This is a genomic window from Coprobacter tertius (assembly GCF_024330105.1).
GTDB lineage: Bacteria > Bacteroidota > Bacteroidia > Bacteroidales > Coprobacteraceae > Coprobacter > Coprobacter tertius.
The window spans coordinates 1-57,436 of the sequence record NZ_JANDHW010000009.1; the positions used below are offsets into that span (position 1 = coordinate 1).

Consider the following 57,436-nt stretch of genomic DNA (forward strand, 5'->3'; position numbering starts at 1 on the left):
CGATAATCAGGTTTCTGCGTTTTTCCTCTATCTATTGACGTGAACTTGTTTTTTTACCTGATCTCTTCTATTTTAGAGTTTCAGGCATCCGTCTCGTACTACTTCTTTTGTCTATTGTAATGTTGTCAATGATCGATACATCGCTTTGCGACCCATACGGGATTTTTAAAAGCGAAAGTGGTGCAAAGATAATACTTTTTTAATTCCACCTCCAAATTTTTTCAGACTTTTTTTCAAACTTTTTTCAATCTGTACCTGTTCTCAATTATTGAGCCTGATATCGCTTTGGGTGTGCAAAAATATAACTTTGGAAGATAACTCGAGCTTATTCAGGACGATTAATACTCCTTTTCTTTTCAACAACACCTGTTCATATCTTGTTAATTAGCTGGTATTCTATATATAAACAAATGAATATGGATTAGTTATTATAAATTTTAACCTCGATACTTCGAAAGACAAAAACGAAAAATGTATCTTTGTTTCATTCCAACAAAAAGCCCTATGCAATTTAAATCATTTCTGATATCACTATTCCTTTTTTACGCATATTGCATTCAAAATACGATCGCACAAGAATATACAAATGCTGATAAAGAGAAAATAGTTTCGATTCTAAAAAAATATTCAGATAAAAATGAAACACCCTCGATGCTTTCTTTAGGGAAAGAATTTATAGGTACCCATTATGCCGGAGGTACTCTCGATCATAACAATATAGAGAAGTTAACAATTAATGTTCGAGACCTCGATTGCACGACATTCGTAGAAACTGTTGCCGCATTATACCTCACCACACTGGAGAAAAGCGCATCATTTAGAGATTTCTCACAAAATCTACAAACTTTACGTTACCGGAACGGTGAAATAAATGAATATCCATCGAGATTACATTATTTCAGCGATTGGATTGCGGACAATGAAAAAAAGAACCTGCTGAAAGAAATTACCCCCGAACACAGTTCGGATACATTACTCCTAAATTTGTATTTTATGAGTAAAAATGCCGATAAATACCCTCAATTAGCTCAAAATAATCGATTTATCAATCAAATAAAGAATCAAGAAAAAGCGCTGAGAGGAAAACGGGTTTATTACCTTCCGAAAACTAAAATGAAACCTGAAAATTTATCTTGGATAAAAAACGGCGATATTATCGCTATTACTACTTCAAAACCCGGACTTGACATCACACACGTAGGTATTGCCTGTTATGTAAAAGGAGAATTACATTTATTACACGCTTCATGGGGACAGAAAAAAGTTATCATAGAACCGGTCTCTCTAAAAAATCAATTAAAAAGAAATACGACACAAACAGGAATAAGAGTTATTAGGGTAGCTAAGAAAAAACTACAAAATTAAATACAAACTATGTCCAATTACAATCTTAAAAAATAAGAGGCCATCTAATTCTGCAAAATTTTAGATGGCCCCTATTCATTAAAAGAATTACACCTCCACGATCATCAAACATTCACAACAAAAAAAATTCACACATATTCAATAACCATCTCATTTATATCTTCTTAACATCAATTTTCAAGTATAAACTTTGATTATCGAACTTACCGGAGAACTTTATTTTTGTTGATCATAATCTTAGAATTTTTTATACCTTAGTATCGCAAAATATTTTTACAATATATAAAACCTTATTTTACTGGATTTTGTTCGGAAAGCCACATAAATTTATGTTCAATATCGCACATAAATGTTCATTTACGCACACTACAAAAATAAAAATCCGGCAGTATTATCCTTATTATTAGAAGCTTAAAAAGCTGGCATATAAATTGAGATTTTATCACTAAAATGCATAAATATTTTTTATCATGATAAAAACGATCGACCTGCAAAAAACTTTTCGAACAGAAGAAATAGAGACCTTGGCATTACATAATGTAAATATAGAAGTGAATGACGGGGAATTTATTGCAGTGATGGGACCTTCGGGATGCGGAAAATCTACCTTACTTAATATCCTCGGTCTGCTCGACAACCCGACCAGAGGCAGTTATTATCTCAACGGCATCGACGTGTCAAAATTTTCAGAAGTTCAAAGAACAAAACTACGAAAAGGCATGATAGGCTTCGTATTCCAAAACTTCAACCTTATCGAAGAACTCAATGTCTACGAAAATATAGAACTACCGCTGCTATATATGGGAATATCTGCTATCGAACGAAAACAAAAAATCGAGCAAGCGATGGACAGAATGGCAATCTCTCACAGAAAAAAACATTTTCCTCAACAATTATCAGGAGGTCAACAGCAACGGGTAGCCATTGCCCGAGCCGTAGTTACACGTCCAAAACTTATACTCGCCGATGAGCCCACAGGAAATCTCGATTCAAAAAATGGGACAGAAGTAATGGCGTTACTCAGCGAACTCAATAAAGAAGGAACCACAATTATTATGGTTACTCACTCTCAGCATGACGCAGAATACGCATCCCGCATCGTCAATTTGTTCGATGGAGAAATCGTCACTGAAATCGAGATGTAATCATAACTCTACAACATCAAAAGCCCCTTTTTATATCTTTAAACTCAACGCATGAAATTACTACCTCATTATATTAAAACAGGAATACGAAGCCTGCTCAGATACAAACAACAAACGATCATAAGTATGATTTGTTTGGCAATCGGATTCGCATGTTTTACACTCTCATATCTTTGGATCCGATATGAATCTTCATTTGATAACTTCCATACAGATGCTGATCGTATATTTATGGTGACAATAACAGCCGAAAATGAAAACGGATTTAACGAATCTACCCCTTTCCCGCTTGCTCACTATTTATCATCGTCTTACCCCGAAATAAAAGCGGCATGCAATCTCAGATTATCCCCTATGAACCGGTTAAAAAATAATGAAAAGGAAAACATACGAGTCCTTTTTACAGACCACAATTTTTTCGATGTGTTTGGGGTAGAATTCTACCAAAATGAAACAACTCATTTGCTTGTCGACGGTAATAAGGCCATCGTATCTAAAAGTATATTAAAAAAAATTATACCAGAAACAGATTCTGCCTTAGGAAAGGCATTTGAATATACAGGATATTACGGAGAAAAAATAGATCTTATTATTGAAGCAATTGTACAAGAATGGCCATCTAACTCTAATCTGCAATTCGATATTATACGTCCCATCGCAAGCAATAACAATTGGAATGGAAATTATGTAACTACCTATATACGATTAAAAGAAGATGTCGATGTCGACGCATTTATTCATAAATTAGAAAATACGACCATTTATCACTCGGCTTTTAATTCGAAACTACATCTCATCCCTTTAAAAGAACAATATTACACATTACATTATACCCAGAATAATGTTAAATACGAACACCTTAAAATATTCCTTATCGCCGGGCTACTGGTGATTTGCAGCGCTTTGTTTAATTTTATTACTTTATTCATCATCCGACAAAAACTTAAAAGAGAAGAAATTATCATACGAAAAATAAACGGCGCTTCCAATAAAAATATATTTTTACAACTCATTACCGAGATTCTCATCATCACGATTATATCATTAATTCTCGGACTAATGATAATAGAATGGATATTTCCTTGGTTCGTTAAATTAACGGTTATGCCCGAGACTCGAATCAGTATACTGCCTTCGTTGCTTTCGGTCTCCACTATGATATTCCTTTCCATTACATTTTTTTCTTGTATTTTTGTTTGGATACTTAACAATACTCTGCTTAAAAATACGACTCAAAGACTAAAAAAATCAAAAAACAATTTTTTCAGATTTTGCATCGGCCTTCAACTCTGCCTAAGTATTTTATTTCTATTTTGTACGTCTGTCATTTCATTACAAATATATCATCTTACCCATATTGACATCGGCTTCGATAGACAAAACATCGCATCGTGTAGTATTTCAACGAAGAATATAGATTCGTATATAAACGAAATAAACAAGATTCCATCAATCAAAAACGCAACAGCTGCTAATCTCTTGTTTCTTCCCTCATTCGCTAGTAAATCCTATTCTTTAACCACAGAAAACGGAAACCAAATTGACATTATGTTATTCGATATAACTCCTGAACTGGTAAATATGCTTAACTTCCGCTTTATCAACGGAACCTCGTTCAGCAATACTCAAGATATAATATTAAACGAAACCGCCTATAACCTTCTAGGAGAAACATATGAACTCGGAAATCAGACAGCATACGGTAAAGTCACCGGCATTGTCAAAGACTTTTTATATGAATCTCCTTTAGTCAAATCAAAACCGGCGATGTTACGCATGTCAGACGATAAATTTATAATTTACTACAAATATGAAGAAGGGACACGCTTTGAGACCGAAAAGGCTGTAAAAAATCTGGCTAAAAATAAATTCAATACTAACGAACTTAAAATATACGATATGAATGAGGAATATGATAAATACTTATCCTCAGAAAAAGCGCTAATGAAAATTCTTGGTTTTCTTTCGGTTACATGCTCAATCATCGCCATTTTCGGCATCTATTCAATGGTTTCTCTATCAGCAGAACAAAGAAGAAAAGAAATCGCTATACGAAAAGTAAACGGAGCCAGCGCCTTTTCTCTCCTGGCTCTTTTTGCCAAAGAATATTTATACATATTACTATTCGCCACATTCATCGCATTTTCCATAGGATTTATCATTTTGCAAAATTGGCTCGAACGTTATGTTAACCGCATCGAAATAAATGCGTTATTTTTCATCTCAATATTTGTGCTCGTTTCAACATTTACCATTTTAACCATTATCATAAGAGTTTGGAATACGATAAAATCCAATCCTGCTGACGAACTGAAACGTGAATAAAAAATTTCGTTATTAAAATCACAGATAATAAAAATGGCAACTAAAAGACAAATTAAGAATGATAAAGCAAAGTTTTAATCAAAAGTGAGGTTTTTTAGTCGTAAATCCGGCTCGAAAATAAATATTGGTTATCTTTGAAGAATAAGCAAATCATCAGCTAACGATCCAGTAGTTAAATATTTAATAAAACAACAAATAGATAAAGTTGGTTTATTGGAATTATTAGAATAATTAATAGATTTTAAAAGAGAAAAAATGAATATCGACTATAACGTTGGAGATTTAATTTATGACGCGGATATTTATGATGGAATGAATACCCAAACAGATGATTTGCAATTTTACAAACAATGGTTACCTCGAAATAAAGATGCCCGCATACTTGAACTCTGTTGTGGCACAGGCCGACTTACTATCCCAATAGCAGAGGAAGGTTATAATATTAGTGGAGTAGACTACACCCCTTCTATGCTTGAACGAGCAAAAGCAAAAGCTCAGGAAGCAGCATTAGAAATTGAGTTTACTGAAGCTGATATAAGAAATATGAATTTACAGAAGAAATATGATCTCGTCTTTATTCCATTTAATTCGATACATCATTTATATCAAAATGAAGATTTATTTAAAACATTTAGTGTTGTTAAAAATCATCTCAAAACAGGAGGTTTATTTCTATTAGATTGTTTTAATCCAAATATCAGATATATTGTAGATCATGAAAAGAAACAAACAGAAATTGCCAGATATACGACACAAAATGGAAGAAAAATACAGATAAAACAAAAAATGAGATATGAAAGAAAAACTCAGATTAATCGCATCGAATGGCACTATTATATTAACGGAGAATTTGATTCGGTTCAAAATTTAGATATGAGATTATTTTTTCCTCAAGAATTAAATTCATATCTGGAGTGGAATGGATTTAAGATTATTCATAAATTCGGAAGCTTTAAAGGAGATTTATTTTATGATAATTCGGAAAAACAGATTTTTGTTTGCCAACATGTTACTAAAAAATGACATGGAATAATTACCCTTAACAAAACATATACCAAGGAAAATAGTTATTGCTTTTATTCATTTATAATTTTATAATCCAGAAATATTCAATTAAAAATACATATTATTTTTTCAAAATCAGTTCTTCGACATCTCCAAAATTTTCATAACCTGATATAACTACCTTATCACCAGCCTTAAGCCCATCGATTATTTCATATTGCTGAGGATTCTGGCGACCGATAATAAGAGGAACACGTACTGCTTTTTCTCCGGTTTCATTTAATTTAAATATCCATCTCCCTTTGGTCTCCTGATAAAAATTACCTCGTGGAATAACCAAGCCCTTTTCCGGCAAACCCAACTCTATTTTTACCCGGTAACTTTTCCCTATTCGAACATTTTCGGGCATATCACCGGTAAAAACCAATGAAACAGAAAAGGCACGGTCTCTAATTTCAGGTACTACTTTCGATACTTTAAGAGAATAACTCCTATTCTGATATTCTATCGTTGCCGATAATCCGGATACAATGCGGTCGATATAATATTCTCCTATAGACGTTTCTATTCTAAATTGGTCAAGGACTTTTATCTGTCCAATACTATTCCCAGCTGTCACCTGCTGCCCGGGAGTAACGCTTACAAAACTTAGCTGCCCTCCTATGGGTGCACATACTATTAATCGATCGAGTCTACTATACATACGTTCATATTTCCGGTATTCTCTTTTCAAATCATTTATCAGTAACTCTTTACGAAGAATATTTACTGTCGAATCATGTTTTAAATTCTCTTTCTGCAAACGAGCCTTTTTAATATTAAATTCATATTCGTCGCGGGCAATCTCGAGCTGTGCTTTACTTTTTATCCCCATGTCGAAATCTTCACAATCTACTTCAAATTTTTTTATCATTTTCTTTAACTCATAATCATTCTGAAGCATTTGCTGTTTCAATAACAAACTTTTTTGTTCCATTTCTATCTCTTTTTCCCGATAAGCAACCACCTGTTTCTCATAATCGTCCCGCTGATCTTCGATCAATTGTTTTAATTCGGGATTACTGAGTAGAAGTATTGTATCACCCTTCTCAAGCATACTTCCCTCTTCTCTCATTATACGCTCAATACTCCCTCCCTCCTGAGTATTTACCTCGATAGTCAAAATTGGTTTTACCACCCCTTCCACATCGATATATTCCAAAAAAGGAGCCTCTTCTACAACACCTGTTATTAGCATCTGGTCCGATATTTTCAGTTTTTTCGATCCCAAAGCATATACAATCGAATAAATGAAAAAAAACAGCATCAGCAAAATTCCGGCTATAGGATATTTATACCTGATAAGCGGATGTTTTTTCTTCAATGGCCTATCCATCATAGATGTTCTTATTTTATTAGTAACTCATATTCACGGGTAATTTCCCGATCATAATAAAAATCATACAAAGTGAGCTTTCGTATCGTAAAATAATAATTCCAAAAATCGGCTAAAGCAGTAATATAACCTCTTTGAGCAGAATCTTTTTCAGACAAAGCGTTATTAAGTTCGAGCATAGAAATTTTTTCTCCCCAATAAAGATACATCGCTACATCATATCTGCGCCGTGAAGTCTCTGCCATTTTCCGGGCAATAGAAACCCGGGTAGCTTGCAAGTTAAACTGTTTTATAATCTGCTTTACTGTTTGTTCAAAATCCATCAGTTCTTGTTTTATCCTTACCTGTTCTAATTCTCGATTATTTTCAGCGACTTTTATATTTCCTCGCCCCCGCCCCCAATCGAGGATCGGGAGAGAAATATTTATACTTATATATTGCTGATCCATCGGGTTTCGATACGTGTTCTTTATTTTATCTGCAGTTTGGGTAAGCCCCAGTTGTACATACAAATCAGCCTTAAAACCCGCATTACTTTTTGCAACCGCAACCTGACGGTCGCTTTCGATACGTCTCAACTGCATATTATCGATATTCGGATTATTTTCGTAGGCATATCGAAGTGCCTTATCCACATCTACTTTGAAACTCGGTATATCGTCATCGGTTTTTACAATTATCGGTTTGGGTTCCGGAATGCCCAAATACGATCTGAAATTCTGCATACAATTATCCAATTCAATCTCGGCATTCATTACATTCGCTTCCTCAGTTAGTTTATTTATTTCGTGTTGCAGCATATCATTTTCGGTAATAGAACCTATTTTATAACGCCTTTGCGCAAAACGGTACAAAGTATCTGCACAAGCATAATTATAACGTGCGATACGGAGATTATTCTGCGCTTGAGCCAAATCGAAAAAATACCTGACGACCGCCGAGGATACCAACTCGAGAGATGCAGCATATTCTTTCTTCGCTTTGGCATAATATAAAGGTTCGGTTTTACGGTTCCATTTCATTGAATTATATCCAAACAGTGACTGCCGATACCCGATTGTTACCAAATTAGCTCGGTACGACGCCGTATTGTTACTCAAAAGATCGAGTCTCTCTAAATTACTGGTAAGCGAAAGTATCCCTCCTGTAAAAGTTACATTCTGATTTATCGATAAAGAGAGTCCCGATGTCAGCAAATTTTGTTCGACAAATTTATCGGCTCCGTCAGAAAGCGTAACTTTATTTATTGACCGGTTAAGCGTGGGATCTGACGTAAGGATAAGAGACGGACGAAGATCGGCACGAAAAGAACGATAACGCCAATAAGCCGATATAAAACTATTACGCGCCGTCATCACCTCTGGAGACTTTTGCTGTGCCAGTACGATTGCTTCATTCAAAGTAAATTCCATATTTCTTTGTGCGCACTTAACGCCCGAGCTCATCATCAATACAACAATTATAAACCTTAACCGTAACATCACTTTTATTTATCCTATTACACTCCAAAATTTACGCCAAAAACCCAATACGCTAATTGTCATAATTTTACAAGATCTACATATGAAAATATATGTTCGTTTTCGCACTTTTTTTGTTCATTCCCGCACATACAACTTGTTATATTAATATGTATCTTTGACATATAAGCATTATTAAATAACCAATGGATAAATTAGGAAAGATCTTAATAATAGACGATAACGAGGATGTATTATTTGCCTTGAATCTGCTACTCGAACCTTATGCCGAAAAAATAAAAGTTACGACTCAACCCGAACGTATCGAACATTTTATCAATACCTTCAATCCGGATATACTCTTGCTGGACATGAATTTCAGCAAAGATGCCAGCAGTGGACAAGAAGGTTTTTACTGGCTTGAGAAAATATTAAAGATAGATCCCGAAGCCATAGTTATTTTTATGACGGCTTATTCCGACACTGTAAATGCCGTAAAAGCTATTAAATGCGGTGCAACCGATTATGTTTCGAAACCATGGCAAAAAGAAAGATTACTCGGGACATTATCTTCTGCAATGAAATTGAAAAAATCACGTACCGAAATAACTGTACTGAAACAACAGGTAGCATCACTGACCGACTCTGACAGAAAAAGTACGACTGAAATAATCGGAAGTTCTGATGCTATGCAGGATATATTCGAAACGATACAAAAATTATCTGAAACGGATACCAATATTCTTATATTAGGAGAAAACGGTACCGGTAAAGATCTTATTGCAAAAGCTATTTATCGTAATTCACTCAGAAAAAATGCAGTATTCATTGAAATCGATATGGGTAGTATTCCCGAGAATTTATTCGAAAGCGAGTTATTCGGATATGAAAAAGGCGCCTTTACAGATGCTCGGAAAGAAAAATCGGGCCGTATGGAAATTGCCACGGGAGGTACTCTTTTTCTCGACGAAATCGGGAATCTGTCCCTAGCAATGCAAGCCAAGCTACTCACCGCAATCGAAAAAAAGAAAATATCGAAATTAGGCAGTACTCGAGATATCGATATAGATGTACGACTGATTTGTGCCACGAATACCGACCTTTATGCAATGGTGGAAGAAGGTCACTTCAGACAAGATCTTCTATACCGTCTTAACACGATTGAGATTCATCTTCCACCTTTACGCGACCGGGGAAACGATATTATTTTATTGGCAAAACATTTTCTCGAAAAATATTCGAGAAAATATAAAAAACAAATCTCGGGACTCGGCCGGGATGCTCAAAAAAAATTAATGCAATACGCTTGGCCCGGTAATGTCAGGGAATTGCAACATGCGATAGAGCGAGCTGTAATTCTTTCCGACAATCGACAAATACTTCATGCCGAAAACTTTATGCTAAAGCCCCCTCATACAGAGAGAAAAATAGAAAATGACAATCTCAATCTCGGACAAATAGAGAAAAATACCATTGAGAAAGCTTTAAAAAGAAGTAATGGAAACATCAGTCGGGCAGCGCAATTATTAGGAATAACCCGCTATTCTCTCTACCGTAAATTAGAAAAAGACAATGATACTACACAGCTATAAATCTAAAATAACAGGATATACATTAACAATTGTTTTTTTCTCGATAATTTCCGTATTATCCTATATACACCAATTATATTTTACCACAACATTTGCAATAGCCGCTTTATTTATTACGGCTTATTTACTTTACCGGCAATTGATAAAATGTATTTCGATGACTGAAAGGCTTGTTTCGGCTTTCGAATACTCCGATTTCGACCTCTCCTTTCACCATTCGGCAAACGAAAAAGAATTACGGCAATTATCGGGAATAATATCAAATGTAATATATACACATCGCTCAAAACTAAAAGAACTCGAAACTAAACTACAATATTTCAACACCCTCTTAGGACGTATTGATTTTGGATTAATGGTGATTAACAAAAATGGAGAAATAGAATGGATGAACTCAGCCGCCCGCACTGAATTAAGGATGAATAATCCGGTTAAAGTGTCGGATTTAGCCTTTTTTCATCCAGATCTTCCCCCAATATTATCAAACTTGAAAGCCGGAGAAATAAAAATTATAACTATAAACCGAAGTGGTTTTTCTTATGAAATTATTATCTCTGCCATCACGCTTACAATCCAGGGGAAAAAACTGCTGCTCGTCAGTCTTAAAAATATACAATCTCTTGTTGAGGAAACCGAAATAGAAGCCTGGAAAAAATTAATCAGAGTTCTCACACACGAAATAATGAATACTCTCGCACCCATTATTTCTCTATCTGAAACAGCCGTCGAAAGATTAAAAGGAAATTCAGAAAAAGACTTCTCTGTACTTGGCCAAATCATGCAAACTATACATCGCAGAAGTACCGGATTACTCAATTTTGTGGAGAATTATCGAAAACTGACCCGGATTCCAGCACCCGAGTTTTCTTGTATTCCCGTAAACGAATTATTCGATGATGTTGAAAAACTGACCACTAATCTTAGGGCCGATATCATTTTTTCTTTAAAATCAAAAGACATATCGGTAATAGGCGACAGAGCTATGATTGAGCAGGTTCTTCTGAACCTCATAAAAAATGCAGCCGAATCAGGAAATAAAACACAACAGGTATCTATCATTGTTGAAGCTATAAATTCCATCGGATTTACAATTATTGCCGTGTCTGACAACGGCAAGGGAATAGTTCCTGAAGCTCTTGATAAAATATTTATCCCATTTTATACTACCAAAACAGGAGGATCAGGTATAGGGTTAAACTTATGTAAACAAATCATGAGATTACATGGCGGCTCCATAAGGGTAACTTCTAAAGAAGGAAAAGGCAGTCGTTTTACACTAATTTTCAGCAAATTTTCCCATAAAGCCAATTGATCGAAATCGAAAAATAACTTTTCATCAGTAATATGCTATTTCTTAATTAAGGTAAAAGTCGTTATCCGATATCATTTATTCATCATATTTTAAGCCAATATACAATGCTATTATAAGTAAAACCGATTATACAAAAACAAAAAGGATCGCGATATATGCGATCCTTTTTGTTTTTATAGAACAAATATTCTCTTATTCAGCAGCGGGAGCAGCAGCTTCGGCAGCAGGAGCCTCCGGAGTTGCGGGAGTCTCAGTTGCAGGAGCGGAAGCAGCCTCAGTAGCAGCAGGAGTAGCCGCCTTTTTAGAACGACGAGTACGAGTCGTTTTCTTGGTTGCTTTTTCCTTCAGCATATTCTCATTATAGTCAACGAGTTCGATAAAGCACATTTTAGCATTATCACCAATACGGTTACCAGTTTTCAAAATACGGGTATAACCGCCCGGACGATCAGCTATTTTTGTAGCTACCTCTTTGAAAAGTTCCGTCACGGCATACTTATTCTGCAGGTAACTAAATACCACCCTTCGTGAAGCAGTAGTATCTTCTTTTGCTCTGTTGATGAGAGGTTCGGCGTACATTCTCAAAGCTTTAGCCTTAGCCAAGGTCGTAAAAATTCTCTTGTGAAGAATTAAAGAACTGGTCATATTCGACAATAAAGCGTCTCTGTGAGATTTCGTACGACTTAAATGATTGAATTTTTTATTATGTCTCATTGTGTCTTACTCTTTATCTAATTTATACTTCGAGATGTCCATACCGAAAGACAAGTTCAGGTTGGCCAGGAGTTCATCCAACTCGGTAAGAGACTTCTTACCGAAGTTACGGAATTTAAGCAAGTCGGTTTTATTAAATACAACCAATTCGCCCAAAGTCTCAACATCTGCCGATTTAAGACAGTTGAGGGCACGTACCGACAAATCCATATCGACGAGTTTCGTTTTCAGCAGCTGACGCATATGCAACACTTCTTCATCGAACTCTTCGTTACCATCGATATCGGTTGTCTCAAGCGTGATTTTCTCATCAGAGAACAACATAAAGTGGTAAATCAGGATTTTAGCAGCCTCTTTTAAAGCCTCTTTCGGATGGATAGATCCATCAGTCGTAATTTCTAATACCAGTTTTTCGTAGTCGGTTTTTTGTTCTACGCGGAAGTTTTCCACTGCATATTTCACGTTCCGGATAGGAGTGAAAATAGAATCGATGGGAATAACATTCACTTCGTCGTTTTCATTTCGGTTTTCCTCTGCCGGAACATAACCACGACCTTTATTTATCGTTATATCGATTTGGAAACTTGCGCTTGAATCCATGTGGCAGATCACCTGATCGGGATTCAACACCTCGAAACCGGTGAGATATTTACCAATGTCTCCTGCCTTGAACACTTCCGTACCCGAAACAGCAATGGTAACTTTCTCATTCTCGATTTCTTCGACAATCTGTTTGAAACGAACCTTTTTCAGATTCAGAATCATATTTGTTACGTCCTCGATAACGCCGGGAACGGTTGCGAACTCATGCTCAACCCCATCGATACGTATCGAGGTGATAGCAAAACCTTCGAGTGAAGAAAGGAGTATACGGCGTAAAGCATTACCTACGGTAACGCCATAACCGGGCTCCAACGGACGAAATTCGAATTTACCGAAAAATGCGTCCGCCTCCAACATTAAAACTTTATCGGGTTTTTGAAATGCTAATATAGCCATGGAATCATTTATTATTTAGAATACAATTCTACGATCAACTGTTCTTTAATGTTTTCGGGAATGTCTGCTCTTTCGGGCAAATGTAAAAATTTACCGCTGACCGAATTCTGGTCCCACTCAATCCAAGGATATTTGCTGTGATTAAAACCAGAAAGAGCATCGGCAATCACTTCAAGCGATTTTGCCTTTTCGCGAACACCGATTATCTGCCCCGGTTTTACCGAGTAAGAAGGAATGTTCACCACTTTGCCGTCAACAACGATATGTCTGTGCGAAACCAACTGACGGGCCGCAGCTCTGGTAGGAGCGATACCCATGCGGAATACGACATTGTCTAAGCGAGCTTCGAGAAGTTGTAACAACACCTCGCCTTTAATACCTTTGGTACGAGATGCTTTTTCAAACAAATTACGGAATTGTTTCTCCAATACGCCGTAAGTATATTTTGCTTTTTGCTTCTCGCGAAGCTGGATACCATATTCAGAAGTTTTTCTTCTTTTATTTGCACCGTGCTGTCCGGGAGGATAGTTTTTCTTCGACAATACTTTGTCGGGGCCGAAAATAGCCTCCCCAAATTTACGGGCGATTTTTGTCTTAGGTCCGGTATATCTTGCCATTTCTAAATCTTTTTATAATTTATAATTACGGAATCCCGGAATAGTGCAGCCGCGATTGCAGAGAGGAGAAAAATGCAATCTATTCACAATCCTTGATTCACTCTTTATCAAAAGAAAAATTATACTCTTCTTCTTTTAGGAGGACGACATCCGTTATGTGGAAGGGGAGTAACGTCGATAATCTCAGTTACTTCGATACCTGCACCGTGAACCGTTCTGATTGCTGATTCACGACCGTTACCGGGACCTTTCACATACGCTTTCACTTTTCTCAATCCCAGATCAAAGGCTACTTTTGCACAATCCTGAGCGGCCATCTGAGCAGCATAAGGAGTGTTTTTCTTCGACCCTCTGAATCCCATCTTACCGGCCGATGACCAAGAGATCACCTGACCTTCACTATTGGCAAGTGATACGATAATGTTATTGAAAGAAGAATGTACATGTAACTGACCGACTGCATCGACCTTCACATTTCTCTTCTTTGTTGCGACTGTCTTTTTTGCCATACTTACTTATTATTTAGTAGCTTTTTTCTTATTAGCAACTGTTTTCTTTCTACCCTTACGTGTACGGGCATTATTTTTCGTACTCTGACCTCTCACGGGCAGACCGTTACGATGACGGATACCACGATAACAACCGATATCCATGAGACGTTTGATATTGAGCTGTACTTCAGAGCGAAGATCTCCTTCTACTTTATACTCGTTACCGATGATCTCACGTACTTTCGCCGACTGCTCGTCGGTCCAGTCTTTCACCTTGATATTTTTATCAATACCGGCCTTTTCCAAAATGGTATTTGATGCGCTGCGGCCTATTCCATAGATATAGGTCAACGCGATTTCGCCTCTTTTATTTTGCGGCAAGTCTACTCCAACTATTCTTATAGCCATATAATAGAAAAATTATTTTGCAAAAATAATAAATTATCCTTGACGTTGTTTATACTTAGGATTTTTCTTGTTAATAATATACAAGCGGCCATTTCTTCTAACGATTTTGCAATCGGGCGTACGCTTTTTCAATGATGCTCTTACTTTCATATCTTTTTGTATTATTTATATCTAAAAGCAATTCTTCCTTTGGAAAGATCATAGGGTGACATTTCTACACGCACCTTGTCCCCCGGGAGTATTTTTATATAATGCATACGCATTTTCCCCGAAATATGGGCAGTAATCTCATGACCGTTTTCGAGTTCTACCCGGAACATAGCATTCGATAATGCCTCTACGATAACTCCGTCTTGTTCTATTGCTGATTGTTTTGCCATATATAAAAATTAAATTGTTTTATCTCCTAAAACTTCTTCTACAAACTGGAAAGACGACAAAATGTCGGCTTTTCCCTCACGAATGGCCACCGTATGCTCGAAATGAGCCGACGGCTTCCGGTCTCGCGTGCGGGTTGTCCAGCCATCACGTTCGATAACGATATTACGCGAACCTAAATTTATCATCGGTTCTATTGCGATACACATGCCGTTTTTCAGCAGCGGACCGCATCCCCGGCGTCCGTAATTAGGAACTTCAGGATCTTCGTGCAGGCGTTTTCCGATACCATGACCGCAAAGTTCCCTGACAACACTATAACCCTTTTGTTCGCAATATGTTTGAATTGCGTTGCTGATATCTCCGATTCGTTTTCCTTCAACAGCTTGTTCAATTCCGATATAGAGCGATTCTTTCGTGGTTTTCAGCAACTGCTTAACATCGTAAGCGACTTCCCCGACACAAAAAGTGTATGCAGAATCTCCGTTAAAACCGTTTTTTACAACTCCGCAATCTACCGATACGACGTCGCCATCTTTCAGTTCGTAATTCGAAGGTATGCCATGCACCACTTGTTCATTGACCGATATACACAAAGAGTTTGGAAAACCGCCGTATCCTAAAAATCCGGGAACGGCACCATGGTCTCTGATAAATTCTTCGGCAATCTTGTCAAGTTTCAGCGTTGTAATCCCCGGAGCTATCCATTTGGCGACTTCGCCTAATGTCATCCCCACCAGAAGATTACTCTCACGCATCAACTCTATTTCATCGTCTGTTTTAAGATAAATCATTTTTATACTCCTACTTAACTAAACTTTATAACGGTTTAATAAGCGGCAATCGAGCCCGTACGTCCCTTAATCTTTCCCGATTTCAGGAGTCCGTCATAATGACGCATCATTAAATGACTCTCAATCTGTTGCAAAGTATCAAGAACTACACCCACCAGGATGAGTAACGAGGTACCTCCAAAGAATTGTGAAAATTCCATGCTGATACCGGCGATCTGTGCAAACGCTGGCATAATAGCCACGATTGCCAAGAAAATAGATCCGGGCAATGTTATGCGCGACATGATCGAATCGAGATACGAAGCCGTTTGTTTACCCGGTTTAATACCCGGTATAAAACCATTATTACGTTTCATATCTTCTGCCATTTGAGTAGGTTGCACCGTGATTGCCGTATAAAAATACGTAAAGATAATAATCAGAAAAGCAAACACGAAATTATACCAAAAACCGGTATTGTTCATAAATGAACGTGCAAATGCGCTCGAGGCATTCTCTGGAGAGAAACCTACCAGCGTAATAGGGATAAACATAATAGCCTGTGCAAAGATAATAGGCATTACACCTGCGGTATTTACCTTCAGAGGAATGTATTGTCTTGCTCCACCATATTGCTTATTACCTACTACTCTCTTAGCATATTGTACAGGAACCTTACGGGTACCCTGTACGAGCAGTATCGATGCAGAAATTACGAATAATAAGAAAACGATCTCGGCCAGGAACATAACCAAACCTCCCGAAGTCGTAGCCGTACGCATGATAAACTCCTGTACGAGCGCTTTGGGAAGACGGGCGATGATACCTACCAGGATTATGAATGAAATACCGTTACCAATACCCTTATCGGTAATACGTTCACCCAACCACATGATAAACATACTGCCGGCGGCAAGAATGATCGTAGAAGAAACTATAAACATAAAATCGGCCGGAAACGCTCCTTGCATCTGTACCCTCAGATTGACCAAATATGACGGGCCCTGAATAAGCAGAATGGCTACAGTAAGATAACGCGTGTACTGATTGAGCTTACGGCGTCCGCTTTCACCTTCCCGTTGCAATTTCTGAAAATGTGGGAGAGCCATACCCAGCAACTGGATTACGATAGATGCCGAGATGTAAGGCATGATCCCCAATGCAAATATAGATGCGTTGGAGAATGCACCTCCCGAGAACATATCCAGTAACTGCAAAAGACCGCCACGGGTCTGGTTCTGCAAATTGGTTAAGAACTCCGGATCGATACCCGGTAATACGACATACGTACCGGCCCGGTATACCATCACGAAAAGAATGGTCGTGAGGATCCGGTTTCTCAGATCCTCGATCTTCCATATGTTTTTTATAGTTTCAATTGCTCTCATGGGTTTAGAGTTTAACTACGGTTCCACCTGCGGCTGTGATGGCAGCTTCAGCCGATTTAGAAAAGGCATGAGCCGTAACTTCTAATTTCGACGAAATGGCACCTTTGCCAAGAATTTTTACCAATTGGTTTGTAGAAACGAATCCAGCTTCGATCAAAGTATCGATACCGATTTTATCAAGTCCTTTGGCTGTTGCCAGAGCCTGTAATGTATCGATATTTATTGCTTTGTACTCAACCCGGTTAATGTTTTTAAAACCAAATTTAGGAACACGACGCTGCAATGGCATTTGTCCTCCCTCAAAACCGACTTTCTTTGAATAACCCGATCTTGATTTGGCTCCTTTATGACCTCTTGTAGAAGTTCCGCCCAAACCCGAACCGGAACCACGTCCGATTCTCTTTCTGGTTTTTGTAGAACCTACTGCAGGTTTTAAATTACTCAAGTCCATATTGCTAATTTTTTTCTTCGATGAATTTACTCTACTACTACAATTAAATGTTTCACCTTATCCACCATTCCCAATATCTGGGGAGTGGCTTTATGCTCAACGATCTGATTCAATTTTCTCAGACCCAAAGCATCCAAAGTTCTTTTCTGAACGGCGGGACATTTAATTCTGCTTTTTACTTGTTTAATCTTGATAGTTTCCATTATCTGACCCTCCAATATTAACCTTTAAATACTTTTTCCAATGCTACTCCACGGTTCTGAGCCACAGTATAAGCATCTCTTAATTCACTCAAAGCGGCCATAGTAGCTTTTACCAGGTTATGGGGGTTAGACGAACCTTTCGATTTTGCAAGCACGTCGGTTACACCAACACTTTCGAGTACGGCACGCATAGCACCACCGGCTTTTACCCCGGTACCGTGAGATGCAGGTTTCAGATAAACCAATGCACCGCCAAATTTAGCAAGCTGTTCATGAGGGATAGTGCCTTTACGCACCGGAACCTGGATCAGGTTTTTCTTAGCAGCTTCCACGCCTTTAGCTATGGCAGTCGTTACCTCACTGGCTTTACCCAGCCCCCAGCCTACGATACCGTCTTCGTTACCTACAACGACGATAGCCGAAAAGCTGAACGTACGTCCACCTTTTGTTACTTTCGTTACGCGGTTGATCGCTACCAGTCTGTCTTTTAATTCTAAATCGTTGGTCGATTTAACTCTTTTATTTATTCCTGCCATGTTCATTAAAATTTAAGTCCACCGTTACGTGCAGCATCAGCCAATTCTTTAACTCTTCCATGATACAGGTAACCGTTACGATCGAAAACAACCGTTGTAACACCTGCTTCTTGTGCTTTCTTGGCGATCAGCTGACCTACCTGAGCTGCGATCTCTTTCTTGGCTCCTCCTTCGATACCTTTCGAAGAAGCTGAAGCGATCGTTTTACCGGCTAAATCGTCGATTAACTGCACATAAATTTGTTTGTTACTTCTAAAAACAGTCATACGGGGACATTCAGCGGTACCTGACACTTTACCACGTATGCGGGTTTTAATCTTTATTCTTCTTTCTATTTTCGTTGTCATGATTATACCAATTTACGCGAATTATTTAGCACCAGCTGATTTACCCGATTTTCTGCGAATAATCTCGCCAACGAACTTGATACCTTTTCCTTTGTAAGGTTCAGGTTTACGGAACGAACGGATTTTCGAACAAACCTGTCCGAGCAATTGTTTGTCACAAGATTCGAGAATAATCAACGGGTTTTTATTTCTCTCTGATTTTGTTTCCAATTTGATTTCTTTCGGCAATTTCAGATAGATATTGTGAGAATAACCCAGTGACAGGTCGAGTACCTGACCGTTGTTTGCGGCACGATAACCTACACCCACCAATTCCATCTCTTTTTTGTATCCTTCCGATACGCCTACTACCATATTGTTGATCAAAGAACGATATAAACCATGTAATGCACGGTGTTCTTTATCTTCACTCGGTCTGCTGACAACGATGTGACCATCTGCAACTTCAGCTTTTATGCCACCGGTAAGCACCTGAGACATTTCTCCTTTCGGGCCCTTAACTTTAACTTCGTCTCCGTTAACAGTAACTGTTACACCAGAAGGTATATTTATGGGCAATTTTCCTATTCTTGACATAATTAAACCTCCTTCTTAATATACATAACAAATTACTTCGCCGCCAATCATCTGTTCACGGGCTTCTTTATTGGTCATAACGCCTTTCGAAGTCGAAAGAATAGCGATACCCAATCCGTTAAGCACACGAGGCATATCTTTATAACCGGTATACTTACGTAAACCCGGAGAAGATACGCGGATGAGTTTTTTAATTGCGTTTACTTTATTTACAGGGTCATACTTCAGGGCAATCTTTATCGTTCCCCGAGGACCATCTTCTACAAACTTATAATTAAGAATGTAACCTTTGTCAAAAAGGATTTTCGTGATTTCTTTTTTCAAGTTCGAGGCAGGCACTTCAACAACTCTATGTTGAGCTTTAATGGCATTTCTCAATCTTGTAAGATAATCTGCTATTGGATCTGTCATAATAAATTGTTTAAATTGATCCGGCATTCCGGACAATATTTAACACTAAAAATAATTTACCAGCTTGCTTTTTTAACACCCGGTATTAATCCTGCCGAAGCCATTTCGCGGAATTGTATACGCGAAATTCCGAACTGGCGTATATAGCCTTTCGGACGACCGGTAATTTTGCAACGGTTGTGCAAACGTACCGGAGAAGCATTTTTAGGCAGCGACTGAAGAGCTACATAGTTACCTTCTGCCAAGAATTTTTCTCTCTTAGCAGCATATTTAGCAACCAGTTTCGCTCTTTTCACCTCACGGGCTTTCATCGATTCTTTTGCCATATCTTAGTTCTTTTTTGCATTTTTAAAAGGTAAACCAAATTCCTTCAATAAAGCATATCCTTCTTCATCTGTCTGTGCAGAAGTTACAAAGGTAATATTCATTCCCAGAATTTTAGTAATACTATCGATATTTATTTCAGGGAAAATGATCTGTTCCTGAACACCGAGTGTATAATTACCTCTTCCGTCGAATTTTTCATCGATACCTTTGAAGTCACGAATACGGGGTAATGCAACGCGTACGAGTCTTTCTAAGAATTCATACATTTTTTCACGACGCAATGTCACCATAACGCCAATCGGCATTTTTTTACGTAACTTGAAGTTCGAAATATCTTTACGCGAAAGAGTAGCAACGGCTTTCTGTCCGGTAATTGCCGACAGTTCGTTGATAGCCGTTTCGATGATCTTCTTGTCGGCTACAGCCTGACCGAGACCCTGATTGATAACGATCTTTTTCAGTACCGGCACCTGCATTACAGAGCTATAGTTAAACTCTTTCATCAAACCGGGGACGATCCTTGTTTTATAATCGTTTTTAAGATTTGCAGTATTGCTCATTACTTAATCTCCTCTCCTGATTTTTTAGAATAACGCACTAAAACACCCGCTTCGTTTCTTTTACGACCGATACGAGTAGCTTTTTTGCTCACCGGATCAAGTAAGTTCAAATTCGAAATGTGAATCGGGGCTTCCATTTTCACTATACCTCCCTGAGGATTCTTGGCATTAGGCTTGGTGCTCTTCGACACCATATTGAGACCTTCTACGATAGCACGGTTGTCTTTCACAAGAACACGCAGCACCCGGCCGGTTTTCCCTTTATCTTCACCGGCATTCACGTATACGGTATCGCCTTTTTTAATGTGTAATTTACTCATTAACTTTCTTTTTTATACTATTAAAGTACTTCAGGTGCTAACGAAACGATTTTCATATTGGTTGCACGCAATTCTCTCGCCACCGGTCCGAAAATACGACTACCTCTGATTTCGCCAGCTCCGTTCAACAATACACACGCATTATCGTCGAAGCGAATATAAGAACCATCCTGACGACGGATCTCTTTCTTGGTACGCACGATAACGGCTTTCGAAACGGCACCTTTTTTGATGTCACTCGAGGGTATCACACTTTTGATAGCTACCACGATCACATCGCCTACCGATGCGTAACGACGGCCTGTACCACCTAAAACGCGGATACAAAGTGCTTCTTTGGCGCCGCTGTTATCAGCGACATTAAGTCTTGACTCTTGTTGTATCATATTACTTAGCTCTTTCGATTATTTCAACTAATCTCCATCTTTTCATTTTGCTCAAAGGACGAGTCTCCATCAACTTCACAGTATCACCAATGTTGCACTCATTCTTTTCATCGTGAGCATGGTATTTTTTCGTTTTATTCACGAATTTACCATATATGGGGTGTTTTTCTTTCCATTTTACAGCAACGGTAATAGTTTTATCCATTTTATTGCTTAAAACGACCCCGATTCTCTCTTTTCTTAAGTTTCTTGTTTCCATCAGGCTCAATTGGTTTATTTGTTAAGTTCTCTTTGGCGCAACTCACCTTTCATGCGCGCAATCATCCTGCGATTATGTTTGATCTGTGCAGGATTATCGAGAGGAGAGATACTATGATTGATCTCCATACGGTTCAACGCTACGGTTTCCGCCTCGATTCTTTCTACCAATTCCTTAGTAGATAACTCTTTTATTTCTGCCTTTTTCATAACTTATTACACATTTTGATTGGCATCGTAGTCACGACGAACGATAAACTTGGTAGTCACAGGAAGTTTCTGGGCGGCCAGACGCAAAGCTTCTTTAGCGATATCGAAGGGAACTCCTTCTACTTCGATCAGAATTCTACCCGGAGTTACTGGAGCCACGAAACCTTCGGGCGAACCTTTACCTTTACCCATACGTACCTCAGCCGGTTTTTTGGTAATAGGCTTATCCGGGAATATTCTTATCCAGATCTGACCCTGACGTTGCATATAACGGGTAACAGCGATACGGGCAGCTTCTATCTGGCGACCGGTTATCCATTTTGTCTGCAAACATTTTATACCAAAAGAACCGAAGGCCAACTGATTACCTCTCTGAGCGTATCCTTTCATACGCCCTTTCTGTTGTCTTCTGAATTTTGTCTTCTTCGGTTGTAACATTTTCTGTTAATTCAATTCGTTAACGATTACTTTTTTGTTTTTTGAAGCCTTTCTTGCTTCCGTTTCCGGCGTTGTTTCCGCCACGAGACTCTTTCGAGTTGGTAAACGAAGGAGCGAGGTCTTTTTTACCGTAAATTTCACCACGGCAAATCCATACCTTAACACCTATCAGTCCGACTTTTGTCAGAGCTTCAACCAAGGCATAATCGATGTCGGCACGTAATGTATGCAGAGGAGTTCTTCCTTCTTTATACATTTCCGAACGAGCCATTTCGGCTCCGTTCAGACGGCCCGAAACCTGCACCTTGATACCTTCGGCACCCATACGCATCGTAGAAGCGATAGCCATCTTTACGGCACGGCGGTATGCGATCTTGCCTTCGATTTGGCGAGCGATATTGCTGGCAACGATCACAGCGTCCAATTCGGGTCTCTTTACTTCATAAATATTGATCTGTACATCTTTATCGGTAATTTTTTTCAGCTCTTCTTTCAGTTTATCAACTTCTTGTCCGCCTTTACCGATAATGATACCCGGACGTGCTGTACACACGGTAATGGTTATCAACTTCAATGTGCGTTCTATCACGATACGTGATACGCTGGCTTTTGCAAGACGGGCATTCAGATATTTACGAATTTTGGTATCTTCTACCAAAGTATCGCCATAATTTTTGCCGCCATACCAGTTAGAATCCCATCCTCTGATGATTCCTAAACGGTTACTTATCGGATTTACTTTCTGTCCCATCCTGCTTAATTTTGGTTATCGTTTTTACTCATTGTGTCAACAAACAAAGTTACATGATTTGAACGCTTACGTATTCTGTAACCTCTTCCTTGAGGAGCCGGACGGAGTCTTTTCAACATAGCTGCCGAATCTACAAAGATTTCGGTAATATAGAGCTCTCCACTCTCGGCCTTGCGTTCGTTCTTCTGTTCCCAGTTGGCAATAGCCGAACGCAATAATTTCTCCAATCTGGCCGAAGCCTCTTTCGAAGAAAATTTAAGTGCACCCAAAGCCTTGAATACCTCCATGCCTCTCACCATATCTGCGACCAGACGCATTTTACGGGGAGAAGTAGGCACGTTGTTCAGTTTGGCGAAGTACGTGGTCTTTAGGGCTTCTTTCCTTTTATTGGCTGATATTTTTTTTCTTGCACCCATTTTTAATTCTGTTTTTTATTTGAAATTCTCAAATTCCCGGATTTCGACCCTTATTTCTTTTTGTTACCACCGTGGCCACGGAAATTACGAGTTGGCGCAAATTCACCTAACTTGTGTCCTACCATGTTTTCGGTAACATACACGGGAATAAATTTATTACCATTGTGAACGGCAAAAGTGTGTCCTACAAAATCGGGAGATATCATAGAAGCTCTCGACCATGTTTTGATTACAGACTTCTTGCCTGACTCTTCCATCGCCGAAACTTTCTTTTCCAGTTTCACACTGATATATGGGCCTTTTTTTAATGAACGACTCATAGTTGCTTAATTAATCAGATTACTTTTTCCTTCTTTCAATAATATACTTTGAAGAATGCTTCTTCGGAGCTCTGGTCTTAAGACCTTTTGCGTATAAGCCCTTACGTGATCTCGGATGTCCTCCTGAAGAACGTCCTTCACCACCACCCATGGGGTGATCGACAGGGTTCATAGATACACCGCGGTTGCGGGGACGACGACCCAGCCAACGCGAACGGCCGGCTTTACCGGAACGTTCCAGAGCGTGGTCAGAATTACCCACACTACCGATAGTAGCTTTACATGCAGCAAGGATCTTTCTTGTCTCACCTGAAGGTAATTTGATAATTGCATACTTTCCTTCTCTCGAAGTCAACTGAGCGAAAACTCCGGCTGAACGAACCAATGCGGCTCCCTGGCCCGGACGCAACTCGATGTTGTGCACCACAGTACCGATAGGTATGTTTTGCAAAGGCAATGCATTTCCCACTTCGGGAGCTGCATTTTCGCCTGATAATACCGTTGCGCCTACCTCGAGGCCGTTGGGTGCAATAATGTAGCGTTTTTCACCATCGGCATAGTAAAGTAATGCGATTCGAGACGAACGATTAGGATCGTACTCGATCGATTTTACTGTTGCCGGTACACCGTCTTTATTTCTCTTGAAATCGATAAGTCTATATCTACGTTTGTGACCGCCTCCGATATAGCGCATCGTCAGATGCCCTTCGTTATTACGGCCACCCGTTTTGATTTTACCTACTACAAGAGACTTTTCTGGCGCACTAGCAGTGATTTTATCAAATGCACCAATAATTTTGTGTCTCTGCCCCGGTGTTGTGGGCTTTAATTTACGTACTGCCATTTCTTAATTAGATATTGCTATAAAAATCAATCGTTTCACCTTCTTTCAATGTAACCAGGGCTTTCTTATACGCTGCCGTTTTTCCTACGATAAGACCGGCTTTGGTATAGCGGCTCTTTCTCTTGCCTTTGTAGTTCATCGTATTCACATCAACTACCGTTACATTATATAAATCTTCTACTGCTTTTTTAATTTGCAGCTTGTTCGCATCCGGACAAACGCGAAAGCCGTAGCGGTTATGCTTATCGGCCATTGCAGTCATCTTTTCTGTAACAATCGGTTTAATAATAATTGCCATTATTTAGCCTCCTTTACATTAAAAATTATTAATAGCGGCCACCGAACTTTCCGTTAACAAAAGACTCTTTGCATCGAGCACTTTGTAAGTATTTAGTTCAGAAACCGTTACAACTTTTGCCTTCTCCAAATTTCGAGCTGACAAATATACGTTTTTATTTTGTTCTGCTAAAACTAAAAGAGACTTTTTATCAGATACTTGCAAGTTTTTTACAAATTCGATATACTCTTTTGTCTTGGGTGCCTCGAAAGCAAAATCTTCTACAACGATGATCGCATTTTCTTTTGCTTTCAGCGCCAAAGCCGATTTACGGGCCAGACTTTTTACTTTCTTGTTCAGTTTAAAGCTGTAATCTCTCGGTTTAGGACCGAAAACGCGGGCTCCACCTACCATTACCGGAGAATTGATATCGCCGCTACGGGCACCACCGGTACCTTTTTGTTTTTTCAACTTACGGGTACTACCCGAGAGTTCGCTTCTTTCTTTCGATTTGTGAGTTCCCTGGCGTTTGTTGGCCATATACTGTTTTACATCCAGATAAATGGCATGCTCATTGGCTTCGACACCAAAAACAGCATCATTCAACGTAACCTTTTTTCCTGTATCCTCACCTTTAATGTTATATACGCTCAGTTCCATTATTTCTCAATTATTACGATTGAACCTTTACTTCCCGGCACCGAACCTTTGATCAACAAAAGATTGTGTTCCGAGATTACTTTTAACACCTGGAGGTTTTGTACAGTTACCCTCTCATTTCCTGTCTGACCGGCCATACGGGTTCCTTTAAACACACGAGCAGGGTACGAACATGCACCCACCGAACCGGGAGCGCGCAAACGGTTATGCTGACCATGAGTCGACTGACCCACACCGCCAAATCCATGACGTTTTACAACACCTTGATAACCTTTACCTTTTGAGGTACCTACTACATCGACGAAATCATTTTCGCCAAACAAATCTACAGAGAGCACGTCTCCTAATTTGTACTCTGTTTCAAAACCTTTGAACTCGGCCAAGTGTCTCTTGGGGGTTACTCCGGCTTTCTTGAAGTGTCCCGCTTCGGGTTTGTTGGTATGTTTTTCCTTTTTATCGACAAAACCTACCTGTACAGCTTCATAGCCATCTGTTTCTACAGTTTTTACCTGAGTAACTACACAAGGACCTACTTCGATAACAGTGCATGGAATATTTTTACCATCGGCACTGAAAACGGATGTCATTCCGATTTTTTTTCCTAATAATCCTGGCATTTCTCTAATTTTTTAAAATCACACTTTAATTTCTACTTCCACACCGCTCGGCAACTCCAGTTTCATCAGAGCATCTACTGTTTTGGCAGTCGAGCTGTAAATGTCGATCAATCTTTTGAATGAAGATAATTCGAACTGTTCTCTTGACTTTTTATTTACGAAAGTCGAACGGTTTACCGTGAAAATACGCTTGTGAGTAGGCAGAGGTATAGGACCGCTGACAACAGCACCACTGGCTTTTACGGTTTTTACAATCTTCTCAGCCGATTTGTCAACCAAGTTGTGATCGTAAGATTTCAGTTTAATTCTAATTTTTTGACTCATTAGTTTTTTGTATTGATTTTGATATTAAAATATATAAAGTAACAGGTTAAGAGTCATTCGCTAACCTGTTACTTATCTTTATCACAATAAATCTACTCTACCTTGTGCTTCGGCAAGTACGTTCTTAGCAATCGAAGAGCTTACCTCGGAATAATGCGAGAAAGTCATCGTCGAAGTAGCACGTCCCGAAGTAATGGTACGTAACGATGTTACATAACCGAACATTTCGGCTAACGGAGCAGTAGCTTTTACGATACGGGCACCTGAACGGCTCGACTCCATACCTTCTACCTGACCGCGACGTTTATTCAAGTCGGATATCACATCACCCATACTTTCTTCAGGGGTCACGACTTCTATCTTCATGATAGGTTCGAGCAATACGGGACCAGCCTTTTCACAAGCTTTCTTGAATGCCTGTATAGCACAGACTTCGAACGAAAGTTGGTCGGAGTCCACTGGGTGGAAAGAACCGTCGATAACGGTAACTTTCAACTGATCGACCGGGAAACCGGCCAATACGCCGTTCTTCATTGCTGTAGTAAAACCTTTTTGGATAGAAGGAATAAATTCGCGAGGAATATTACCACCTTTCACTTCGTCCACAAACTGCAAACCGCCCTCGAAGCCTTCATCAACCGGTTCTACGCGCACGATAATATCAGCAAATTTACCGCGACCACCAGTCTGTTTCTTATAAACTTCACGCAATTCTACCGGTTTGGTAATAGCCTCTTTATAAGATACCTGGGGACGACCCTGGTTACATTCTACTTTAAACTCACGTTTCAGACGGTCGATAATAATTTCAAGGTGAAGCTCACCCATACCGCTGATAACCGTTTGCCCGGTATCTTCGTTTGTTTTAACCGTAAATGTAGGATCCTCTTCAGCAAGCTTCTGCAACCCGAGACCGAGTTTATCCATATCTTTCTGTGTCTTAGGTTCTACAGCAATACCGATTACCGGATCGGGGAAATCCATAGCTTCGAGTACGATCGGAGCATCTTCTGCACAAAGAGTATCTCCGGTACGGATATCTTTAAAACCTACTCCGGCGCCAATATCGCCACAACCGATTACCTCTTTCGGGTTCTGTTTATTAGAATGCATTTGGAACAAACGAGATACACGTTCTTTTTTGCCCGAACGAGTATTCAAGACATAAGATCCGGCAACAACTTCACCCGAATATACACGGAAGAAACAAAGACGTCCCACATAAGGATCGACCGCAATCTTAAAGGCCAATGCCGACATGGGTTCATCTGATGACGGCTTTCTCTCGATTTCTTTATCGGGGAAATCGGGGTGATGACCTACCACAGCCGGAGTATCTACCGGGCTAGGAAGATAAGCACATACCGCATTCAAAAGCGTCTGTACTCCTTTATTTTTAAACGAAGAGCCACAGGTCATCGGCACGATCTGCATCGCCAACGCGCCTTTGCGAATTGCCGTTCTGATTTCATCCTCTGTAATCGTCGAAGGATCATCGAAGTATTTTTCCATCAGATCGTCATCACATTCCGCAATTTTTTCGAGCATTTTATCACGCCATTCCTGAGCCTCTTCCAGTAAACTTGCAGGTATTTCTTCTACAGAGAAATCAGCCCCCATAGTTTCATCGTGCCAGTAAATGGCTTTCATCGTAACCAGGTCGACAACTCCTTTAAATGTTTCTTCTGCACCGATGGGGATCTGAATCGGACACGGGTTAGCGCCCAAAACATCTTTTAACTGACGCACAACTTCAAAAAAATTGGCGCCAGAACGGTCCATCTTGTTTACATACCCAATACGGGGTACATTATATTTATCAGCCTGACGCCAAACCGTCTCAGACTGAGGCTCAACACCACCTACAGCACAAAAAGTAGCCACAGCACCATCAAGGACACGCAACGAACGTTCTACCTCAGCAGTAAAATCGACGTGCCCCGGAGTATCAATCAGGTTGATTTTATATTTTTTATCCGCATAATTCCACCATGTAGTCGTAGCAGCAGAGGTAATCGTGATACCACGTTCCTGCTCTTGCTCCATCCAGTCCATGGTAGCGGCACCGTCGTGCACCTCACCGATTTTGTGAGTGAGTCCGGTGTAAAAAAGGATACGCTCAGACGTTGTCGTCTTACCCGCATCAATGTGGGCCATAATACCGATATTTCTGGTATATTTCAATAAATCATCCGATTTTGCCATCGTTGTATTCCTTTGTTTTTAATTTCAATTAAAATCTGAAATGAGCGAATGCACGGTTAGCCTCAGCCATTTTGTGCATATCTTCTTTGCGTTTGAAAGCTCCGCCTTGTTCGTTAAAAGCATCGATAATCTCGGCAGCCAATTTATCGGCCATCGTTTTACCCCCTCTTTTACGAGCATAAGATATTAAATTTTTCATTGAGATCGACTCTTTTCGGTCGGGACGGATTTCGGTAGGAACCTGGAAAGTAGCGCCACCCACGCGGCGAGACTTCACCTCTACTTGAGGAGTAATATTTTCCAATGCTTTTTTCCAGATTTCGAGAGAAGATTTTTCTTCGTTCGACATCTTTGCCTTCACGGTTTCCAAAGCACTGTAGAAAATTGTATAGGCAACATTCTTTTTGCCGTCATACATTAAATGGTTAACAAACTTCGTAACCTTTACATCACTGAAGACAGGATCAGGAAGTACGATCCTTTTCTTTGGTTTTGCTTTTCTCATTTTTTTTACAAAATTGTCGTTCTTGTTTTTGGTTGCTTATCACATCTTCAACAAAACCCGCCGGTTCTGTTTACTCAACCTAATCAGCCTATCCAATAAACTCAAACTAGCGTTTTACACTAATTTTAATTTTTAAATTTCTAAAGGATGCGATTTATTTCTTTCCCTTTGCTGCGGGAGCCGCACCTGCTTTAGGTCTTTTTGCGCCGTATTTAGAGCGACGTTGCGTACGACCGTTTACACCGGCAGTATCCAATGTACCGCGTACGATGTGGTAACGCACACCGGGAAGATCTTTCACACGACCACCACGTACCAATACGATAGAGTGTTCTTGTAAGTTATGACCTTCTCCCGGAATATAAGAGTTCACCTCTTTTCCGTTTGTCAAACGCACCCTTGCTACTTTACGCATTGCAGAGTTAGGTTTTTTAGGAGTAGTAGTATATACTCTCACACATACACCCCGTCTTTGCGGACATGAATCCAGTGCAGGAGATTTACTCTTGTCTTCCAAAACAACCCGTCCTTTTCTTACTAATTGCTGAATTGTAGGCATTTCTTAGAACTTTTTTAATCTTTTAAATTATAAACTTGTCTTTTTTCTATTACTACGTAAAGACGTCAAAAATGACTATTATCCCCACATAATCAACCGATTAAGAGAAGATATCAGCCTTCTTCAGCGTCAAAAACGTTGCAAAGATAATCACTAAATCATTAGTAACCAAATGAAATACAAACATTTTACCGTATTATCACATTTATTTTTCGAGAAGTGGGTAATTTTACAATTTATCAATATTAAAGAAGTGGGAACGTAGCTCTTTTCAGATTTCACGCTCCCACATCTCCTTTAAATCAAACTAAACAACAACACAACACGTGTATCTCATAAACCAAACCTAAAAACCAAATACACGTTTTCCGGTACATATCATCACAATATCTTCCTACGGAATTTATTTTATAAACAAAAAACATGTACATTTGTTCAGACCATCCGTATTATTTATGAAAATCTCAGGAAATATACAACAGTGGACACATATCTACGCTCTGTTAAAAATACTGGGGACTGGAAATGTCGAATTCGGCGATAACCCCGATATCTGTTCCTCCCAAACAAAATTGCCTGTTTCATTTGTTACTCGGGAAGATGTGACCGGAACGGTTATTTACAGGATCACCCCCGAAAAAATTATCGTACGTTTAGGAGAAAAACAATGGGAAATATCCAGAAGCGACTGCCTGAATACAGCAAATGATATTTTCAGACAACTAAGCCGATTATCCGAAACCGAATCGACCATCGACCTCCCTGAACTTTTTTCCATTACCGACGCCGAACCGGCATCTTACGATAAAAGTGATTTCTCACTTACATTTTTCGATCCCGACAGCGGGTTTTCTCGTATCGCGGCCGTCTCATTAAAGCCTCTATTTCCGTGTTTTCCTCTGCTGAAAGCAAACCGGGCGTCAAATCTCAAATACGATATTCTGAATATAAAATTGTCTAACCCCGAAGCAAATAAAATTAACCGTATAGAGGGAAAACCGGCTATATACAGCCGCCTCGATGAAATTTCGAGATTAGGAGGTAAACTAAAATATACTTCTGCAGAAAACAAAATTTTCCTCGATAACCTATCGATGATCGATCTGCACTTTCCCCGTTTATTGGCAGGAATCGTACATACGTTCTATACTACCGGTATTTCTTCCATCGCAACACTTACCGAAGAAATGAAGAAGTCCAATCCTTATAAAATCAGAGAGGAACTGATCTTAAAAAATAATTTCTATGAATATAAAATAAAGCAATTTCTTTTTTCACTTGCTTCAGGAATGCGGCCAGCCAAAATATACCGCGGTTACAGCACAGTCCCCGCTTTTCTTTTTATTACACCTCAGGGTAACCTCTCGCTATTCAGCCCACACAACCGCAAAATTTTCGACGAAATGCTTTACCGCAACACAATCTTATCTGCTGCCGGTGAAGACGACTATAAATTCGGATATATCGAAAAAGAAAACGGCCAATGGCTAATCAAATTGAATACCGAAATATTGTTTACTTCAACACCACACTAATTATGTTACTCCCATATATCGATAAAAACCGAGTTGAAGCAGGATGTGATGAAGCAGGAAGAGGATGCTTGGCCGGAGCCGTATTTGCTGCCGCCGTCATACTTCCTATCGATTTTGTCTGCGAAGAACTCAACGATTCTAAAAAACTTACCGAAAAACAGAGATATGCCCTACGTCCTCTCATCGAAAAAGAAGCTCTCGCATGGGCCGTAGGAAGTGTTTCTCCAGCCGAAATCGATAAAATAAATATTCTCAACGCATCTTTTCTGGCGATGCATCGAGCGATCGAACAATTAAAGATATTCCCCAGCCATCTGCTTATCGACGGCAATCGGTTTAAACCCTATCCCGGAATCGACCATACCTGCGTAATAAAAGGAGACGGCAAATATCTTTCGATTGCAGCAGCGTCGGTACTGGCAAAAACGTACAGAGACGATTATATGATAAAACTCCATAACGAATACCCGGCATATAAATGGGATAAAAATAAAGGCTATCCCACCAAAGCACATAGAGCGGCAATAAACCGTTATGGAACTACCCCTTATCACCGAATGACTTTTCAGCTGTTAGAACGACAATTAGAGTTATTCTGAGCTGATAAAAAAGAAGGAATATAATCCATATACCCCCTCTTTTTTATTTTTACTTAACAACCTCAACCAGATTTTCCTGAGACGGGTACATCCGGAACCCAGTAACATCTCTGAGAATAATCTGACCGTTTCGTTTATCACGAGGCAACTTTATTTTCTCCATATCGAGCCCATCAACATCATCAAAAACAAATGCTGGTCTGAAATCGGTATCATCTAAACGAAGAGAAATGTTTTTCATATCGATTCCTTTGACATGACGCACATAAAACCCCCACGCAGGCAATTCTCCGAACATCGAAAATTCCGGATAATTTTTAATTTTCTCCGGTAATTTACCTAATCGGCTAAGTGAAAAATAACCATCGCCCTTCGATGCCCTTCCAGGATAAGTAATCTCTATATTCTCCAATACGACATTCTCGACATAATAACCGGGAATACCGGTTACTGAAGACGGAAAGGGATTATGATACGCCGGTTCTTCGGCACGCAGATTATAATTAATATCGGGTCGCCCGAATGGGATTTTCACCCGCATATCACTTATATGTACATTTTTTACACTTCCAGGAGTATTTCCGGCACGGTGTCCCAACCGTATAAATATCGCATTACCCGTATTTTTTGCATCGATACCCGAAACTTTAATATTCTCGATTACACCTCCATCGACCGATTCAATAGCGATTGCCGAACGATATGTATCGTAAACCTTAATATTTTCTATCGTAATATTCTTAAATCCTCCATATGACGCCGTACCGAATTTTATTGCACTTGCCCCGGAACGAACCGTACAATCGGCGATATAAACCGAATCATTAGAATATCCGGGATAATAGGATTTCAAACAAATCCCGTCATCGGCCGAACTTACATCACAATTCGTAATTCTTACATTCCGGCAATCGGTAATATCCATCCCGTCATTATTCCAATAAGCTCTCATGCGAACGGTTATTTCATCCAAAACCAATCGTTCGCATAACTCAATCGAAATCCCCCAACACGAAGAGTTCTTAAAAGTAGCCTGTGTAAGACTTACATTTTTGCAACAGGAAAACCGGATGAGCTTCGGCCTGTATTTTTCATTAGTACGAGTCCAGTACCGTGGATCAACCACCACTCCGGCATGATGCAAACTATCTACACTCATCGCCAGATCAAGCCCCTGCCCGTCGATTTCCCCCTTTCCTGTAATAGAAATATTATCGGCCCGGTAAGCGATTACCAAAGCCAATTGTGAATTATCATCTTTCTTAGGAGTTTCCGGTCTCCCCTTCATATCGGGACTCCTGTAATGAAAAGGATTAGTGCTCCCCAATAATACTCCGTTCTTTTGTAAATAGAGTTCCACATTGCTTTTCATCTCGACTGTTCCTGTCAGAAATCTACCTTCCGGAATAATAACTTGCCCGCCACCGTCTTTACTGGCCATATCGATTACATTCTGTATAACCTCGGTATTCATGGTCTTACCATCACCTATAGCACCGTAATTTTCAATATTGTAAACTTTTCCTATTTGGGCAAAAGAATTACTATATACTCCCAATGTTACAAGAACAATCATCAGCAGCATACGTATATTTTTTATTATCCGCATCATAACGACTATTTTTTAAATTCTGCACTCAAAAATAACATTATACAAAAAATTCTCTACAGAAACAACTCAACGGTAAACGCGAACATCGTCTGTAGAGAATTTGAATATTAGATTGTTATAAAAAATCATTCTGTTATACCGAAGCAATCGGAATATGATCTTCTCGGTATCCGATTACCGTGCCACTCTTTCGAGCCATCTAACCATCGACAACATAACGACCATCGACGCGCCCGTAGCACCCACAAATACCAGCCAGCATGCCCAAATGGGGACTGTCGTATATAAAATACCTCCAATAAACAGTAATGCATTCCCAACAGCAGTCGCCGCCAGCCAACATCCCTGCATTAGCCCCTGCAAATGAGGAGGCGCAACTTTCGAAACAAAAGATAATCCTAACGGGGAAATAAATAATTCGGCTACAGTCAATATAAAATACAAGCCGATCATTACCCAGGGAGTCACACGTATACTATTTATTTCCGCAGCCGTCATAGTGCTTAAAACGTCTTTTGCGGGCAATGTAAAAGAGAATATCATAAGGAAAACATAAGCCAGCGAAGCAATTCCCATACCGATTGCAATTTTCATCGGAGTAGAAGGCTCTTTTCCCCGGGCCTTCAAAGATCCGAAAAACCACATGACAAGGGGAGTAAGTACTACAACAAAGAAAGGATTTACACTCTGGAAAATTTCAGCTCCTTTTATTTGAGTAAACCCTAAATCGATATTTATGACACTCAAATCGACATAATCCCGAGCGAAATAAGTCAATGAATAACCATTCTGATGGAAAGAAAGCCAGAAAAAGATTACGACACCGAAAACAGCGAACAAGGCATAAATACGTTGTTTGATTTCAGTGGCACTCATCCTTATCTCTTCTTTACTCAACGTTGTGCTACCCGCACTGTCTGCGGTCTTCTTAGACGGATCGGGGAAAATTTTTCTATTAGCCAAATAAATAACCAAAGAAATAATCATAGCACCTATAGCCGCCATAAAAGCATACTGGAATCCTCGGCTGAAAACATCCAAATAACTGTTTACAAAAGCTCCCAAATCGGTTACCTTAGTCCCGTCCAGACAAACACTATTGGCTAAAGTTGTCAGATTATCCATCGCTTGTGCGGGCATTTGACTTCCTTTATCGAGATACTGATGACACAATTCAGGCAACGAAGCGTCATAATCAAAATGATTCACTTTCAGCCACCAGTTTCTTACTCCGATTGCAATCCAGGGAGCAAAAAAACCGCCTATATTTATAAACATATAAAAAATCTGAAATCCCGAATCCCGTAGATTCGAATATTTGGGATTATCATACATCTGCCCCACAAGTGCTTGCAAATTACCTTTGAACAAGCCATTACCGAATGCGATAACTAAAAGACCGATGCAGGTCAAAGACAAATACAAAGCCATGCTGGGAACAGGGGTCGGAGTAGGAATGGCAATGATCAGATAACCGACCGACATCAATATCAGTCCCCAAAAAATCGTTCCTTTAAAATTTTTTGTTTTATCCGCAATAACACCTCCCGCCAAAGCAAGGATATATATAGACGCATAAAATGCAGAATAAATATATCCGGTAGTCGTTTCAGACAAACCGAATTTCGCAGAAATAAACAGAGTAAGGATGGCCATCATGATATAGAACCCGAAACGCTCTCCCATATTAGCCAAAGCCGCTGCAAGTAATCCTTTTGGATGCTTTTTAAACATAATGTTGGTTTTTAAGGTTTTGTTATGGTTTATAATTATTTTTCATTCTTCACTTTAAATGCCAGAGCATACATCCGCATTTGTTTTACCATCGCCAACAGACCGTTAGATCGTGTAGGCGACAAATGTTCTTTCAATCCTATGGCATCTATAAAACGTAAATTAGCATTTAATATTTCATCGGGAGTGTGGTCGGAAAGCACACTGATAAGTAATGTGATGATACCTTTTACAATAACGGCGTCGCTCTCTGCTTTAAAAATTATTTTACCGTTTACATAGTCTGCCTGTAACCAAACTCTGCTCTGACAGCCTTCTATAAGATTTTCCGGCGTTTTATATTTCTCATCCAAAGGCTCTTGCGTATTTCCTAAATCGATGAGTAACGCATATTTATCCATCCAATCATCAAAAGCCGAAAATTCTTCGATAATTTCGTCCTGTCTTTCGTCTATTGTCATAATATACGGTTTTTCCCTGCAATATTACGTTTTTTTAAAGACATACGCAACTCCGCATATCAATATGTAAAGTTATTTCCTCTCTTCTAAAAATTTCTGCGTATATAAAAATTTGCATATGTGTATGTTTCTATCGATTTTTTCAACGATTCGCTTCCATGTTTTCGAACAACAGGTTTCTCCAGGCAAACAAACTGCGACCCGATACGATGCATTTTACATCGAGAAACTTTACCGATAACGATATCAACCGACATCTTTACCATTTCTCATACCGTTAACGAGTCTACCAGGATTTTAAATTCAGGTCTCCAATCTATTTAATTTTAATATATTATGTTCTGTTACCTGATAATCTGAAACCATTGAGGATAAAATAATCTAAGCCCAGCTCCAGAATGTATCTTCCACGCCACTATAAGAGGATAAATTCCGAAAGCGATCGCTCGAAAAAAAATGATAAAATACATCAGCATCGTTCCGGGTAAAATGATCAACCAAATGGTCATTAACACATAAAATAAAGCGATAAGTTGTACCTGAAAATTTATAACATTCGCACCTTGCTCTTGTAAACAGGAAATCTGATCTCGTTTACTTAACCATAAAATAAGGGGAATAATAATAGACCCGAGCGGAATCACCAGACCGACGCAAACCGAAAGATGAAACCACATTAAAAAATCCCGGTCTTCCCGTTTGCCGAAATCAGCCAGATCGGATACGGGCACTTCTAATACATCACATAATAATTTCAAGGTATTTCCGCGGGGAAAACACTCGTCTTTCTCGATTCGCTGTAAAGTCCTCAAATTTATTCCGGCCTTATCGGCCAACTCTTCCTGCGATAGACCCGACCGTTTTCTCAAAACGGTTAAACGCGTTCCAATTGTTTCCATAATTTTTTGTTTTAATAAGTTACGGAACAAAGGTATATCGGCGATAATGCCGTTATAACGGTATATTTACGACATTTTTACGACATTTCCCCCATTTATTCGTTATAAATAACCTCGAGTACGGTCTGTCCTACTGCTTTCAGGGTTTCGGCATCGATATGTTCCATCGTATCGTCGAGGGTATGCCATTGTTTACAAAATCCCGTTTCGGTATTGGGATCTTGCTGTATAATATCTATACTCTGAATTCCCATTTTATTTACATACACGTGATCATCGGTAATATAACCGCCGTCGATATCTACAAAATATTTGCCGTAACCGATACGCTGAGCCGTCTTCCATACTTTATCATTAATTCCCGAAGCATAATATCTCGAAAAACCCTCCTTATAAAATAATGCATCTTTTCCTCCTACCATATCGAGAAGAATTCCATACCGGGCACGATATCCCGGAATATGAGGTTTTCGAGCCCAATATTGCGTACCCAATGCCCAACTGTCTTCCTGTTGGGGACTTGTCGCAAACTCTGGCTGTCCATAGTCTTCTGCATCGAAAAATATAATATCTATTCCCACCCGAGGCTGCTGCTTACCTATAAGCCTGGCTATCTCGAGTAATACACCGACTCCGCTGGCTCCATCATTTGCGCCCATAATCGGTTTACGATAATTAGCCGGGGCAGGATCATGATCGGCATAAGGACGGGTATCCCAATGAGCAAATAACAATATCCGTTCGGGATTATCAGCATCAAACGAACCTATAATATTTTTTGCGTTCAGTAAGGTCCCGTCATAAGCTGTTACTTGTGCTTCTTGCACGATAACCCGTGCTCCATGACGCCGTAATTCGTCAGCCAGCCACTGGGCGGTTGCCTCGTGAGCCTTGGTATTCGGGACTCTGAATCCGAATTCAGTCTGCTTACCAACATAACGGTATGCACTATCTTTATCAAACACGGGTGCTGTGACTTCGGGCTTTAAATCTATTCCTTCAGTTTTATCTCCTCCCTTATCATGCGTACGTGCACTACAAGCGATCATCAGAAGAAACGAAAAAGCCATGATTGTTTTTTTGCAATTTATCATAATACTTTTGTCTTAATACCACGTCGGTTATAAAATTTCATTTTACTCAGATATTATTTTAAGAACGGCTCCGTTCTCACTCACCGTTAGTTGAGCCTCAGCACTTTCCGGTATCGGAAAATTCATGGGAACATGTCCTATCGGGAAATCGAAGCATACCGGATAATCATACGGAGCCACCATTTCGGCCATCATTTCATATACCGTTTTACCGATCGACAAATCCTCTTCATAATCGGTAAACTTCCCCACAATAAAGCCCGATAACTTCGATAATATTCCCGACATTTTTAAATTATACATCATCCGTTCAAGATGATAAGGTCGTTCGGCAATATCTTCGATAAAAAGAATATCTCCCTCACTTATCTGGTCATACGGAGTACCTCGTAATCCGAACAATACTGATAAATTCCCACCGAAAAGCGTACCCTCAGATTTTCCAAAACGATTCAGAGGATGTGTTTTTGTCCGATATACAGGCCATTTCCCAAAAAGTAGATCTCGCATTACAATAGCAGGCATATTATCACTATTATCAGTCAAATGTTTAGCCATTGGCGCATGAAGTGAAATAACACCGGCTTTCCGGAATATCGCATGAAGTGCCGAAATATCACTATATCCGATCAACCATTTAGGATTATCCGATATCCAACTTGTATCGATCTTTTCCAACAGCCGGATAGCGCCATAACCTCCACGGCTGCATAACACAGCCCGTATCGATGGGTTACACAAAACCTCCTTCAAATCTTGCAGTCTGGCCTCATCTTTTCCGGCAAACCGCCCACATTCCGATAAACAGTGCATAGCGATAATCGGCTCGAGCCCCCACTCACGGAGAGTTCTTTCTGCCCCCTCGATATACCGGCGTTCCACTTTCCCTGAAGGTGAAATTATCGCTATTTTATCTCCCTGTTTTAAATATTCAGGACGTTTCATATAATTTTAATCATATCATTGGCAAATATAGAAAATAAAAACGAGGAAAAAATAAACGTACAAGATCACTGTATTTGAGATAATTCCCACCAATGAATATACATATTTATTCACTATATAAATTGCATTTACGTCTTCGGTTTTATAACTTATTGGCTAAATTAAAAACCATTCTACACAAATAGAATCGGCCTGAACGAATGACATTCGTTCAGGCCGTTATTCACAAACGGTAAAAACCGTTATTATAATGCATTTTCTTTGATTAAATATTCTGCAATCTGAACGGCATTCAGAGCTGCACCTTTCTTTATCTGGTCGCTTACGGTCCAAAAAGTCAAACCGTTTTCATTAGATAAGTCAGCTCGTACGCGCCCTACATAAACCGGATCTTTACCCGCTATATCAAGAGGCATCGGATAAACCTTATTTTCGGGATCATCCATTAAAATAACTCCGGGAGCCTCAGCAAAAGCCTTTTTAGCTTCTTCTACCGAAACGGGACGTTCGGTCTCTACCCATATCGATTCAGAATGAGCACGCATTACCGGTACACGCACACACATTGCGCTCACCTTTACATCGGAATGCATAATTTTACGCGTCTCGTTAAACATCTTCATTTCTTCCTTAGTATAAAAATTATCGGTAAAGACGTCTACTTGAGGAATTACGTTATAAGCTAACTGATATGCAAATTTGGCAATCGTCGGCTTCTCGCCATTGTTCAATTCCACATATTGCTTTTTCAACTCGTCCATAGCTGCCGCACCAGCACCGCTCGCAGCCTGATATGTAGCGACATGCACCGATTTTATATGCGAAAGATTCTCAATAGCCTGTAAAGCGACAACCATCTGTATCGTCGTACAATTAGGATTGGCAATAATACCTCGAGGACGACGTTTTGCGTCTTCTCCGTTGACCTCAGGAACAACAAGAGGAATATCTTCATCCATCCTGAATGCACTCGAATTATCGATCATTACAGCACCGTGTTTGGTTATTGTCGTTGCAAATTCTTTAGAAGTACCGGCACCGGCCGAAGTAAAGGCAATATCTACGCCCTTAAAGTCGTCGTTGTGCTTAAGTTCCTTTACCGTGATTTTTTTACCACGAAAAGTATATTCCGTTCCCGCACTGCGTGAAGACCCGAATAATAATAACTCATCGATGGGAAAATTCCTCTCGGCCAATACGCGGAGAAATTCCTGACCTACGGCTCCGCTTGCACCAACAATAGCTACTTTCATTGTTTTCTTTTTTAAAAAGTTACTTTCTTCTCGGGACGAGTATCCCTTACATTACATTTGTTCATTAAATCGTGACAAATTTACAACATTTTGTACTAATTCTATCGGTTATTTTAAAAAAATAGTTCTTTTTCTCAGAATAATTCCTCTACTTTTTTCATCGAACTTCATCTTTAAACATTTTTTTTTATTTTTGTACAGGATTTGAGTAAGAAAATCCTTTTTTATGATTACCATAACACGATGACCGCCATGAGCATAGAAAGTATATTACCTACATTACCTCTCACCAATCCGGTATTGATATTTTTTATCGTGCTCACGATCATCCTGTTTGCTCCCATAATTCTCAACCGATTCCGTATCCCGCATATTATAGGGCTTATTATAGCCGGAATCATTGTCGGCCCCTACGGGTTGGGCTGGCTCGATCGAGACAGTAGTTTCCACATATTCGGAAATGTCGGCCTCCTGTATTTGATGTTCCTTGCCGGGTTGGAAATGGACATCAATGATTTCAAAAAGAACAAAACGCAAGGAATCGTTTTCGGTCTCTATACATTTTTTGTACCCATGATATTAGGTACGGTAATCAGCTATTATACATTACATTTCGATTTGCGTACCTCTATTCTGCTGGCCAGCATGTACGCCTCACACACATTAGTAGCATATCCTATTGTAAGTCGATACGGAGTAAGTCGTTCCACCTCTGTCACAACCACGATTTCCGGTACCATTATCACAGTATTGGGTGCTCTTATCATACTTGCTGCTATAGCCGGCATGGCACAAGGCAATATCGATAACTTCTTTTGGCTAAGACTTACTCTTTCAGTTGCCGCCTATACGGCAGCTATTATCTATGTTTATCCACGGCTTACTCGTTGGTTTTTAAAAAAATACAGCGATAATGTTACTCAATATATTTTTGTTTTGGCGTTAGTATTCGCGGCATCCTTTCTCGCCCAACTCGTCGGACTCGAGGCAATCATCGGTGCTTTCTTTGCCGGAGTCATACTCAACCGTTTCATTCCGGCCGTTTCTCCTTTAATGAACCGAATCGAATTTGTAGGAAACGCACTCTTCATACCTTATTTCCTCATCGGAGTAGGGATGCTCATCAATCTGAGAGAAGTTTTCAGCAGTATCGATGCCATGATCGTTGCTATAAATATGTCGGTAGTGGCAACTGTCGCAAAATGGATTGCCGCATGGTTTACGCAAAAAACATTCAAACTTTCGAAAATCGACAGAAACATGATTTTCGGGTTAAGTAATGCGCAAGCAGCAGCGACACTGGCCGCCGTACTTATCGGACATGATTTAGGTATTTTCGATTCGAATGTCCTCAACGGAACTATCGTAATGATATTGGTTACCTGTACGATCAGTTCGTTCGTTACCGAAAAAGCCGCACGAAAACTCGCAACACAACAAATGCTCGACGATAACGACGAAAAATTAGATATCGGGGAGGAACGGATACTTATTCCCGTCGCCAACCCCTCGACCATCGAGAATCTGATAAATATCGCTTTATTGCTAAAAAACCCGAAGAAAAAAAGCGAGTTATTCGCCATACATGTAACCGACGATCAAAAAACAGGTGACGGGCCGGGATTTAAAGCGCGTAACGCTTTAAGTACTGCCGCCAAAGTCGCTTCTTCGGCCGACACGCGCCTCAACCCTATCTACCGTTACGACATCAACATTGCCAGCGGTATTATTCATGCAATCAGAGAACGCAATATCTCAGAAGTGGTCATCGGGTTGCACCATAAAGCAAATATCGTCGACAGCTTCTTCGGCAATAAAACAGAACTCCTGCTAAAAGGCACTAATAAAATGATTTTCATATCGAAAATCATTATACCGGTAAGTACGATTACTCGTATTGTTATCGCAGTACCTGAAAAGGCAGAATACGAAACCGGTTTTGTCAAATGGATCGACAGAATAGCCAATATGGCTAAACAGATCGGTTGCCGTGCGATATTTTATGCACATCCTCAGACAATCACTCAAATAAAAGCCGTATTGAAAAAAGGGAATTACCGCATTCGCAACGAATTCGAAATACTGGAAAACTGGGAAGATATCTTAATGCTCACCGGAGTGGTATTGCAAGATGACTTGTTTATTATCGTAAGCGCTCGCCGCACCTCCGTATCCCACAGCCCCGAATTCGACAAACTTCCGGTTCTCCTCTCCCGTTATTTCGCGGGAAACAATCTTGTGGTACTTTACCCCGAGCAATTCGGAAAAGAACGGGAAGTATCCTTCTTCAGCGATCCCCTTTCGATCGATGTACAACGGCACTACACCCATATATTCGGTTTAAAATCATTATGGGAAAAATTTCGCCTGAGAAATCAAAAAATGTGGAAACACCTGAACCGGAAAGAATCGAAGTAACATAATTTGCAATAAAATAAATACCTCTTTTCTTTAGTAACAAAACACATCGAGAAGCAAAATTCAAAAAAAAATTGTAATATTGCGGTCATATAATGACAATATTTTCTTCATGAAATTACTAAACCGAAATATTATATTTTTTTCTTGCCTTATCGTTCTCTTACTTATCTTTCCCGAACGGGGACAAGCTCAACTGGGAATTGGAGGAACTCCCCCGAGCTTTAAATATAAGAATGATACCTATACTCGTAGCGGTGATAATATAAATAATATATATATACCTTTCTCTTATGAAGATTTGCAGGCCGATGACCGACTGAACGAGGAGGAAGCCAATCCCCCCCGTATTGCAGAACTTATATCGGCCAATCTGGACATGCAAAATTCCGGAGTTTGGAAAGATTTGCCTGGAGGTGAACATATTTGGCAACTTCATATCAGAGCAGAAGGAGCCAAAGCACTCATCCTATATTACCGCAACTTTAAACTACCAGAAGGAGGACGTCTGTTTGTATACAATCCCGACCATACGCAAATATTAGGAGCTTTTACTCGTGAAACCAATCCCCTCGGAGGGAAATTTGTAACCGAATTTACAGCCGGAGACGAAGTGATACTCGAATATGTCGCTCCCGAAAACTGGCAAAATTCAGAGAAACCGGTTCTCGAATTGGAAGAAATCGGATATGGATATAATTTTATTACTATCAGAAATAACGAATCGGAAGAAGGTGACCTTTCCAGCAGTTGTATGGTAGATATTAATTGCGAAGAAGGAGATAACTGGCAAGAAGAAAAAAGAGGCGTCGTAAAAATAATCATGCGCATAGGTACCGGGACATATCTCTGCACAGGAACTGTTATGAACAACACCGCTGCAGATTTTATCCCATATATCCTCACAGCCCACCACTGCCTTGTTTCCAGTAGCGGAACCGCTTCTTCCGAAGATCTGGCACAGACTCTCTTTTACTTCAACTATGAACGCCAACGTTGTGGAGTAAGCACTATCAATACGGCACAAACGATGAAAGGCTGTTCGCTGATCACATCTTCTTCGATCGACGGAGGTGTCGATGAAGCGTTACTCAGATTATCAGAAAATATACCCGATAGCCTGAACGTATATTATAACGGATGGGACAGAGAAGATACAAACATACCACAGAAAGGGGTCAGCATACATCATCCGAAAGGAGACGTAAAAAAAATATCGACTTACACACAGCCTGCCACCAGCGATACCTGGAATACAAAAGAAAATACTGGTATGACGGGTGGACATTGGCTCGTTCGCTTCGCAGCAACTCCCAACGGCCACGGAGTTACCGAGAAAGGTTCTTCTGGAGCCCCCCTATATAATCATGACAAACTGGTATGCGGAACACTGACCGGAGGAGATTCGAAATGTGAAAATCCGAATGGACGGAATTTATATGGGAAATTAGCTTATTTTTGGGAAAAATGCGCTCAATACCTCGATCCTTTACAAAAAGGAGTCAAGCAATTAAACGGGAGATATGCTGTTATGCCCAAACCTATACCCGAAAATCTACACGCCACATTTGATAACGAAAGTTCCACGGTTACATTAACTTGGGACCCTCCGGTTTCTGAGGATGAACAACCGGTCTCATATCGCATTTACAGAAATTACTACCCGGTAAAAGAAACTGAATCACTCTCATTTTCGGAAAATTACCTGGCTCTTGGGCTCTATTATTATTCGGTAGCTGCAATTTATGAAGATAACACGGTTTCTGCAACCACCGATCCAATAACTATTTCAGTTTATGAATTTCCCAAACCGGAAATTTCAGAAACAAAAAGAAGTGACGACCATGACATCAGTATATTCTGGAAAAATCCGATTTTTGAACAAGAAATATACTGGGGAACCAATGAACCGATTTACAGAGTAAAAATAAGCAATAACAAACCTTTTTATTTCGGACAATCTTGGGATATAAACGACTTGAAACCAATTAAAGGCTACACCATACGCTCTATACAGTTTTATCCATTTTCGGGATGTACTTATTCGGTTTATATAAGACAAGGTGAACGGATTTATACACAAAAAATAAAAAATCCGGTAATCGGACATAAAAATTCGATACCTCTCGAAGAACCGTTTGTCATCGAGGAAAACTCCGAATTATATATTACGCTAAAAGCCGAAAATTACACAAATTCTCCAGCAGCTGTAGATAACATGAGCTGCATCGATTGGAAAGGAAATATCTTTTCAACCGATGGCAATACATGGAGTTCCTTATACAGTAATCAACCTAAAAATAACTTTAATTTTGCCGTTTCGGCAACGGTATCTTCCTTAAAACCAGATACTCCTGTATCCCAAAATATAAAAACGGCTACGTCCTCACCGTCTCGCAATTATACAAAATCCGATTACAATATTATCGTAACCAAAGAAAGCCAATTGATAAAAACAAATACAGGCCTACCCATTATAACCTCATCCATACCGGTTGGAAATCCCCGGTATCAATGGAATATCTGGCGCGACGGAACAAAACTAAATCAATCGCCTCTAAAAGAAACATTTTTTACAGATAAAGGATTAATTCCCGGCACATACAATTATGCACTCGAATGTGTATATCCCGAAAACAGCATCTCACTGATGAGCAGCTATCAGGCATTTACTCTCAGTGATAAAAGTTTTGCGGCCGACCTGACCGATATCAGTATAGAGGAAGAGGGAATAATTATAAGTAAAATCGACGATAAAGTCTATTTCGCCAGTTGTCCTTGCGACCTGACATCGGTTACCATAAATGTACAAGCTTCTGAAGGCGCGTCTTTATCGATCGACGGAATAGAAAGCCCTCGGTATATATTTACATTCGATCATAAAGGAGGTTCGTTCAATATTCCTATTGTTATTACTTCTGAAAGCGGCGAGAGAACCGAAACCTACACTCTTTCTTTATTAAAATTGGCCGAACAATCGGTCGTACAACGTTGGAATGATGTTCTCGCGGTTATTACTAACCCAGAAAACAACGGAGGACTAAATTTCAGTTCTTACGCCTGGTATCGAAACGACGAACTATTAGCAGGGGAAACAAAACCCTATTTATCATTACCAGCCGGCAGTTTGCCGAATGATGCTTACCGAGTGGAAATTACGACAAAAGAAGGATTGAAATTATTAAGTTGCGAAAAAATTCTCAATACCTTTAACAGTCTTATCAACGTATATCCGACACAAGTACGTGCAGGACAATCTACCCAAGTATATATTTCTCCGGAATGCGGAGATCTATCCAAATGCCAGATTTTCCTGATCAGCACATCCGGACGTATCGAAAAACAAATTGTTCCTACCGAAACGATTACAACCGTCATTGTACCGGATAATGCCGGTAATTATATAATCAGGGTGATAACATCCGATAACAAAAAAACCGATATAAAAATTATCTGTACTCCATGAGGCGACTATTTATTTTTATATTACTACTCATTTCAGGCGGGCCATCTGGATATGCCGGAACTCCGTCGGAAATATCTTTTTGGGGTTCCGGAGGATTGCTCTCTCCCTATTTTAAATTAAATGAAGGGAAATATGTTATGCAGCCGGGTGTTGCCCTCGGAGTCTCATACACCTATTTTTTCAATTCCCACTGGGGACTTGGTTTCGGAGCAGAAGCATCATTGCTTCGATCCTCGACAAAAGCCGATAAATTATCATTTTCATACACAGCCGAAGCAATGGCCGTACCTGATCAGGGAGATGAGATAAACCGTTTCGACTTTAAAGCTATATATGAAAATTATCGTGAAACACAACAATTTATTGGTCTGAATATACCGGTGACACTGCAATATCGACCTTCCGGGAACGGCTTTACGGGAACAATAGGATTTGTAGTAGGATTACCGATAAAAACAACAGCCCACATAAAAGCGACCCGACTATCCACATCCGGTTATTTCCCTTACGAAGGGATAGAATATACCGACCTGCCGCAACACGGGTTCGGAACATTCGAAAATTATTCGGATAAACGGAACTTAAACACAAAAATACATTTCGATATAACAGCCGAAGTAGGTTATCGATGGAAACTTTCTTGTAATAATTCCTTATATACTACGGTTTTCGCATCATACGGTATTACGCCGATATTTTCTTCAGGCCATAACAAACCGTTGCTACAATATATGCCGTCAGGAAGCCTCGAACAAAACGGTATCTGGGAGACCGATATAATAAAATCTAAAAATATAATTCCCGTATGTGCCGGAATAAAATTAAGGTACGCTTTTTCTATCGGTAGGTAAAGGTGCTTTTACCATTATATGAATTTCATACTTATTTTGTCTCCTTTATTAGATTTTCGAGTAAATTTGTAATCGGAAAGATCTGTAACAAACAGACCGACAAATATATCAATATATACCAATGAATAAAATTATCAGTAAAGAGTACTTTTCTGAAAAAGTAGTCAAACTCGTCATCGAAGCTCCCTTGATTGCAAAAGCACGCCGGGCCGGGCACTTTGTTATCGTGAGGGCTGGAGAAAAAGGTGAACGTATACCCCTAACCATTGCGCAAGCAGACGTTCAAAATGGAACCATAACTCTTGTTGTCCAAGCGGTAGGCCATTCATCATCTAAACTTTGCGCTCTCAAAGCGGGTGATTACATTACCGATGTTGTCGGGCCGCTCGGCCAAGCGACTCATATTGAGAAAGTAGGTACCGTATTATGCTGTGGAGGTGGAGTAGGCGTTGCCCCGTTGCTTCCGATTGTCGAAGCGTTTAAAAAAGCAGGGAACAAAGTAATTACAGTATTAGCCGCTCGTACCAAAGAGTTGATCATTCTCGAAAAACAAATACAGGAAAATTCCGACGAAGTCATCATTATGACCGATGACGGTTCTTATGGAAAGAAAGGACTGGTAACCGACGGAGCCGAAGATGTTATCAAACGCGAAAAAGTAAATCTATGCGTAACGATAGGACCTGCAATTATGATGAAATTCGTATCCCAATTGACAAAAAAATACAATATACCCACAGTCGCTTCTCTGAATACCATTATGGTCGATGGTACCGGGATGTGCGGTGCCTGTCGGATAACAGTAGGAGGAAAAACCAAATTTGTATGTGTCGACGGGCCTGAATTTGATGCCCATCAGGTCGACTTCGACGAAATGATGATGCGCCTTTCTTCATACAAAGATATCGAACCCAAACTTTAAATTTCGATCCCGATATGGATTACAAAGAATATTTAGCTTCCGAACGCAAACAGGAATGGCGGGAAGAATTACGTAAAAGTAAAAAGAGTAAGGAACGCACCGATATACCTCGCGTGCATATGAACGAGTTGCCTCCTGCTTACCGGATAACAAATAATGAAGAAGTAAATCAAGGACTCAATATAGAACAAGCACAAACCGAGGCTGCTCGTTGCCTGGACTGTCCCGATCCCTTGTGTATTACGGGCTGTCCCGTACAAATAAACATCCCTAAATTTATCAAGAACATAGAACGGGGAGAAATACTCGAAGCCGCCCGTACTCTTAAAGAAACCAGCGCATTACCGGCTGTTTGCGGTCGCGTATGCCCCCAAGAAAAACAATGCGAATCAAAATGTTTCTATATTCAAAAATTAAAAAAACCGGCTGTTGCCATAGGATATCTCGAACGTTTCGCAGCCGATTTCGAACGTGAAAGCGGACGCATATCCGTTCCGGTTATTAAAGAAAGCAACGGTATAAAAATCGCTGTCGTAGGATCGGGCCCTGCCGGTCTCTCTTTTGCAGGCGATATGGCAAAAAACGGATACTCCGTCACCGTATTCGAAGCCTTACACGAAATCGGCGGCGTTCTCAAATACGGTATACCCGAGTTCAGACTTCCCAACTCCATTGTAGATGTAGAAATCGATAATCTAAAAAAAATGGGTGTAGAATTCATTACCGACTGTATAATCGGAAAAACGCTCAGTTATGAAGATTTACATGAAATGGGGTTCAAAGGTATTTTCGTCGCCAGTGGAGCAGGACTACCCCGGTTTATGGGCATACCTGGTGAAAACCTTATCGGTGTTATGTCGAGTAACGAATACCTTACCCGCGTAAACCTCATGCATGCTGCCAGTGAAGACTCAGATACTCCAGTGATCAAAGGAAAGCATGTTGCAATTATCGGAGGAGGAAATACCGCTATGGATTCGGTACGTACAGCCAGGCGCTTGGGAGCTGAAAGAGCGATGCTGGTTTACCGGCGCTCTGAAGAAGAAATGCCGGCACGTCTCGAAGAAATAAAACACGCTAAAGAAGAAGGTATAGAGTTTCTTACTCTTCACAATCCCATAGAATATATTGGAGACGAACGTGGGCGAGTAAAGCAAATGAAATTACAAAAAATGGAATTGGGCGAACCGGATGCGTCCGGACGACGTAGCCCCGTAGCCATTCCAGGGGCAATAGAAACAATTGATATCGATGAAGTCGTCGTCAGTGTCGGAGTTTCTCCCAATCCCTTAATACCGAATTCCATACAAGGACTCCAGGTAAGTAAATGGGGTACTATTATCGTCAATCAGGAAACAATGAAATCGGATTTACCCGACCTTTACGCAGGAGGCGATATCGTAAGAGGAGGAGCGACAGTAATCCTCGCAATGGGAGACGGACGGCGGGCAGCCGCAGCTATGCACGCCTCTTTCAGCCAAAAATAAAATTTCACGTTACAAAAAAAGAGAGAATAAGTTCATTCCCTCTCTTTTTATTTTTTGATCTTAAAAAAAGAGTTTCTGTAAAAACAGAAACTCTTTTTCTTGAATTATATGAAATTATTTTACTTTTTCAGCTAATTCAGCACCGGCTTTAAATTTAACGACTTTCTTAGCCGGAATAGTAATTTGTTTCTTGGTAGCAGGGTTAATACCTTTTCTTTCACCTTTTTCATTTACAGAGAAAGTACCGAAACCAATAAGAACGATCTTATCACCACTTGCTAAAGTTGAAGATACGGTAGAAATAAAAGCATCCAGTGCTTTTTTAGCATCTGCTTTGCTCAAGCTGGCTTCTTCAGCCATCGCATTGATTAATTCTGATTTGTTCATAAAACTTGTATTTTTATTTTGTAGTTAAAAATATAATTTCCTTTTTAATCACATAGATAGGCAAATATATCATTAAAAAACTAAATAGCAAAAAATAGGAATAAAAAAATTAAATTTTCGCAGTAAAAATTTAATCTACAGATAAGAAAACACTTTTGATATCGAAATATTGAGTATTTTTGTCTCTGTTTGTATATATAACACAACTAATCGAATTTATGTTTCAAAATAAGCAAGGATTTTTCAGCTCAATACCTCCAGTTACTAAAAATCTGATTATAATCAATTTTCTGTTCTGGCTCGCAACAATTGTTCTTCCCAAAGCTGGGATCGATTTAGTTCAATATTTGGGATTACATTATTTTCAGGCAAAAAGTTTCAACGCGATACAGTTGGTAACTTACATGTTTATGCATGATCCCGGATCGATCGGACATGTTTTTTTCAACATGTTTTCCGTCTTCATGTTCGGACGTACACTCGAAATGGTCTGGGGCAGCAAACGATTTCTTATCTATTACATGATTACAGGGATCGGAGCCGGGCTCGTACAAGAAGTAACCTGGTATTTCATGCTGCGTGATCAAATTGCCCATCTTACGATGGTACAAGGTTGGGAAACTACACAATTTTTACTGAACAATATAATCACGATCGGCGCTTCAGGTGCCGTATTCGGCATTCTACTCGCTTTCGGTATGCTGTTTCCCAATTCTCAGATTTTCCTCATGTTCATACCCATACCTATTAAAGCGAAATATTTCGTTATTTTCTATGGTGTACTCGAACTCTTCCTCGGAGTAGGAAATTTCTCGGGAGACAATGTAGCTCATTTTGCACATTTGGGAGGTATGCTATTCGGGTTCTTTATCATTAAATACTGGAGAAAGAAAGGATTCGGGAATGGCAGCTATTTTTGACAATCTGAAAATGCAATACAAGTCGGGCTCATTATTGATAAAACTAATTTTTATAAATGTAGCCCTCTTTCTGGTACTTAAACTAGCTGTAGTACTTTTACTCTTATTCAGAATCGACGGCTCTATAATTTACGACTATCTGCAATTACCGTCCAATCCGGTCGAATTATTACACCGGCCCTGGACTTTGATAACATATATGTTCCTCCATAAAGATTTTTGGCATATCCTATTCAATATGCTTTGGTTTTACTGGTTCGGACAGATATTTCTATCTTATTTCAGTGAAAAACAAATGGGGGCACTCTATTTTTTAGGAGGTATTTCAGGTGCAATTTTATATTTATTAGCATACAATTTTCTACCTTATTTTAGTGGTATCGATGCCCGTTTGATGGGAGCATCAGCGTCGGTACTCGCAATTGTATTGGCAACAGCAGTTTATGTCCCCGACTTCAAAGTCAACCTTCTTTTTTTAGGAGCTATATCTCTAAAATACATCGCGATCATAACCGTCCTTATCGATATATTCAGTATAACATCTTCAAATGCAGGAGGGCATATAGCCCATTTAGGCGGAGCATTGCTCGGAATCATTTTCGCACTGCAATGGAAAAAAGGAAAAGATATTACTCGTTTTATTAATATATGTATAGATAAAATCGTTACCGTATTCAAAGGTCGTACTGCTCGCCCTAAAATGAAGATAAAATACAAAAGGGCCGAAACAGACATGGAATATAATGCACGTAAGAACGCCGAAATGGAAGAAATCGACCGCATTCTCGACAAGATTAAAAAATCGGGATATAGCGCTCTTTCTTCTGATGAAAAGAAAAAACTATTTGATGCCGGTAAAAAATGAAATTTTTTAAGATGACATATATGGCCCTCGCCTTGGGTACGAATCTGATTTGTGCCGCATTGATGGTCATAGCTTCTTATGGATATCTTATTTCGCCCATTCGATCGGTTGTTCCGTCATATCTGGGATTAGCTTTCCCTTTTTTTCTGATAGCGAATATAATATTCATTATTTTCTGGGCACTCCAGAGAAAATGGTGGTTCCTTATTTCCCTTATCGTCTTACTGGCTTGCAACCGTTCTATCAATGATTATACCCCTTTTCACCGCACTGCAAAAGAACAGGCTTCGAAAGATTCTCTCACAATACTTACCTACAATGTAAACTCTTTCGATGCGCTCACTCCGCATACCCACGAACATCCCAACAAAATTATAGAATATATCGCCCGAAGCGGTGCCGATATCGTTTGTATGCAAGAATTCGCTTGTGGGGATGATCGGTCTATGATATCCGAAAAACAAATCGACAAAGGGCTATCCGATTATCCATACCATATCTTTTCTGAAAAATCGAAAACACCTTATTCAAAATCGGGGATTGCCTGTTATTCGAAATATCCGATTATCGAATCCAGGGAAATCGTATTCGGAAACTCGACTTATAATAGTTCGTGGTTATATAAAATAAACGTAAACGGCCGTATCCTGACACTCATAAACAACCACCTCGAATCGAACAAATTCACATCGGGCGATCGGGAACTGTATCAATATATGATAAAACACCTCGAAACCAACATGCTCGGACAATTTAAAGAAAGACTGGTTCAGAAAATGGGTGTAGCCTATAAACTTCGCTCGATACAGGCCGAACAAATAGCCAATGAAATAAAAAATGCGGGCGAAAACATTATCGTTTGCGGAGATTTCAATGATATCCCGCAATCTTATACCTACCGTAAAGTGAGAGGCAAACTTAACGATGCCTATGTAGCGACAGGATTTGGTCCCGGAATAACCTATAATAAAAATATGTTCTGGTTCCGTATCGATCATATTCTTTACGGAAAAACACTAAAAGCCGTTTCTACTCATATCGGCGACATAAAAGCGTCGGATCATTATCCCGTGAAAGCGACTTTAGTATGGAATGACAATATCGAAAACAAGAATAATCCTTAATTCATTTTATATGAGAAACCTATTATTTATTACTACCTGTATCATGATTATTACAGCTTGCGTATCGAAAAAAGAAACAAATCCGTTCCTCTCTGAATTTCAGACTCCATTTGGGGTACCACCTTTCGAGCAGATCGATACTTCCGATTACAAACCGGCTATTTTACAAGGGATCGAACAACAAAACCAAGAAATAAAAGCAATCATTTCTAATCCCGAAACTCCCGATTTTAAAAATACGATAGAATCCCTCGACTACAGCGGGGAAATTCTCAGTCGGGTATTACCCGTATTTTACGGATTAGCAGATGCCGAAACGAATCCTACCCTGCAACGCCTCGTTCAGGAAATGTCTCCGATCTTATCGGAACACGAAGATAATATTTACCTTAACGATTCTTTGTTTGCCCGCATAAAAAAAGTATATGATAACCGAGAAAACATGAACCTCGACGGTGAACAAATACGAGTTCTCGATAAATACTACCGCAAATTTGTACGATCAGGAGCACTACTTTCCGATAGTGATAAAATCGAACTCAGAGATATAAATAAAAAACTGGCGTTACTTTCCATTCAATTTGGAGATAACGTACTGGCCGAAAACAACGCCTTCGAGTTAGTTATCGATAACGAAAACGACCTTGCCGGTATTCCTCAAAACGCAAGAACCGCCGCTGCTGAAGAAGCCGCGGCAAGAGGGAAATCCGGGAAGTGGGTATTTACGCTCGACGAGCCCAGTCGAATCCCTTTCCTCCAATATGCTGAAAACAGAGATTTGAGGGAGAAAATTTATAAAGCTTATATCAACCGGAGCGACAACGACAATAAATACGATAACAAAAAAATCGTAAGCGATATCATTAATTTGCGTACACGCAAAGCTCATTTACTCGGCTTCGACTCTTACGCCGATTTTGTCCTCGACGACCGCATGGCAAAAAATACGGCTAATGTAACCCAGTTGATGAACAGGGTATGGAGTTGCGCTTTACCAAAAGCAAAAGCCGAAGCGGCAGAATTGCAAAAAATGATCGATAAAGAAGGAGGCAATTTCAAACTCGCTGCTTGGGATTGGTGGTATTATACCGAGAAATTGCGTCAGGACCAATATAATCTCAACGAATCGGAATTGAAACCTTATTTTAAACTCGATAATGTACGTGAGGGTGCTTTTATGGTCGCTAATAAATTATACGGAATAACTTTTACCGAACTGAAAGATATGCCGGTTTATCATCCCGATATAAAAGTATATGAAGTAAAAGATGCCGACGGAAAACATCTTGCCGTATTCTATACCGATTATTTTCCTCGACCTGGTAAACGCGGAGGCGCTTGGATGAGTGCTTTCCGTGAAGAATACATTAAGGACGGAAAAGAAATACGACCGGTAATATATAATGTATGCAACTTTACTAAACCCACGGCAGACTCTCCTTCATTACTCACCCTCGATGAAGTAGAAACTCTTTTCCACGAATTCGGACACGCATTACACGGTATGCTTACTCAATGTACTTATCCTTCGGTAAGCGGAACCAATGTCATGCAAGATTTCGTAGAATTACCCTCTCAGGTTATGGAACATTGGGCCACCCACCCGGAAGTACTGAAACTATATGCCAAAAATTACAAGACTGGAGAAGCCATCCCAGATTCTCTTATCGCAAAAATAGAAAAAGTAGCGACTTTCAACCAAGGTTTCGAAACAACCGAATTCCTGGCTGCTGGCATTCTCGATATGAAATGGCACGAAGTTAACAAAGAACAGAATTTCGACGTAAGAGCTTTCGAAAAAGCAGCAGTCAATGAAATGGGATTGATCGACGAAATCGGCTTACGATATCGCAGTACCTATTTCAGTCACATTTTCAGTGGTGAATATGCAGTGGGGTACTATAGTTATCTATGGGCACAGGTACTCGACGCCGATGCTTTCGAGGCTTTTGTAGAAAAGGGGATTTTCGATCAACCGACGGCAAAAGCATTCCGCAGTAACGTTCTCGAAAAAGGGGATAGTGAAGATCCGATGAAATTATATATTCAATTCCGAGGTGCCGAACCGAACCCCGAATCTTTATTGAAAATAAGAGGATTGAAATAAAAATTTTTACCACTCTAAAAAATCCCGGAAATGGCTGTCTTTCTCAAGCTTTCCGGGATTTTTAATTTTTTTATTTTTACAAACACTTTTTCTATACCTTTATCTTTATCACAAAAAGTCATACTTCTGAACAATAGAATCATATCATAAAAAATCTACATAGAAAACAGAACATAGCAGTCTGATAAAGAATAATACAGGCTATTAAATTCCCAAATAATTTTGCAAACAAAGTTCGTATGCGTAAAATAAACCGATCTTACCGGTTAAAGGAATAACCCCTCTCAAGTTGAAGCCCATTCGATGGTATAATTTCTGTGCTGAACGATTTTCGGAAAACGTATCGAGTCGTGCCGTACGATAACCGTTTGCGCGCATGCGTTCGATGACATTTCGCAATATTTCTTCACCGAGATGTTCGCCCCTGCGACAGGGATCTACAAAAAGCCGGTGGATATAAAACACGGGCGTTTGTCCCTCCCACAAAACACAGTTATAATGGTCGTCATGTATTTCATTTACCGAAACAGCACCTAATAAGTCCCCCGTTCCCGATTCAAGCACATACATCTCCCCGCGCAGAATATCATTTCTAAAAACCTCTTCCGTTGGATAAGACTCGCTCCAACTAAATCCGGGATACTTATACCCGAGCATTTTTTGCTTTAATGCATATACCCGCGAGACATCATCTAAGACCGCTTTACGAAATTCAAGCATGTTCTCATTTATCTTTAAGAACCGGGAGTAACGGGTTCCCATTTAAAAAGTTTATCCGACGGCCGAATTTTCTCATCGAGTTTAATCGAAAAACGTTCCCCTTTTACCGTTTCCGGAACAGATTTTAGATCAACGCGTATTTCATCGACAATTTTCGTTACAGCCCCTGTCGTCGGCCCCGTGATTAAAATCTCATCACCCACTTTCAGGGAATTTGTCTCCATCTGGAATTCGGCCACACCCAGTTTCGAGAAATATTTAATCCCTTTACCGAGATAAACCTTTCTTTTTGTCGCTCCAGAACCATAATTACGACTCCATTCCCCAAGGCGCTGCCCCAAATAATAACCGTTCCAGAATCCCCGATTAAAAACTGTCGCGAGACGGTCGTCCCATGTAGCAATCTTTTCATCAGTAAAAGTACCCTCTACACAAGACTCAATCGCTTCACGATAACATTCTACTACCGTACGCACGTATTCGGCGCTTCGTGCCCGTCCCTCTATTTTAAATACCCGTACACCCGACTCTACCATTTTATTTATAAAATGTATCGTTTTCAGATCCTTGGGAGACATGATATATTCGTTTTCTATATCGAGCTCTACTTCACTGTCGCGATCTTTAACCGTATATGCGCGCCGGCATATCTGCATACAAGCTCCACGGTTAGCAGAAGCGTTCATTTCATGCAAACTCAGATAACATTTTCCCGACACCGCCATACATAAAGCCCCGTGGCAAAACATTTCTATCCGCATGAGATTACCACCGGGTCCTTTAATTTGTTCATCACATATCGCCTTGTATATCGCGGTCACCTGCTCCAGGTTCAATTCTCGGGCCAATACAGCCACATCTGCAAACTGAGCATAAAATTTCAACGCCTCGGCATTCGAAATATTCAATTGCGTAGAAAGATGCACCTCTACCCCGATGCTGCGGGCATACATCATAGCCGCTACGTCACTGGCTATAATAGCCGAAATTCCGGCTTTTCCGGCAGCATCGATAATTTGCCTCATAAGATCGAGATCGTTATCGTATATGACCGTGTTTACGGTAAGGTAACTCTTCATTCCGTTTTCACGACAAATGCGGGCGATCTCATGCAGATCTTCCATCGTAAAATTATTCGATGAGCGAGCCCGCATATTCAATCCCTCGATCCCGAAATATACCGAATCGGCTCCTCCTTGTATGGCAGCAGTCAACGATTCATAGGAACCTACCGGAGCCATAATTTCAAAATCGGATATCTTCATTTAATTATAATATTGTCAGAAAAATTACTTTCCGGTAATAATCTTTCGTATTTCGTTTAGTTTATTCAAAGCCTCCATAGGAGTAAGATTATTGATATCGAGGGTAACGATTTCATCCCGAATCTGACTCAATACCGGATCATCGAGCTGAAAGAAACTCAATTGCATCCCTTCCCGTTGTGTCGCAATTTCCCGGGTAGGTTTCGATATCCCGTTATTCTGATTATCGCTTTCGAGCTGTTTCAATATCTGTCCGGCTCGTTTTACAATGCTTTGAGGCATCCCCGCCATTTTAGCGACATGTATACCAAAACTATGTTCACTCCCTCCTCTTACGAGTTTCCTCAGGAAAATCACTTTATTATCTACCTCTTTTACCGACACATTAAAATTAGCGATACGTTTATAAGTTCGCTCCATTTCATTCAACTCATGATAATGGGTAGCGAAAAGAGTCTTGGCTCGTGCCCGGGGATGTTCGTGAATATGCTCTACAATGGCCCAAGCGATAGAAATACCGTCATATGTACTCGTGCCGCGTCCTAATTCGTCAAACAAAACAAGACTACGGTTCGAAAGGTTGTTCAGAATATCTGCAGCCTCGTTCATTTCTACCATAAAAGTAGATTCACCAAGAGATATATTATCAGATGCGCCCACACGGGTAAATACTTTATCTACAACTCCGATACGGGCAGCTTCCGCCGGAACGAAACACCCGATCTGAGCCAAGATCACAATAAGAGCCGTCTGCCTGAGTAATGCCGACTTTCCCGCCATATTGGGTCCTGTTATCATAATAATTTGTTGAGTATCATTATTTAACAGAACATTATTGGAAACATACTTTTCACCGGGAGGAAGTTGTTTTTCGATCACAGGATGACGGCCTTCCTTGATATCGATCTCATCACTTTCATTTAC

General features: G+C 39.8%; 63 protein-coding genes (1 of these 63 cut by a window edge). 17 read left to right on the top strand and 46 right to left on the bottom strand.

Translation table 11 applies throughout. The annotated features are described in order from the left end of the window. The first annotated feature begins 504 nt into the window (after positions 1-504). The 4 genes from NMU02_RS09700 (at position 505) to NMU02_RS09715 (ending at position 5,858) form a co-directional block, all read left to right on the top strand. Positions 505-1,365: an N-acetylmuramoyl-L-alanine amidase-like domain-containing protein gene (locus NMU02_RS09700; RefSeq protein ID WP_255027664.1), complete on the top strand. Its 861-nt coding sequence runs from the start codon at positions 505-507 to the stop codon at positions 1,363-1,365. 470 nt (positions 1,366-1,835) lie between these two features. Continuing rightward, positions 1,836-2,510 (top strand): ABC transporter ATP-binding protein, encoded by a 675-nt coding sequence (locus NMU02_RS09705; protein ID WP_255027665.1) that lies wholly within the window; start codon positions 1,836-1,838, stop codon positions 2,508-2,510. 51 nt (positions 2,511-2,561) lie between these two features. Next, positions 2,562-4,835, top strand: coding sequence for an FtsX-like permease family protein (locus tag NMU02_RS09710; protein WP_255027666.1), 2,274 nt, complete (start codon positions 2,562-2,564; stop codon positions 4,833-4,835). A 255-nt stretch (positions 4,836-5,090) separates the two neighbouring features. Further along, on the top strand, positions 5,091-5,858 hold the full coding sequence (locus NMU02_RS09715) for a class I SAM-dependent methyltransferase (RefSeq protein ID WP_255027667.1): 768 nt from the start codon (positions 5,091-5,093) through the stop codon (positions 5,856-5,858). 103 nt (positions 5,859-5,961) lie between these two features. Here the strand turns inward: NMU02_RS09715 and NMU02_RS09720 are convergent, their stop codons facing one another. Both NMU02_RS09720 and NMU02_RS09725 read right to left on the bottom strand, forming a co-directional pair. Beyond that, entirely contained in the window at positions 5,962-7,215 is a 1,254-nt protein-coding gene (locus tag NMU02_RS09720) for an efflux RND transporter periplasmic adaptor subunit (protein ID WP_255027772.1), read from the bottom strand. Positions 7,216-7,226: 11 nt separating this feature from the next. Further along, positions 7,227-8,696: a TolC family protein gene (locus NMU02_RS09725; RefSeq protein ID WP_255027669.1), complete on the bottom strand. Its 1,470-nt coding sequence runs from the start codon at positions 8,694-8,696 to the stop codon at positions 7,227-7,229. Positions 8,697-8,881: 185 nt separating this feature from the next. On the opposite strand from NMU02_RS09725, the gene NMU02_RS09730 reads away from it, so the two are divergent. Both NMU02_RS09730 and NMU02_RS09735 read left to right on the top strand, forming a co-directional pair. Further along, positions 8,882-10,267 carry a sigma-54-dependent transcriptional regulator gene (locus NMU02_RS09730; protein WP_255027671.1) on the top strand — a complete coding sequence of 462 codons (1,386 nt, stop codon included), beginning with the start codon at positions 8,882-8,884 and terminating at the stop codon, positions 10,265-10,267. Beyond that, positions 10,248-11,579, top strand: a complete 1,332-nt coding sequence (locus NMU02_RS09735) for a sensor histidine kinase (RefSeq protein WP_255027672.1) — start codon at positions 10,248-10,250, stop codon at positions 11,577-11,579. The genes NMU02_RS09730 and NMU02_RS09735 overlap by 20 nt, the downstream gene beginning before the upstream one ends. A 192-nt stretch (positions 11,580-11,771) precedes the next feature. Here the strand turns inward: NMU02_RS09735 and rplQ are convergent, their stop codons facing one another. The 33 genes from rplQ to rpsL form a co-directional block, all read right to left on the bottom strand. Continuing rightward, a complete protein-coding gene (gene rplQ, locus NMU02_RS09740; protein ID WP_255027673.1) occupies positions 11,772-12,293 on the bottom strand; it encodes a 50S ribosomal protein L17 in 522 nt (173 codons plus the stop codon). A gap of 6 nt (positions 12,294-12,299) precedes the next feature. Beyond that, on the bottom strand, positions 12,300-13,292 hold the full coding sequence (locus NMU02_RS09745; RefSeq protein WP_255027674.1) for a DNA-directed RNA polymerase subunit alpha: 993 nt from the start codon (positions 13,290-13,292) through the stop codon (positions 12,300-12,302). Positions 13,293-13,303: 11 nt separating this feature from the next. Beyond that, complete coding sequence (gene rpsD, locus NMU02_RS09750) at positions 13,304-13,909, bottom strand: 30S ribosomal protein S4 (RefSeq protein ID WP_255027675.1); 606 nt, start codon at positions 13,907-13,909, stop codon at positions 13,304-13,306. Positions 13,910-14,028: 119 nt separating this feature from the next. Continuing rightward, positions 14,029-14,418, bottom strand: coding sequence for a 30S ribosomal protein S11 (rpsK, locus tag NMU02_RS09755; RefSeq protein ID WP_255027676.1), 390 nt, complete (start codon positions 14,416-14,418; stop codon positions 14,029-14,031). A 9-nt stretch (positions 14,419-14,427) separates the two neighbouring features. Next, on the bottom strand, positions 14,428-14,808 hold the full coding sequence (gene rpsM / locus NMU02_RS09760) for a 30S ribosomal protein S13 (RefSeq protein WP_255027677.1): 381 nt from the start codon (positions 14,806-14,808) through the stop codon (positions 14,428-14,430). Between the two features lie 33 nt (positions 14,809-14,841). Beyond that, entirely contained in the window at positions 14,842-14,958 is a 117-nt protein-coding gene (gene ykgO / locus NMU02_RS09765; protein WP_009318522.1) for a type B 50S ribosomal protein L36, read from the bottom strand. A gap of 11 nt (positions 14,959-14,969) precedes the next feature. After that, positions 14,970-15,188 carry a translation initiation factor IF-1 gene (gene infA, locus NMU02_RS09770; RefSeq protein ID WP_005634776.1) on the bottom strand — a complete coding sequence of 73 codons (219 nt, stop codon included), beginning with the start codon at positions 15,186-15,188 and terminating at the stop codon, positions 14,970-14,972. A gap of 9 nt (positions 15,189-15,197) precedes the next feature. Next, positions 15,198-15,980 carry a type I methionyl aminopeptidase gene (gene map, locus NMU02_RS09775; RefSeq protein WP_255027678.1) on the bottom strand — a complete coding sequence of 261 codons (783 nt, stop codon included), beginning with the start codon at positions 15,978-15,980 and terminating at the stop codon, positions 15,198-15,200. A gap of 35 nt (positions 15,981-16,015) precedes the next feature. Continuing rightward, complete coding sequence (gene secY / locus NMU02_RS09780; RefSeq protein ID WP_255027679.1) at positions 16,016-17,347, bottom strand: preprotein translocase subunit SecY; 1,332 nt, start codon at positions 17,345-17,347, stop codon at positions 16,016-16,018. 4 nt (positions 17,348-17,351) lie between these two features. Then, on the bottom strand, positions 17,352-17,798 hold the full coding sequence (gene rplO / locus NMU02_RS09785) for a 50S ribosomal protein L15 (protein WP_255027680.1): 447 nt from the start codon (positions 17,796-17,798) through the stop codon (positions 17,352-17,354). Positions 17,799-17,824: 26 nt separating this feature from the next. After that, complete coding sequence (rpmD, locus tag NMU02_RS09790) at positions 17,825-18,001, bottom strand: 50S ribosomal protein L30 (protein ID WP_255027681.1); 177 nt, start codon at positions 17,999-18,001, stop codon at positions 17,825-17,827. A 17-nt stretch (positions 18,002-18,018) separates the two neighbouring features. Further along, entirely contained in the window at positions 18,019-18,537 is a 519-nt protein-coding gene (gene rpsE, locus NMU02_RS09795; RefSeq protein WP_255027682.1) for a 30S ribosomal protein S5, read from the bottom strand. A gap of 5 nt (positions 18,538-18,542) precedes the next feature. Then, entirely contained in the window at positions 18,543-18,884 is a 342-nt protein-coding gene (gene rplR, locus NMU02_RS09800; RefSeq protein WP_255027683.1) for a 50S ribosomal protein L18, read from the bottom strand. A 21-nt stretch (positions 18,885-18,905) separates the two neighbouring features. After that, positions 18,906-19,460, bottom strand: a complete 555-nt coding sequence (rplF, locus tag NMU02_RS09805; RefSeq protein WP_255027684.1) for a 50S ribosomal protein L6 — start codon at positions 19,458-19,460, stop codon at positions 18,906-18,908. Between the two features lie 15 nt (positions 19,461-19,475). Next, positions 19,476-19,871 carry a 30S ribosomal protein S8 gene (rpsH, locus tag NMU02_RS09810; RefSeq protein ID WP_255027685.1) on the bottom strand — a complete coding sequence of 132 codons (396 nt, stop codon included), beginning with the start codon at positions 19,869-19,871 and terminating at the stop codon, positions 19,476-19,478. A gap of 56 nt (positions 19,872-19,927) precedes the next feature. After that, entirely contained in the window at positions 19,928-20,197 is a 270-nt protein-coding gene (rpsN, locus tag NMU02_RS09815; protein ID WP_255027686.1) for a 30S ribosomal protein S14, read from the bottom strand. A gap of 3 nt (positions 20,198-20,200) precedes the next feature. Next, the gene (gene rplE / locus NMU02_RS09820; RefSeq protein WP_255027687.1) at positions 20,201-20,758 is read right to left on the bottom strand and encodes a 50S ribosomal protein L5; all 558 of its coding nucleotides are present in this window, start codon (positions 20,756-20,758) and stop codon (positions 20,201-20,203) included. Beyond that, positions 20,758-21,078: a 50S ribosomal protein L24 gene (gene rplX / locus NMU02_RS09825; RefSeq protein ID WP_255027688.1), complete on the bottom strand. Its 321-nt coding sequence runs from the start codon at positions 21,076-21,078 to the stop codon at positions 20,758-20,760. The genes rplE and rplX overlap by 1 nt, the downstream gene beginning before the upstream one ends. 20 nt (positions 21,079-21,098) lie before the next feature. After that, on the bottom strand, positions 21,099-21,464 hold the full coding sequence (gene rplN, locus NMU02_RS09830) for a 50S ribosomal protein L14 (protein WP_255027689.1): 366 nt from the start codon (positions 21,462-21,464) through the stop codon (positions 21,099-21,101). A 1-nt stretch (position 21,465) separates the two neighbouring features. After that, a complete protein-coding gene (gene rpsQ, locus NMU02_RS09835) occupies positions 21,466-21,723 on the bottom strand; it encodes a 30S ribosomal protein S17 (protein ID WP_255027690.1) in 258 nt (85 codons plus the stop codon). A gap of 14 nt (positions 21,724-21,737) precedes the next feature. Continuing rightward, positions 21,738-21,932: a 50S ribosomal protein L29 gene (gene rpmC, locus NMU02_RS09840; RefSeq protein WP_255027691.1), complete on the bottom strand. Its 195-nt coding sequence runs from the start codon at positions 21,930-21,932 to the stop codon at positions 21,738-21,740. Positions 21,933-21,938: 6 nt separating this feature from the next. Next, positions 21,939-22,370, bottom strand: coding sequence for a 50S ribosomal protein L16 (rplP, locus tag NMU02_RS09845; protein ID WP_255027692.1), 432 nt, complete (start codon positions 22,368-22,370; stop codon positions 21,939-21,941). Positions 22,371-22,389: 19 nt separating this feature from the next. Beyond that, a complete protein-coding gene (rpsC, locus tag NMU02_RS09850; RefSeq protein WP_255027693.1) occupies positions 22,390-23,121 on the bottom strand; it encodes a 30S ribosomal protein S3 in 732 nt (243 codons plus the stop codon). 5 nt (positions 23,122-23,126) lie between these two features. Beyond that, positions 23,127-23,537 (bottom strand): 50S ribosomal protein L22, encoded by a 411-nt coding sequence (rplV, locus tag NMU02_RS09855; protein WP_255027695.1) that lies wholly within the window; start codon positions 23,535-23,537, stop codon positions 23,127-23,129. 50 nt (positions 23,538-23,587) lie between these two features. Continuing rightward, positions 23,588-23,857 (bottom strand): 30S ribosomal protein S19, encoded by a 270-nt coding sequence (rpsS, locus tag NMU02_RS09860; protein WP_009318503.1) that lies wholly within the window; start codon positions 23,855-23,857, stop codon positions 23,588-23,590. 19 nt (positions 23,858-23,876) lie between these two features. After that, on the bottom strand, positions 23,877-24,701 hold the full coding sequence (rplB, locus tag NMU02_RS09865) for a 50S ribosomal protein L2 (protein WP_255027698.1): 825 nt from the start codon (positions 24,699-24,701) through the stop codon (positions 23,877-23,879). Between the two features lie 7 nt (positions 24,702-24,708). After that, positions 24,709-24,999: a 50S ribosomal protein L23 gene (gene rplW / locus NMU02_RS09870; protein WP_255027699.1), complete on the bottom strand. Its 291-nt coding sequence runs from the start codon at positions 24,997-24,999 to the stop codon at positions 24,709-24,711. Between the two features lie 18 nt (positions 25,000-25,017). After that, the gene (gene rplD / locus NMU02_RS09875) at positions 25,018-25,638 is read right to left on the bottom strand and encodes a 50S ribosomal protein L4 (RefSeq protein ID WP_255027700.1); all 621 of its coding nucleotides are present in this window, start codon (positions 25,636-25,638) and stop codon (positions 25,018-25,020) included. Further along, the gene (rplC, locus tag NMU02_RS09880; protein WP_255027701.1) at positions 25,638-26,255 is read right to left on the bottom strand and encodes a 50S ribosomal protein L3; all 618 of its coding nucleotides are present in this window, start codon (positions 26,253-26,255) and stop codon (positions 25,638-25,640) included. Before rplC ends, rplD begins: the two co-directional genes overlap by 1 nt. Positions 26,256-26,273: 18 nt before the next feature. Next, positions 26,274-26,579, bottom strand: coding sequence for a 30S ribosomal protein S10 (gene rpsJ / locus NMU02_RS09885; RefSeq protein WP_022082497.1), 306 nt, complete (start codon positions 26,577-26,579; stop codon positions 26,274-26,276). 81 nt (positions 26,580-26,660) lie between these two features. Beyond that, a complete protein-coding gene (gene fusA / locus NMU02_RS09890) occupies positions 26,661-28,784 on the bottom strand; it encodes an elongation factor G (RefSeq protein ID WP_255027702.1) in 2,124 nt (707 codons plus the stop codon). A 28-nt stretch (positions 28,785-28,812) separates the two neighbouring features. Beyond that, the gene (rpsG, locus tag NMU02_RS09895; protein WP_255027703.1) at positions 28,813-29,289 is read right to left on the bottom strand and encodes a 30S ribosomal protein S7; all 477 of its coding nucleotides are present in this window, start codon (positions 29,287-29,289) and stop codon (positions 28,813-28,815) included. Between the two features lie 154 nt (positions 29,290-29,443). Beyond that, positions 29,444-29,848 (bottom strand): 30S ribosomal protein S12, encoded by a 405-nt coding sequence (gene rpsL / locus NMU02_RS09900; protein ID WP_021929247.1) that lies wholly within the window; start codon positions 29,846-29,848, stop codon positions 29,444-29,446. A 455-nt stretch (positions 29,849-30,303) separates the two neighbouring features. Here rpsL and NMU02_RS09905 point away from each other — a divergent pair, with 455 nt between their 5' ends. Further along, positions 30,304-31,383: an HpaII family restriction endonuclease gene (locus tag NMU02_RS09905; protein WP_255027704.1), complete on the top strand. Its 1,080-nt coding sequence runs from the start codon at positions 30,304-30,306 to the stop codon at positions 31,381-31,383. Between the two features lie 2 nt (positions 31,384-31,385). After that, positions 31,386-31,982: a ribonuclease HII gene (rnhB, locus tag NMU02_RS09910; protein ID WP_255027773.1), complete on the top strand. Its 597-nt coding sequence runs from the start codon at positions 31,386-31,388 to the stop codon at positions 31,980-31,982. Positions 31,983-32,031: 49 nt separating this feature from the next. On the opposite strand, the gene NMU02_RS09915 is transcribed toward rnhB, so the two are convergent. The 7 genes from NMU02_RS09915 to NMU02_RS09945 form a co-directional block, all read right to left on the bottom strand. Beyond that, complete coding sequence (locus tag NMU02_RS09915) at positions 32,032-33,594, bottom strand: glycoside hydrolase family 28 protein (protein WP_255027705.1); 1,563 nt, start codon at positions 33,592-33,594, stop codon at positions 32,032-32,034. A gap of 174 nt (positions 33,595-33,768) precedes the next feature. Then, the gene (locus NMU02_RS09920; protein ID WP_255027707.1) at positions 33,769-35,328 is read right to left on the bottom strand and encodes a peptide MFS transporter; all 1,560 of its coding nucleotides are present in this window, start codon (positions 35,326-35,328) and stop codon (positions 33,769-33,771) included. A gap of 35 nt (positions 35,329-35,363) precedes the next feature. Beyond that, complete coding sequence (locus tag NMU02_RS09925; protein ID WP_255027709.1) at positions 35,364-35,789, bottom strand: SufE family protein; 426 nt, start codon at positions 35,787-35,789, stop codon at positions 35,364-35,366. A gap of 344 nt (positions 35,790-36,133) precedes the next feature. Further along, positions 36,134-36,688, bottom strand: coding sequence for a helix-turn-helix domain-containing protein (locus tag NMU02_RS09930; RefSeq protein ID WP_255027710.1), 555 nt, complete (start codon positions 36,686-36,688; stop codon positions 36,134-36,136). A 95-nt stretch (positions 36,689-36,783) separates the two neighbouring features. Then, positions 36,784-37,758, bottom strand: coding sequence for a M28 family peptidase (locus NMU02_RS09935; RefSeq protein ID WP_255027711.1), 975 nt, complete (start codon positions 37,756-37,758; stop codon positions 36,784-36,786). 66 nt (positions 37,759-37,824) lie between these two features. Next, positions 37,825-38,727 (bottom strand): S66 peptidase family protein, encoded by a 903-nt coding sequence (locus NMU02_RS09940; RefSeq protein WP_255027712.1) that lies wholly within the window; start codon positions 38,725-38,727, stop codon positions 37,825-37,827. Between the two features lie 245 nt (positions 38,728-38,972). After that, positions 38,973-39,980 carry an aspartate-semialdehyde dehydrogenase gene (locus tag NMU02_RS09945; protein WP_255027713.1) on the bottom strand — a complete coding sequence of 336 codons (1,008 nt, stop codon included), beginning with the start codon at positions 39,978-39,980 and terminating at the stop codon, positions 38,973-38,975. Between the two features lie 252 nt (positions 39,981-40,232). Here NMU02_RS09945 and NMU02_RS09950 point away from each other — a divergent pair, with 252 nt between their 5' ends. From NMU02_RS09950 to gltA, 5 genes are all read left to right on the top strand, one after another. Then, positions 40,233-42,398 (top strand): cation:proton antiporter domain-containing protein, encoded by a 2,166-nt coding sequence (locus NMU02_RS09950; RefSeq protein WP_435522035.1) that lies wholly within the window; start codon positions 40,233-40,235, stop codon positions 42,396-42,398. A gap of 112 nt (positions 42,399-42,510) precedes the next feature. Continuing rightward, a complete protein-coding gene (locus NMU02_RS09955) occupies positions 42,511-45,864 on the top strand; it encodes a trypsin-like serine protease (protein WP_255027715.1) in 3,354 nt (1,117 codons plus the stop codon). Further along, positions 45,861-46,715, top strand: a complete 855-nt coding sequence (locus NMU02_RS09960; protein ID WP_255027716.1) for a hypothetical protein — start codon at positions 45,861-45,863, stop codon at positions 46,713-46,715. Before NMU02_RS09955 ends, NMU02_RS09960 begins: the two co-directional genes overlap by 4 nt. Before the next feature lie 121 nt (positions 46,716-46,836). Continuing rightward, positions 46,837-47,637, top strand: a complete 801-nt coding sequence (locus NMU02_RS09965) for a sulfide/dihydroorotate dehydrogenase-like FAD/NAD-binding protein (protein WP_255027718.1) — start codon at positions 46,837-46,839, stop codon at positions 47,635-47,637. Positions 47,638-47,651: 14 nt separating this feature from the next. Then, a complete protein-coding gene (gene gltA / locus NMU02_RS09970) occupies positions 47,652-49,124 on the top strand; it encodes an NADPH-dependent glutamate synthase (protein WP_255027719.1) in 1,473 nt (490 codons plus the stop codon). Between the two features lie 114 nt (positions 49,125-49,238). On the opposite strand, the gene NMU02_RS09975 is transcribed toward gltA, so the two are convergent. After that, on the bottom strand, positions 49,239-49,511 hold the full coding sequence (locus NMU02_RS09975) for an HU family DNA-binding protein (protein ID WP_255027720.1): 273 nt from the start codon (positions 49,509-49,511) through the stop codon (positions 49,239-49,241). A gap of 218 nt (positions 49,512-49,729) precedes the next feature. Between NMU02_RS09975 and NMU02_RS09980 the strand changes: the two genes are divergently transcribed. Genes NMU02_RS09980 through NMU02_RS09995 form a run of 4 tightly spaced genes read left to right on the top strand, consistent with a single transcriptional unit; the run spans position 49,730 to position 54,527 of the window. Beyond that, complete coding sequence (locus NMU02_RS09980; RefSeq protein WP_255027721.1) at positions 49,730-50,431, top strand: rhomboid family intramembrane serine protease; 702 nt, start codon at positions 49,730-49,732, stop codon at positions 50,429-50,431. Beyond that, a complete protein-coding gene (locus NMU02_RS09985) occupies positions 50,415-51,296 on the top strand; it encodes a rhomboid family protein (protein ID WP_255027722.1) in 882 nt (293 codons plus the stop codon). The genes NMU02_RS09980 and NMU02_RS09985 overlap by 17 nt, the downstream gene beginning before the upstream one ends. Next, positions 51,293-52,420 carry an endonuclease/exonuclease/phosphatase family protein gene (locus NMU02_RS09990; RefSeq protein ID WP_255027723.1) on the top strand — a complete coding sequence of 376 codons (1,128 nt, stop codon included), beginning with the start codon at positions 51,293-51,295 and terminating at the stop codon, positions 52,418-52,420. Before NMU02_RS09985 ends, NMU02_RS09990 begins: the two co-directional genes overlap by 4 nt. A gap of 10 nt (positions 52,421-52,430) precedes the next feature. Further along, positions 52,431-54,527, top strand: coding sequence for a M3 family metallopeptidase (locus NMU02_RS09995; RefSeq protein ID WP_255027724.1), 2,097 nt, complete (start codon positions 52,431-52,433; stop codon positions 54,525-54,527). A 204-nt stretch (positions 54,528-54,731) separates the two neighbouring features. Here the strand turns inward: NMU02_RS09995 and NMU02_RS10000 are convergent, their stop codons facing one another. The 3 genes in view from NMU02_RS10000 to mutS are tightly spaced (at most 24 nt apart) and all read right to left on the bottom strand, a layout consistent with a single transcriptional unit that may run on beyond the window. Next, the gene (locus tag NMU02_RS10000; protein ID WP_255027725.1) at positions 54,732-55,247 is read right to left on the bottom strand and encodes a GNAT family N-acetyltransferase; all 516 of its coding nucleotides are present in this window, start codon (positions 55,245-55,247) and stop codon (positions 54,732-54,734) included. Between the two features lie 14 nt (positions 55,248-55,261). After that, a complete protein-coding gene (locus NMU02_RS10005; RefSeq protein WP_255027726.1) occupies positions 55,262-56,512 on the bottom strand; it encodes a peptidase U32 family protein in 1,251 nt (416 codons plus the stop codon). A 24-nt stretch (positions 56,513-56,536) separates the two neighbouring features. Then, positions 56,537-57,436 carry the end of a DNA mismatch repair protein MutS gene (gene mutS, locus NMU02_RS10010; RefSeq protein WP_435522036.1) on the bottom strand. Its footprint extends 1,686 nt past the window's final position, so the window shows 900 of its 2,586 coding nt (coding positions 1,687-2,586); its start codon lies off the right edge, out of view; its stop codon occupies positions 56,537-56,539.

What these genes read in the sequence shown, in the direction of transcription:
- NMU02_RS09700 (WP_255027664.1), top strand. Translation starts at nt 505, where the DNA reads ATGCAATTTAAATCATTTCTGATATCACTATTCCTTTTTTACGCATAT.
- NMU02_RS09705 (WP_255027665.1), top strand. Translation starts at nt 1,836, where the DNA reads ATGATAAAAACGATCGACCTGCAAAAAACTTTTCGAACAGAAGAAATA.
- NMU02_RS09710 (WP_255027666.1), top strand. Translation starts at nt 2,562, where the DNA reads ATGAAATTACTACCTCATTATATTAAAACAGGAATACGAAGCCTGCTC.
- NMU02_RS09715 (WP_255027667.1), top strand. Translation starts at nt 5,091, where the DNA reads ATGAATATCGACTATAACGTTGGAGATTTAATTTATGACGCGGATATT.
- NMU02_RS09720 (WP_255027772.1), bottom strand. Translation starts at nt 7,215, where the DNA reads ATGGATAGGCCATTGAAGAAAAAACATCCGCTTATCAGGTATAAATAT.
- NMU02_RS09725 (WP_255027669.1), bottom strand. Translation starts at nt 8,696, where the DNA reads ATGTTACGGTTAAGGTTTATAATTGTTGTATTGATGATGAGCTCGGGC.
- NMU02_RS09730 (WP_255027671.1), top strand. Translation starts at nt 8,882, where the DNA reads ATGGATAAATTAGGAAAGATCTTAATAATAGACGATAACGAGGATGTA.
- NMU02_RS09735 (WP_255027672.1), top strand. Translation starts at nt 10,248, where the DNA reads ATGATACTACACAGCTATAAATCTAAAATAACAGGATATACATTAACA.
- rplQ (WP_255027673.1), bottom strand. Translation starts at nt 12,293, where the DNA reads ATGAGACATAATAAAAAATTCAATCATTTAAGTCGTACGAAATCTCAC.
- NMU02_RS09745 (WP_255027674.1), bottom strand. Translation starts at nt 13,292, where the DNA reads ATGGCTATATTAGCATTTCAAAAACCCGATAAAGTTTTAATGTTGGAG.
- rpsD (WP_255027675.1), bottom strand. Translation starts at nt 13,909, where the DNA reads ATGGCAAGATATACCGGACCTAAGACAAAAATCGCCCGTAAATTTGGG.
- rpsK (WP_255027676.1), bottom strand. Translation starts at nt 14,418, where the DNA reads ATGGCAAAAAAGACAGTCGCAACAAAGAAGAGAAATGTGAAGGTCGAT.
- rpsM (WP_255027677.1), bottom strand. Translation starts at nt 14,808, where the DNA reads ATGGCTATAAGAATAGTTGGAGTAGACTTGCCGCAAAATAAAAGAGGC.
- ykgO (WP_009318522.1), bottom strand. Translation starts at nt 14,958, where the DNA reads ATGAAAGTAAGAGCATCATTGAAAAAGCGTACGCCCGATTGCAAAATC.
- infA (WP_005634776.1), bottom strand. Translation starts at nt 15,188, where the DNA reads ATGGCAAAACAATCAGCAATAGAACAAGACGGAGTTATCGTAGAGGCA.
- map (WP_255027678.1), bottom strand. Translation starts at nt 15,980, where the DNA reads ATGATTTATCTTAAAACAGACGATGAAATAGAGTTGATGCGTGAGAGT.
- secY (WP_255027679.1), bottom strand. Translation starts at nt 17,347, where the DNA reads ATGAGAGCAATTGAAACTATAAAAAACATATGGAAGATCGAGGATCTG.
- rplO (WP_255027680.1), bottom strand. Translation starts at nt 17,798, where the DNA reads ATGGACTTGAGTAATTTAAAACCTGCAGTAGGTTCTACAAAAACCAGA.
- rpmD (WP_255027681.1), bottom strand. Translation starts at nt 18,001, where the DNA reads ATGGAAACTATCAAGATTAAACAAGTAAAAAGCAGAATTAAATGTCCC.
- rpsE (WP_255027682.1), bottom strand. Translation starts at nt 18,537, where the DNA reads ATGGCAGGAATAAATAAAAGAGTTAAATCGACCAACGATTTAGAATTA.
- rplR (WP_255027683.1), bottom strand. Translation starts at nt 18,884, where the DNA reads ATGACAACGAAAATAGAAAGAAGAATAAAGATTAAAACCCGCATACGT.
- rplF (WP_255027684.1), bottom strand. Translation starts at nt 19,460, where the DNA reads ATGTCAAGAATAGGAAAATTGCCCATAAATATACCTTCTGGTGTAACA.
- rpsH (WP_255027685.1), bottom strand. Translation starts at nt 19,871, where the DNA reads ATGACAGATCCAATAGCAGATTATCTTACAAGATTGAGAAATGCCATT.
- rpsN (WP_255027686.1), bottom strand. Translation starts at nt 20,197, where the DNA reads ATGGCAAAAGAATCGATGAAAGCCCGTGAGGTGAAAAGAGCGAAACTG.
- rplE (WP_255027687.1), bottom strand. Translation starts at nt 20,758, where the DNA reads ATGAGCAATACTGCAAATCTTAAAAACGATTATAAAACAAGGATCGTC.
- rplX (WP_255027688.1), bottom strand. Translation starts at nt 21,078, where the DNA reads ATGAGTAAATTACACATTAAAAAAGGCGATACCGTATACGTGAATGCC.
- rplN (WP_255027689.1), bottom strand. Translation starts at nt 21,464, where the DNA reads ATGATACAACAAGAGTCAAGACTTAATGTCGCTGATAACAGCGGCGCC.
- rpsQ (WP_255027690.1), bottom strand. Translation starts at nt 21,723, where the DNA reads ATGGAAACAAGAAACTTAAGAAAAGAGAGAATCGGGGTCGTTTTAAGC.
- rpmC (WP_255027691.1), bottom strand. Translation starts at nt 21,932, where the DNA reads ATGAAAAAGGCAGAAATAAAAGAGTTATCTACTAAGGAATTGGTAGAA.
- rplP (WP_255027692.1), bottom strand. Translation starts at nt 22,370, where the DNA reads ATGTTACAACCGAAGAAGACAAAATTCAGAAGACAACAGAAAGGGCGT.
- rpsC (WP_255027693.1), bottom strand. Translation starts at nt 23,121, where the DNA reads ATGGGACAGAAAGTAAATCCGATAAGTAACCGTTTAGGAATCATCAGA.
- rplV (WP_255027695.1), bottom strand. Translation starts at nt 23,537, where the DNA reads ATGGGTGCAAGAAAAAAAATATCAGCCAATAAAAGGAAAGAAGCCCTA.
- rpsS (WP_009318503.1), bottom strand. Translation starts at nt 23,857, where the DNA reads ATGAGTCGTTCATTAAAAAAAGGCCCATATATCAGTGTGAAACTGGAA.
- rplB (WP_255027698.1), bottom strand. Translation starts at nt 24,701, where the DNA reads ATGGCAGTACGTAAATTAAAGCCCACAACACCGGGGCAGAGACACAAA.
- rplW (WP_255027699.1), bottom strand. Translation starts at nt 24,999, where the DNA reads ATGGCAATTATTATTAAACCGATTGTTACAGAAAAGATGACTGCAATG.
- rplD (WP_255027700.1), bottom strand. Translation starts at nt 25,638, where the DNA reads ATGGAACTGAGCGTATATAACATTAAAGGTGAGGATACAGGAAAAAAG.
- rplC (WP_255027701.1), bottom strand. Translation starts at nt 26,255, where the DNA reads ATGCCAGGATTATTAGGAAAAAAAATCGGAATGACATCCGTTTTCAGT.
- rpsJ (WP_022082497.1), bottom strand. Translation starts at nt 26,579, where the DNA reads ATGAGTCAAAAAATTAGAATTAAACTGAAATCTTACGATCACAACTTG.
- fusA (WP_255027702.1), bottom strand. Translation starts at nt 28,784, where the DNA reads ATGGCAAAATCGGATGATTTATTGAAATATACCAGAAATATCGGTATT.
- rpsG (WP_255027703.1), bottom strand. Translation starts at nt 29,289, where the DNA reads ATGAGAAAAGCAAAACCAAAGAAAAGGATCGTACTTCCTGATCCTGTC.
- rpsL (WP_021929247.1), bottom strand. Translation starts at nt 29,848, where the DNA reads ATGCCTACAATTCAGCAATTAGTAAGAAAAGGACGGGTTGTTTTGGAA.
- NMU02_RS09905 (WP_255027704.1), top strand. Translation starts at nt 30,304, where the DNA reads ATGAAAATCTCAGGAAATATACAACAGTGGACACATATCTACGCTCTG.
- rnhB (WP_255027773.1), top strand. Translation starts at nt 31,386, where the DNA reads ATGTTACTCCCATATATCGATAAAAACCGAGTTGAAGCAGGATGTGAT.
- NMU02_RS09915 (WP_255027705.1), bottom strand. Translation starts at nt 33,594, where the DNA reads ATGATGCGGATAATAAAAAATATACGTATGCTGCTGATGATTGTTCTT.
- NMU02_RS09920 (WP_255027707.1), bottom strand. Translation starts at nt 35,328, where the DNA reads ATGTTTAAAAAGCATCCAAAAGGATTACTTGCAGCGGCTTTGGCTAAT.
- NMU02_RS09925 (WP_255027709.1), bottom strand. Translation starts at nt 35,789, where the DNA reads ATGACAATAGACGAAAGACAGGACGAAATTATCGAAGAATTTTCGGCT.
- NMU02_RS09930 (WP_255027710.1), bottom strand. Translation starts at nt 36,688, where the DNA reads ATGGAAACAATTGGAACGCGTTTAACCGTTTTGAGAAAACGGTCGGGT.
- NMU02_RS09935 (WP_255027711.1), bottom strand. Translation starts at nt 37,758, where the DNA reads ATGGCTTTTTCGTTTCTTCTGATGATCGCTTGTAGTGCACGTACGCAT.
- NMU02_RS09940 (WP_255027712.1), bottom strand. Translation starts at nt 38,727, where the DNA reads ATGAAACGTCCTGAATATTTAAAACAGGGAGATAAAATAGCGATAATT.
- NMU02_RS09945 (WP_255027713.1), bottom strand. Translation starts at nt 39,980, where the DNA reads ATGAAAGTAGCTATTGTTGGTGCAAGCGGAGCCGTAGGTCAGGAATTT.
- NMU02_RS09950 (WP_435522035.1), top strand. Translation starts at nt 40,233, where the DNA reads ATGAGCATAGAAAGTATATTACCTACATTACCTCTCACCAATCCGGTA.
- NMU02_RS09955 (WP_255027715.1), top strand. Translation starts at nt 42,511, where the DNA reads ATGAAATTACTAAACCGAAATATTATATTTTTTTCTTGCCTTATCGTT.
- NMU02_RS09960 (WP_255027716.1), top strand. Translation starts at nt 45,861, where the DNA reads ATGAGGCGACTATTTATTTTTATATTACTACTCATTTCAGGCGGGCCA.
- NMU02_RS09965 (WP_255027718.1), top strand. Translation starts at nt 46,837, where the DNA reads ATGAATAAAATTATCAGTAAAGAGTACTTTTCTGAAAAAGTAGTCAAA.
- gltA (WP_255027719.1), top strand. Translation starts at nt 47,652, where the DNA reads ATGGATTACAAAGAATATTTAGCTTCCGAACGCAAACAGGAATGGCGG.
- NMU02_RS09975 (WP_255027720.1), bottom strand. Translation starts at nt 49,511, where the DNA reads ATGAACAAATCAGAATTAATCAATGCGATGGCTGAAGAAGCCAGCTTG.
- NMU02_RS09980 (WP_255027721.1), top strand. Translation starts at nt 49,730, where the DNA reads ATGTTTCAAAATAAGCAAGGATTTTTCAGCTCAATACCTCCAGTTACT.
- NMU02_RS09985 (WP_255027722.1), top strand. Translation starts at nt 50,415, where the DNA reads ATGGCAGCTATTTTTGACAATCTGAAAATGCAATACAAGTCGGGCTCA.
- NMU02_RS09990 (WP_255027723.1), top strand. Translation starts at nt 51,293, where the DNA reads ATGAAATTTTTTAAGATGACATATATGGCCCTCGCCTTGGGTACGAAT.
- NMU02_RS09995 (WP_255027724.1), top strand. Translation starts at nt 52,431, where the DNA reads ATGAGAAACCTATTATTTATTACTACCTGTATCATGATTATTACAGCT.
- NMU02_RS10000 (WP_255027725.1), bottom strand. Translation starts at nt 55,247, where the DNA reads ATGCTTGAATTTCGTAAAGCGGTCTTAGATGATGTCTCGCGGGTATAT.
- NMU02_RS10005 (WP_255027726.1), bottom strand. Translation starts at nt 56,512, where the DNA reads ATGAAGATATCCGATTTTGAAATTATGGCTCCGGTAGGTTCCTATGAA.